This is a genomic window from Saprospiraceae bacterium (genome assembly GCA_026129545.1).
GTDB lineage: Bacteria > Bacteroidota > Bacteroidia > Chitinophagales > Saprospiraceae > M3007.
In genome coordinates, this window is sequence record JAHCHX010000003.1 from 230,686 (window position 1) to 288,356 (window position 57,671).

Annotated in this window: 49 protein-coding genes, 3 tRNA genes and 1 pseudogene (1 of these 53 running past the window's edge); 16 read left to right on the top strand and 37 right to left on the bottom strand. The window is 53.4% G+C overall.

The genetic code is table 11. The features are described from left to right. Window positions 1-848, bottom strand: the 5' portion of a protein-coding gene (locus KIS77_18775) for a hypothetical protein (protein MCW5924373.1). The gene continues 541 nt to the left of window position 1, outside the view; 848 of the gene's 1,389 nt are visible here — the first part of the coding sequence; its start codon is at window positions 846-848; its stop codon lies off the left edge, out of view. 193 nt (window positions 849-1,041) lie between these two features. Here KIS77_18775 and KIS77_18780 point away from each other — a divergent pair, with 193 nt between their 5' ends. Beyond that, window positions 1,042-3,144 (top strand): bifunctional aldolase/short-chain dehydrogenase, encoded by a 2,103-nt coding sequence (locus KIS77_18780; protein MCW5924374.1) that lies wholly within the window; start codon window positions 1,042-1,044, stop codon window positions 3,142-3,144. A 156-nt stretch (window positions 3,145-3,300) separates the two neighbouring features. Then, window positions 3,301-4,569 carry a sugar isomerase gene (locus KIS77_18785; GenBank protein ID MCW5924375.1) on the top strand — a complete coding sequence of 423 codons (1,269 nt, stop codon included), beginning with the start codon at window positions 3,301-3,303 and terminating at the stop codon, window positions 4,567-4,569. Window positions 4,570-4,711: 142 nt separating this feature from the next. Here the strand turns inward: KIS77_18785 and KIS77_18790 are convergent, their stop codons facing one another. Both KIS77_18790 and KIS77_18795 read right to left on the bottom strand, forming a co-directional pair. Next, entirely contained in the window at window positions 4,712-5,911 is a 1,200-nt protein-coding gene (locus KIS77_18790; GenBank protein ID MCW5924376.1) for an RtcB family protein, read from the bottom strand. Between the two features lie 132 nt (window positions 5,912-6,043). Next, complete coding sequence (locus tag KIS77_18795; GenBank protein ID MCW5924377.1) at window positions 6,044-6,280, bottom strand: hypothetical protein; 237 nt, start codon at window positions 6,278-6,280, stop codon at window positions 6,044-6,046. Between the two features lie 196 nt (window positions 6,281-6,476). Here KIS77_18795 and KIS77_18800 point away from each other — a divergent pair, with 196 nt between their 5' ends. Next, entirely contained in the window at window positions 6,477-7,295 is an 819-nt protein-coding gene (locus KIS77_18800; GenBank protein ID MCW5924378.1) for a hydroxymethylglutaryl-CoA lyase, read from the top strand. Window positions 7,296-7,312: 17 nt separating this feature from the next. Here the strand turns inward: KIS77_18800 and KIS77_18805 are convergent, their stop codons facing one another. From KIS77_18805 to KIS77_18815, 3 genes are read right to left on the bottom strand one after another with little or no spacing between them, the layout of a single operon-like run. Then, on the bottom strand, window positions 7,313-7,735 hold the full coding sequence (locus KIS77_18805; protein ID MCW5924379.1) for a hypothetical protein: 423 nt from the start codon (window positions 7,733-7,735) through the stop codon (window positions 7,313-7,315). Beyond that, window positions 7,732-8,337: a hypothetical protein gene (locus KIS77_18810; protein MCW5924380.1), complete on the bottom strand. Its 606-nt coding sequence runs from the start codon at window positions 8,335-8,337 to the stop codon at window positions 7,732-7,734. The genes KIS77_18805 and KIS77_18810 overlap by 4 nt, the downstream gene beginning before the upstream one ends. Window positions 8,338-8,356: 19 nt before the next feature. After that, window positions 8,357-9,532 carry a hypothetical protein gene (locus KIS77_18815; protein ID MCW5924381.1) on the bottom strand — a complete coding sequence of 392 codons (1,176 nt, stop codon included), beginning with the start codon at window positions 9,530-9,532 and terminating at the stop codon, window positions 8,357-8,359. Window positions 9,533-9,667: 135 nt separating this feature from the next. Between KIS77_18815 and KIS77_18820 the strand changes: the two genes are divergently transcribed. Next, window positions 9,668-11,296 carry an MBOAT family protein gene (locus KIS77_18820; GenBank protein ID MCW5924382.1) on the top strand — a complete coding sequence of 543 codons (1,629 nt, stop codon included), beginning with the start codon at window positions 9,668-9,670 and terminating at the stop codon, window positions 11,294-11,296. A gap of 349 nt (window positions 11,297-11,645) precedes the next feature. Here the strand turns inward: KIS77_18820 and tsaD are convergent, their stop codons facing one another. Beyond that, complete coding sequence (tsaD, locus tag KIS77_18825; GenBank protein ID MCW5924383.1) at window positions 11,646-12,638, bottom strand: tRNA (adenosine(37)-N6)-threonylcarbamoyltransferase complex transferase subunit TsaD; 993 nt, start codon at window positions 12,636-12,638, stop codon at window positions 11,646-11,648. Window positions 12,639-12,823: 185 nt separating this feature from the next. Here tsaD and KIS77_18830 point away from each other — a divergent pair, with 185 nt between their 5' ends. The 3 genes from KIS77_18830 to KIS77_18840 all read left to right on the top strand — a co-directional run bounded on the left by KIS77_18830 (window position 12,824) and on the right by KIS77_18840 (window position 14,731). Further along, entirely contained in the window at window positions 12,824-13,234 is a 411-nt protein-coding gene (locus KIS77_18830; GenBank protein ID MCW5924384.1) for a polymer-forming cytoskeletal protein, read from the top strand. A gap of 86 nt (window positions 13,235-13,320) precedes the next feature. Further along, a complete protein-coding gene (locus KIS77_18835) occupies window positions 13,321-14,184 on the top strand; it encodes a DUF3822 family protein (GenBank protein MCW5924385.1) in 864 nt (287 codons plus the stop codon). A gap of 10 nt (window positions 14,185-14,194) precedes the next feature. After that, window positions 14,195-14,731 carry an RsmD family RNA methyltransferase gene (locus KIS77_18840; protein ID MCW5924386.1) on the top strand — a complete coding sequence of 179 codons (537 nt, stop codon included), beginning with the start codon at window positions 14,195-14,197 and terminating at the stop codon, window positions 14,729-14,731. Between the two features lie 23 nt (window positions 14,732-14,754). Here the strand turns inward: KIS77_18840 and KIS77_18845 are convergent, their stop codons facing one another. Then, window positions 14,755-15,258, bottom strand: a complete 504-nt coding sequence (locus KIS77_18845) for a hypothetical protein (protein MCW5924387.1) — start codon at window positions 15,256-15,258, stop codon at window positions 14,755-14,757. A 181-nt stretch (window positions 15,259-15,439) separates the two neighbouring features. Here KIS77_18845 and KIS77_18850 point away from each other — a divergent pair, with 181 nt between their 5' ends. The 3 genes from KIS77_18850 to KIS77_18860 all read left to right on the top strand — a co-directional run bounded on the left by KIS77_18850 (window position 15,440) and on the right by KIS77_18860 (window position 17,216). Further along, window positions 15,440-16,408: an acyl transferase gene (locus KIS77_18850; GenBank protein MCW5924388.1), complete on the top strand. Its 969-nt coding sequence runs from the start codon at window positions 15,440-15,442 to the stop codon at window positions 16,406-16,408. A gap of 154 nt (window positions 16,409-16,562) precedes the next feature. Next, complete coding sequence (locus KIS77_18855; protein ID MCW5924389.1) at window positions 16,563-17,093, top strand: metallophosphoesterase family protein; 531 nt, start codon at window positions 16,563-16,565, stop codon at window positions 17,091-17,093. A 51-nt stretch (window positions 17,094-17,144) separates the two neighbouring features. Beyond that, window positions 17,145-17,216: transfer RNA gene (locus KIS77_18860), tRNA-Arg, on the top strand. 156 nt (window positions 17,217-17,372) lie between these two features. Here KIS77_18860 and KIS77_18865 read toward each other — a convergent pair. The 4 genes from KIS77_18865 to KIS77_18880 form a co-directional block, all read right to left on the bottom strand. After that, window positions 17,373-17,708, bottom strand: a complete 336-nt coding sequence (locus tag KIS77_18865; GenBank protein MCW5924390.1) for a hypothetical protein — start codon at window positions 17,706-17,708, stop codon at window positions 17,373-17,375. 97 nt (window positions 17,709-17,805) lie between these two features. Beyond that, window positions 17,806-18,585 (bottom strand): TatD family hydrolase, encoded by a 780-nt coding sequence (locus tag KIS77_18870; GenBank protein ID MCW5924391.1) that lies wholly within the window; start codon window positions 18,583-18,585, stop codon window positions 17,806-17,808. 43 nt (window positions 18,586-18,628) lie between these two features. Beyond that, window positions 18,629-18,702 (bottom strand) — tRNA-Pro (locus KIS77_18875). Window positions 18,703-18,727: 25 nt separating this feature from the next. Next, window positions 18,728-18,799: transfer RNA gene (locus KIS77_18880), tRNA-Thr, on the bottom strand. A 341-nt stretch (window positions 18,800-19,140) separates the two neighbouring features. On the opposite strand from KIS77_18880, the gene KIS77_18885 reads away from it, so the two are divergent. Further along, window positions 19,141-20,550: a PQQ-binding-like beta-propeller repeat protein gene (locus KIS77_18885; GenBank protein ID MCW5924392.1), complete on the top strand. Its 1,410-nt coding sequence runs from the start codon at window positions 19,141-19,143 to the stop codon at window positions 20,548-20,550. A 6-nt stretch (window positions 20,551-20,556) separates the two neighbouring features. Here the strand turns inward: KIS77_18885 and KIS77_18890 are convergent, their stop codons facing one another. Beyond that, window positions 20,557-21,144: a transferase hexapeptide repeat family protein gene (locus KIS77_18890; protein ID MCW5924393.1), complete on the bottom strand. Its 588-nt coding sequence runs from the start codon at window positions 21,142-21,144 to the stop codon at window positions 20,557-20,559. Between the two features lie 219 nt (window positions 21,145-21,363). On the opposite strand from KIS77_18890, the gene hemE reads away from it, so the two are divergent. Then, on the top strand, window positions 21,364-22,416 hold the full coding sequence (gene hemE, locus KIS77_18895; protein ID MCW5924394.1) for a uroporphyrinogen decarboxylase: 1,053 nt from the start codon (window positions 21,364-21,366) through the stop codon (window positions 22,414-22,416). Window positions 22,417-22,484: 68 nt separating this feature from the next. Here hemE and KIS77_18900 read toward each other — a convergent pair whose 3' ends face one another. Next, complete coding sequence (locus KIS77_18900; GenBank protein MCW5924395.1) at window positions 22,485-22,802, bottom strand: rhodanese-like domain-containing protein; 318 nt, start codon at window positions 22,800-22,802, stop codon at window positions 22,485-22,487. 256 nt (window positions 22,803-23,058) lie between these two features. Between KIS77_18900 and KIS77_18905 the strand changes: the two genes are divergently transcribed. Next, the gene (locus KIS77_18905) at window positions 23,059-24,243 is read left to right on the top strand and encodes an acetyl-CoA C-acyltransferase (protein ID MCW5924396.1); all 1,185 of its coding nucleotides are present in this window, start codon (window positions 23,059-23,061) and stop codon (window positions 24,241-24,243) included. A gap of 185 nt (window positions 24,244-24,428) precedes the next feature. Here the strand turns inward: KIS77_18905 and KIS77_18910 are convergent, their stop codons facing one another. From KIS77_18910 to KIS77_18940, 7 genes are all read right to left on the bottom strand, one after another. Continuing rightward, window positions 24,429-24,779, bottom strand: a complete 351-nt coding sequence (locus tag KIS77_18910; protein ID MCW5924397.1) for a PIN domain-containing protein — start codon at window positions 24,777-24,779, stop codon at window positions 24,429-24,431. 34 nt (window positions 24,780-24,813) lie between these two features. Next, window positions 24,814-25,056: a hypothetical protein gene (locus KIS77_18915; protein ID MCW5924398.1), complete on the bottom strand. Its 243-nt coding sequence runs from the start codon at window positions 25,054-25,056 to the stop codon at window positions 24,814-24,816. A 24-nt stretch (window positions 25,057-25,080) separates the two neighbouring features. Continuing rightward, window positions 25,081-26,379, bottom strand: coding sequence for a glucose-6-phosphate isomerase (locus KIS77_18920; protein ID MCW5924399.1), 1,299 nt, complete (start codon window positions 26,377-26,379; stop codon window positions 25,081-25,083). Between the two features lie 97 nt (window positions 26,380-26,476). Beyond that, window positions 26,477-27,463, bottom strand: a complete 987-nt coding sequence (locus KIS77_18925) for a bifunctional phosphoglucose/phosphomannose isomerase (GenBank protein MCW5924400.1) — start codon at window positions 27,461-27,463, stop codon at window positions 26,477-26,479. Window positions 27,464-27,586: 123 nt separating this feature from the next. Then, a complete protein-coding gene (locus KIS77_18930) occupies window positions 27,587-30,718 on the bottom strand; it encodes an OmpA family protein (GenBank protein ID MCW5924401.1) in 3,132 nt (1,043 codons plus the stop codon). 301 nt (window positions 30,719-31,019) lie between these two features. Continuing rightward, window positions 31,020-32,501 carry a RagB/SusD family nutrient uptake outer membrane protein gene (locus KIS77_18935; GenBank protein MCW5924402.1) on the bottom strand — a complete coding sequence of 494 codons (1,482 nt, stop codon included), beginning with the start codon at window positions 32,499-32,501 and terminating at the stop codon, window positions 31,020-31,022. Window positions 32,502-32,531: 30 nt separating this feature from the next. Continuing rightward, window positions 32,532-35,687: a TonB-dependent receptor gene (locus tag KIS77_18940; protein MCW5924403.1), complete on the bottom strand. Its 3,156-nt coding sequence runs from the start codon at window positions 35,685-35,687 to the stop codon at window positions 32,532-32,534. Between the two features lie 613 nt (window positions 35,688-36,300). On the opposite strand from KIS77_18940, the gene serC reads away from it, so the two are divergent. Then, window positions 36,301-37,377: a 3-phosphoserine/phosphohydroxythreonine transaminase gene (gene serC / locus KIS77_18945; protein ID MCW5924404.1), complete on the top strand. Its 1,077-nt coding sequence runs from the start codon at window positions 36,301-36,303 to the stop codon at window positions 37,375-37,377. 15 nt (window positions 37,378-37,392) lie between these two features. Further along, a complete protein-coding gene (locus KIS77_18950; GenBank protein ID MCW5924405.1) occupies window positions 37,393-38,127 on the top strand; it encodes a DUF45 domain-containing protein in 735 nt (244 codons plus the stop codon). A gap of 47 nt (window positions 38,128-38,174) precedes the next feature. Here KIS77_18950 and KIS77_18955 read toward each other — a convergent pair whose 3' ends face one another. From KIS77_18955 to KIS77_18985, 7 genes and pseudogenes are all read right to left on the bottom strand, one after another. Further along, entirely contained in the window at window positions 38,175-38,498 is a 324-nt protein-coding gene (locus KIS77_18955) for a hypothetical protein (protein MCW5924406.1), read from the bottom strand. 201 nt (window positions 38,499-38,699) lie between these two features. After that, window positions 38,700-39,284 (bottom strand): GTP cyclohydrolase II, encoded by a 585-nt coding sequence (gene ribA / locus KIS77_18960; protein MCW5924407.1) that lies wholly within the window; start codon window positions 39,282-39,284, stop codon window positions 38,700-38,702. Window positions 39,285-39,452: 168 nt separating this feature from the next. After that, window positions 39,453-40,553 carry a TonB family protein gene (locus tag KIS77_18965; GenBank protein ID MCW5924408.1) on the bottom strand — a complete coding sequence of 367 codons (1,101 nt, stop codon included), beginning with the start codon at window positions 40,551-40,553 and terminating at the stop codon, window positions 39,453-39,455. A 76-nt stretch (window positions 40,554-40,629) separates the two neighbouring features. Next, a complete protein-coding gene (locus KIS77_18970; protein MCW5924409.1) occupies window positions 40,630-41,031 on the bottom strand; it encodes a hypothetical protein in 402 nt (133 codons plus the stop codon). Continuing rightward, window positions 41,028-41,618 carry a sigma-70 family RNA polymerase sigma factor gene (locus tag KIS77_18975; protein ID MCW5924410.1) on the bottom strand — a complete coding sequence of 197 codons (591 nt, stop codon included), beginning with the start codon at window positions 41,616-41,618 and terminating at the stop codon, window positions 41,028-41,030. The genes KIS77_18970 and KIS77_18975 overlap by 4 nt, the downstream gene beginning before the upstream one ends. A gap of 70 nt (window positions 41,619-41,688) precedes the next feature. Further along, on the bottom strand, window positions 41,689-42,945 hold the full coding sequence (locus KIS77_18980) for a class I tRNA ligase family protein (GenBank protein ID MCW5924411.1): 1,257 nt from the start codon (window positions 42,943-42,945) through the stop codon (window positions 41,689-41,691). Beyond that, window positions 42,934-44,829: pseudogene (locus tag KIS77_18985) on the bottom strand (leucine--tRNA ligase). The gene KIS77_18980 and the pseudogene KIS77_18985 overlap by 12 nt, the downstream one beginning before the upstream one ends. A gap of 261 nt (window positions 44,830-45,090) precedes the next feature. Here KIS77_18985 and KIS77_18990 point away from each other — a divergent pair. Then, window positions 45,091-45,591 carry an ester cyclase gene (locus KIS77_18990; protein ID MCW5924412.1) on the top strand — a complete coding sequence of 167 codons (501 nt, stop codon included), beginning with the start codon at window positions 45,091-45,093 and terminating at the stop codon, window positions 45,589-45,591. Between the two features lie 449 nt (window positions 45,592-46,040). Here KIS77_18990 and KIS77_18995 read toward each other — a convergent pair whose 3' ends face one another. From KIS77_18995 to pruA, 9 genes are all read right to left on the bottom strand, one after another. Beyond that, the gene (locus KIS77_18995; GenBank protein MCW5924413.1) at window positions 46,041-47,774 is read right to left on the bottom strand and encodes a PKD domain-containing protein; all 1,734 of its coding nucleotides are present in this window, start codon (window positions 47,772-47,774) and stop codon (window positions 46,041-46,043) included. Between the two features lie 163 nt (window positions 47,775-47,937). Further along, window positions 47,938-48,831, bottom strand: coding sequence for an ATP synthase F1 subunit gamma (atpG, locus tag KIS77_19000; protein ID MCW5924414.1), 894 nt, complete (start codon window positions 48,829-48,831; stop codon window positions 47,938-47,940). Between the two features lie 127 nt (window positions 48,832-48,958). After that, window positions 48,959-50,548 carry a F0F1 ATP synthase subunit alpha gene (gene atpA / locus KIS77_19005; protein ID MCW5924415.1) on the bottom strand — a complete coding sequence of 530 codons (1,590 nt, stop codon included), beginning with the start codon at window positions 50,546-50,548 and terminating at the stop codon, window positions 48,959-48,961. A gap of 130 nt (window positions 50,549-50,678) precedes the next feature. Further along, entirely contained in the window at window positions 50,679-51,503 is an 825-nt protein-coding gene (gene atpH, locus KIS77_19010; GenBank protein MCW5924416.1) for an ATP synthase F1 subunit delta, read from the bottom strand. A 23-nt stretch (window positions 51,504-51,526) separates the two neighbouring features. Continuing rightward, complete coding sequence (gene atpF / locus KIS77_19015) at window positions 51,527-52,039, bottom strand: F0F1 ATP synthase subunit B (GenBank protein MCW5924417.1); 513 nt, start codon at window positions 52,037-52,039, stop codon at window positions 51,527-51,529. A 196-nt stretch (window positions 52,040-52,235) separates the two neighbouring features. After that, complete coding sequence (gene atpE, locus KIS77_19020) at window positions 52,236-52,448, bottom strand: ATP synthase F0 subunit C (protein MCW5924418.1); 213 nt, start codon at window positions 52,446-52,448, stop codon at window positions 52,236-52,238. A gap of 131 nt (window positions 52,449-52,579) precedes the next feature. Beyond that, a complete protein-coding gene (gene atpB, locus KIS77_19025; protein MCW5924419.1) occupies window positions 52,580-53,875 on the bottom strand; it encodes a F0F1 ATP synthase subunit A in 1,296 nt (431 codons plus the stop codon). A 789-nt stretch (window positions 53,876-54,664) separates the two neighbouring features. Beyond that, window positions 54,665-55,738 carry a patatin-like phospholipase family protein gene (locus tag KIS77_19030; protein MCW5924420.1) on the bottom strand — a complete coding sequence of 358 codons (1,074 nt, stop codon included), beginning with the start codon at window positions 55,736-55,738 and terminating at the stop codon, window positions 54,665-54,667. 173 nt (window positions 55,739-55,911) lie between these two features. Further along, entirely contained in the window at window positions 55,912-57,543 is a 1,632-nt protein-coding gene (gene pruA / locus KIS77_19035; GenBank protein MCW5924421.1) for an L-glutamate gamma-semialdehyde dehydrogenase, read from the bottom strand. Window positions 57,544-57,671: the final 128 nt, after the last annotated feature.

Sequence of the window (57,671 nt, forward strand, 5' to 3'; positions counted from 1 at the left end):
AGAATGCCCGATGCCAACCATGCCAAGTAATGCCCGACAAACATTCCGCCTGCGGAGGCAAAGCCCGCGTGCCACGACTTGGCATAGCGCAACACCGACAAATCCGCCATGCCGATGTGCATAGCCATGTTGCAAAACCACGCAAAAAACAAAACGTGCCAAAAGCCGAATTTCGATTGCCCTTCTATCGGCACACCTGTCCAAATTTTACTTTCGGCAACCGACCAAAAATCGCCCGCGTCGCTGACACCCAACTCCGGCAACACAGCAATGGCTGCCGCAAGAAAGACCAGAATCATCCACGGGGCAGCCAAGTTGGAAAAGCGCGACACTTGGTCGTAGCCAAGCATGGCCACCAGCGTCGTCGCCACCCCAACAACCAACACCGTGACAACCCAGCCCACGCCCGAGGGTAGCCAATCAGACAGCTTGGCCATCGGCAAATCGAAAGGGATACCCACCGCCGTGGCCGACACAGCTATCATGGAGCCTGCGAGAAAACAAAACATCAGCGCATTGACGAGATTGTAGAGCGTGACCAACCGTTTCCCGCAAATTTTTTCCAGCTTGAAATACAGGGTGATGCGCTCCCGCACCGCGATGGGCGCACAAAGGAACGCCCAGCTCAACACAGCCAACAAGTTGCCCACCAACAACCCTAGCACCAAGTCGCCCGCCGCAACCCCGTGCGCCACGAACAACGGGCCGATGACGAACTCCGTGCCAGCGGTATGTTCGCCCGCGTACATTCCAAGAAAGCTGCGCCAACTTTTCCATCGCGTGGCTGGCACAGGCGCTTTTTCAAATTCCTGCACGCTTTCGAGGCGGGCGCCGAGTTTTGAAAACATTTTGCCGATGTTGATGAATTTTTTCCGAGCGCCAAGGTGAGCATTTTACAGAAAAAAAAACACGCAAAACGAAAAAAAGCAACCAGCCAAACTCGCCCCGCACAACCTAACTTTACGCCCCACATTTCACCCCCACAAACCCTTGCGGGAGCCCCCCCTTTTTGCGTCAATATATTTTTTCAAACAAAATTCCATGACCGTGCCTGCTGCGTTCAATCACGTCAAGTATCTCTGGGACGAACAAAAAGCCGCCGAATTGGCGGGCGACGAAATCGCGCTCTTTCTCTACCGCTCCAACATTTTGGGGGCAGACCTGCGCATCACCAATTATGGCGGCGGCAACACATCCTGCAAAACCATCGAACGCGACCCGCTCACTGGCGCGGCAGTAGAGGTGCTGTGGGTGAAAGGCTCTGGCGGCGACATCGGAACCCTCACGCGCAGGGGCATCGCAGGCCTGTATGTGGAAAAACTGCACCAACTGAAAAACCGATACCGAGGCATCGAATGGGAGGACGAAATCGTGGAACTACAACGCCATTGCCTTTTCGACCTCGATAGTGCCGCGCCGAGCATTGACACACCCCTTCACGGCCTGCTCCCCTTCCGACACATTGACCACCTCCACCCCGATGCCGTCATCGCGGTGGCCGCAGCCAAAGAAAGCCGCGCCACCACCCGCGATATTTGGGGCGACGCTATGGGGTGGGTGCCTTGGCAACGCCCCGGCTTCGACTTGGCGCTGCAGATGGAAAAATGCCTGCAAGAAAACCCCGACATTCGAGGCATCGTGCTGGGCGGGCACGGCCTTTTCACTTGGGGCGACACCTCTCACGCTTGCTACATCAACAGCCTCGAAGTCATCGAAATGGCATCCGCGCACATCGAGCGGCATCTGGGCAAAAAACGCCCGGTGTTCGGAGGCTCAAAAGTCAAAAGCCTCCAAGCGGAAGCCCGCCAGTCACAAGCAGCCCGCATCGCCCCAGTATTGCGCGGGTTGTGCTCGAGCCACCGCCGAATGATTGGCCACTTCACCGACGACGAACGGGTGCTTGAGTTCATCAACTCGCACGATTTGGGACAACTGGCCCCGCTTGGCACCAGCTGTCCCGACCACTTTTTGCGCACCAAAATCCAGCCTTTGGTCTTGCCAATCGCTCCCGATGCGGACACGTCCGACCTCCGTGCCATCCAGTCAGCCTTATCACCCGCATTCGAGAGCTACCGGCGCGAATATGCCGCCTACTATGAGGCATGCAAGCACCCCGATAGCCCTCGAATGCGCGACCCCAACCCGGTCGTGTTGCTCTATCCGGGCGTGGGGATGTTCACTTTTGCAAAAGACAAACAGACGGCACGGGTGTCCAGCGAATTTTATCTCAACGCCATCAACGTGATGCGCGGCGCGGAGGCCATTTCCGAATACACTGCCCTACCCCGTCAGGAAGCCTTCAATATTGAGTATTGGCTGTTGGAGGAAGCCAAATTGCAGCGTATGCCAAAAGAAAAACCGCTATCCCGCCGCGTGGCATTGGTGACGGGGGCTGGCGGTGGCATCGGCAAGGCCATCGCAGACAAACTGGCTACCGAAGGTGCCAACGTGATGCTTGCCGACATTGTGGAAGAACGCCTCGTCGAGGCCGCGAAATCATATTCCCGCGATGCCGCAGCCTACACCGTTTGCGATGTGACGAACGCCGAATCCGTGCAACAAGCCTTCGCTCGCACCTGCCTGATGTTCGGGGGCGTTGACATCGTGGTGCACAGCGCGGGTTTGGCCATTTCAAAACCCCTGCTCGACACCACCCTCGACGATTGGAACCTCTTGCAAGACGTGCTCGTGAAAGGACAATTTCTCTTGGATAAAAATGCCGTAGCCATCATGCGAGCGCAGGGATTGGGAGGCGACATCGTGCATATCGCCAGTAAAAACGGCCTCGTGGCTGGCCCCAACAACATCGCCTATGGCGCAGCCAAGGCCGCCCAGCAACATATCACGCGACTGTTGGCCGCCGAGGTGGCGCAGGATAAAATTCGGGTGAACACGGTGAACCCGGACGGTGTCATCATAGGCAGCAAAATATGGGAGGGAGCGTGGGCCGAAGGCAGAGCCAAAGCCTACGGCATCTCCGTGGAGGAGTTGCCGCAATACTATGCCCAACGCAACCTGATGCACGAAATCATTCGCCCGGAAGACATTGCCAATGCCGTGTTCGCGTTCGTCGCCCTCCTCGACAAAAGCACGGGCAGCATGCTGAATGTGGACGGCGGCATGGCGGCGGCTTTTGTGCGGTGAGCGCGTGATGGGAAGCCTCGTTCGCAAGGGCCTTTCTTTTTCATCTTTCTAAAAAAGGCAAAACTTACCCATGATGTCTTTCGCTGGAATCCGATTTTTGCCGAAGTCGTCTGTCTTCTAAAGACGGTTTGTCAAAATCAATAAAACCAACCCAACGTGACGATTCATACCTCTCACATCGAAGCACACAACGACAAACGCATCGGCGAACATCGAGCGCAATATGCTTTTTTGGAGCAGCAACTCGATAAAAAAGGACTTCGCGCCGACGACATAGCGAAACGTGTCGCCGCCTTTCAGGTAGCCGTGCCGAGCTGGGCATTGGGAGCGGGCGGCACGCGATTTGGGCGTTTCCCTATCGGAGGAGAGCCGGGCAATTTGACACAAAAACTCGACGACGCGGGGCTTTTGCACGCGCTCACCCGCTCCGCAGGCGCTATTTCACTGCATATTCCCTGGGACGTGCCCACTGACCCGGCTGCCACCCGTGAGCAGGCCGATGCGCTCGGCATCCGCTTCGACGCTGTCAATTCCAACACCTTCCAAGACCAGCCGGGGCAGCACCTCTCCTACAAATTTGGCTCCCTGTGCAACGTGACCCCCGCGGTGCGCCAGCAAGCCATCGAGCACAATCTGGAAGTCATCGAAATAGGGCGGCAACTCGGCTCGAAAGCCATCACCGTGTGGCTGGCCGACGGCTCATCTTTCCCGGGACAATTGGACTTTCGCCGAGCCTTGCTACACACACAGGAAGCCTTGCAAGAAATCTATCGCCATTTGCCGGATGATTGGCGAATGTTCATAGAGTACAAGCCTTATGAGCCTAATTTTTACTCAATGGTCGTGCAAGATTGGGGCACCTCATATTTTCTGGCGCAATGCTGCGGGGAAAAAGCCTTTTGCTTGGTGGACCTCGGCCATCATCTGCCAAACACCAACATTGAACAAATCGTGGCGACGCTCCTCATGCTTCGCAAACTCGGCGGCTTTCATTTCAACGACAGCAAATACGGCGACGACGACCTCACTACTGGCAGCATCAGGCCATATCAACTTTTTCTCATTTTCAATGAATTGGTGGATGGAATGGAGGCGAACGAATTGGCATGGATGATTGATGCCAGCCACAACCTCAAGGACCCGCTCGAAGACCTCATGCAAAGCTTGGAGGCCATCCGATTGGCATTCGCACAGGCGCTGCTGGTGGATAGGGATGCGCTTCGGGAAGCACAAGCCGACAACGATGTGACACGCGCCCAGACACTGTTGCAGGATGCGTTTCGCACCGACGTGCGGCCTTTGCTGCGAGAGGCCCGGCGGCGCAGCGGGGCAGCCTTGGAGCCGCTTGAACTCTACCGCGACCTCAATGTGCGCGGTCGGCTTATCGCCGAGCGGGGCACCAAAACAGTGGCTACCGGGCTTTGACGAAACGCTTTCGGGTCTGGCACGAACGATAGGGGCCCGTCAATCAATACCTTGATTCACCAAGTTTTTGGGCAATCACCCCACTCCCAAATAAGCACAACCTGTCCCAAAACATCGAGATTGGCACACTGCCAAATTGCGCTCAATCCTTGTACGGGTCGTACATATCCGGCGCGGCCATCGCCACGCCGATGGGCTTGAGGCGGTGGCATATTTCGATGGTGCCCTCGTGGAAGGCCAGCACTTGATAAAGTTTTTTGTAGCACTCTGGTGCCTCGTCGGCACCGCCGCCGCGCAGTGTGATGCCTTTTTTCTTTATCTCTTTTTTCACTTTTGGCCAGTCCACCTCCCCTTTTGTCAGGTATTCCACCTTGCCGTTTTTCCAGCGCTTTTTCCCGGCGGCTTTGTTGCGGCTCATGGCGCGGCCCGCGCCGTGCACCGTTGAGTACAAGCCTTTTTTGCTCAAATCTGAATCCACTCCTCTCACAATTACCGAAATGTCGGACATGTTCGCCCCGATGAAACCATATTGGCCCGGAAAAGCAGGAGTGGCCCCTTTTCGCACGACGTAGTATTTCTCGCCGAAATGCGCCTCTTCCCACAGGAAGTTGTGGTGGTTGTGGACTTCGAAGACGGACTCCGCACCGAGGATTTCCAGCACTTTGGCTACCACCACATCGCGGCCAGCGTAAGCATACTCGCCAGCGAGGCGCATGGCAGCGAGATAGTCCTGACCAAGTTCTGAGTTTGCGTCGAAGAGGATGGGTGGTGCGTCCATGCCGCCTTCGTTCACATGGTCGTCGAAGGTTTTGCCTTTGGAAAGGGCGATAAAGCCCGTGGTGGTCTTGTGGCCGAAACCGCGCGACCCGAAGTGAACACCCACCCATACCCAGCCTTCTTCGTCCTCAAACAAATCCACGAAGTGATTGCCGGAGCCAACCGTGCCGAGTTGGTTCATGGCGGCTTGAATCATTTTGCGCTGAGGCTTGAACTCGGCCTTGGCGATGAGGTCGAATACCGGGTGGTCAATGGGCTTGGGGTTGGGGCGACCGATGCCGAAGCCAATTTGCTTGAAAATTTCGTCCATCGCCTTCTCGGTGTCGAGGTCGGCGGCGCGAATGTTTGTTTGGCAGGCTTTGTTCCCGCAGGCGATATCGAAGCCCACGCCGGAAAGGCTGATTTTGTCTTTGTACGCCATCACGCCACCGATGGGGTGGCCGTAGCCATAGTGCGCGTCGGCGGTCAAGGTGCCGAGGTCGTCGGGCGAAGAGGCGCATCGGCGGATTTGCTCGATGGCTTTCTCGTCAATGATGGGTTCGCCGAAAATTTGCAGGTGTGTCATTAGAGTCAGTTTGCAGTCGGGGGCGACGCGAGTTGGGGGTTGCAGGAAAAAAATCGGCGTGAAAACATGAGGGGCACGGCTGAAAGTTCCGACTTGGCTGACGTGGGGGGGGGGGATGTTGATATGCACACGTCATTGCTCTCCCCCGCTCTCCCGCCGCTCGCGCTCCCAGTCCGTTCGCGCCAACACGATGACGACGAAGCCCGCGATGACCATGATGATTTTCACCACGAAGGCGAACAGTCGCCCCATTTTTTCCAAAAAGGAAAGAAACACCCATTGCACGCCCACCAATTGAAGGATAAGCGCCGAAAATCCAATGATGATGAGCGCAAAGCCAAGCAGCGTCAGCAATCCTTTATTTTTCATGCTTTGTTGATTTGCCCACCCGAAAGAGCTGGTCGGGCGGGTTGATTGGTTGATTTGTTGAACGGAACACCACTAACTTTGGCCATCCAAATTTGTTTAGCCTGACCAACATAAATCGTAGGAACTTGCCCTACCACAAAACTTCACCACCTTGCCGCAATCCACTATCAAACTCATCGAATGCCCCCGCGATGCCATGCAGGGGCTGAACGACTTTATCGAAACCGACGTGAAAGCCGCCTACATCAACCAGCTGTTGCGCGTGGGTTTCGACACGATTGATTTTGGGTCGTTTGTCAGCCCCAAAGCGATTCCGCAGATGCGCGACACTGCCGAGGTGCTGGCAAAGTTAGACCTTTCCAACACGGCGACGAAATTGCTTGCCATTGTGGCCAATGAGCGCGGGGCGCAGGATGCCTGTCGTTTCCCCGAAATCCAGTATCTGGGCTACCCGTTCAGCATCAGCGAGACGTTTCAGTTGCGCAACACGAACGCCACCATCGCCGAAAGCGTGGAACGCACGAAGGCGATTCAGGAACTCTGCGAACAGCACAACAAACAGTTGGTGCTTTATATTTCGATGGGTTTTGGCAATCCTTACGGCGACCCGTGGAATGTGGAGATTGTGCACAAATGGGTGGATGCGCTGGTGCCTTTTGGCATCAAAATTTTCTCGTTGTCGGATACGATTGGTTGCTCCAACCCGCAAAATATCTCCTATTTGTTCGGAAATTTGATTCCTGCTTACCCGGATATCGAATTCGGCGCGCACCTGCACACGCTGCCGCACAACTGGCGCGAAAAAATAGATGCCGCTTGGCGCAACGGTTGCCGCCGCTACGACGGCGCCATGCGCGGCTTCGGCGGCTGCCCGATGGCGAAAGATGACCTGACGGGCAACATGGCGACGGAAAATTTGGTGGCTTTTTTCGACGATGTGCAGGCTGAGTTGGGTATGAATCGTGCAGCGTTTGGGGAGGGTTTGCGGATGGCGGGGGAGGTGTTTCCGCATTGAAAAAGGCGAAATTCTCCTCAATGCTTGTCTTTAGCTATGTCTTTGTCTTCCAACCGGTTCTCCTTTCGGCGAACGTAGTAAGTCTTCGAAGAGGCGATGAGAAGTTGCGACAACTTGATGTTGTCGTAGTCATAATGAGGGTCTGAGATATTCTGCCCGTTTTGGAAGTAAACGTGGTTCCGGTAGAGCAGGTAGGCCATTGTGTTGGAAAAATGAAGCGTAAAGGTTTCGTTCGCAAACTTGTCCATTTGAGACTTGGACACCTTTATCACGCCATTTTTGTCTGACTTTAAGACTGTTCCATCGCTGCCTTTCAGATAAAAATCAACGCCATAATTGTCGGGGTCGAGCAGTTGGCACGAGTATTCTTTTCCTTGAGCCGCCACATTCGAAAAGGAAATCGCCGCCAAGAGAGTGATGAGAAGTTGCAACTGTTTCATTGTTTTGTCTTTTTGATTGGAGGAAGAAAAATCATGTACACCAAGATGAAAAGAAGCCACAAGAGCAAGAGTGCGAGGTTGATACTGGCCTGATTTTTCAGAAGAAATACTTCTAAACCGGGGCCTACCAGACGAACATTATCAGATGATTTCAAGTACAATTTGGGGTGTTCCTTGATGTCGGGATGATGCTGGACGGTCAATGTCAAAATATATCTCGTGTTGGGCTGTATCACCGGGATGTGGTATTCGTTCATGAGGTCATACGAAGACCGTCTCAAAGAGTCGGGCAAAATCTCGGATGGCGCTACGGCCACAATGTCAGGGTTCATTACTTTTTTTGGAGACGGCAAAACGCTCCGATAAGTCACATTAAACGTCAAATCGCGCAGGGCGGTTTTCCGGCTTAGGTTTAATAACTCACATTCCAAGTTTTTTTCGATGCCTCCCTCCACTGCTTTCTGGCTCACGGCTACGAATCGGCAGGTCAGTGTTGGCGAGTCCGATTGGAGTTGTATAAGGTTGTTCAACTGGTACGCTGCCAAACCTATCAGCACGGTGAGCAAGTAAGGTATTTTGTCTGAAAACAGTATCGAGCTCATGTAAAGTTTGGGTTGTCAATTAATTGCAGGTTTCGCCGACATGGGTGCCATTTTGCCAGCAGCCGGACTGAATGACCGTAGAGCCTTGATACAAAACGCCTTGGCCGTGCCGTTTATCGTCTTTCCAAAGACCTTGAAAAATACGTCCATCGGTGTAGTAGAGAGTGCCGTAGCCGTTCATGTTGTCGTTTGCCCATTCACCTACATATTTGTTGCCACTAGGCCAATAGTAAGTGCCGTAGCCGTTTTTTTGACTGTCTTTGAATTCACCTTCGTATTTATCGCCACTAAGCCAATATTTTGCTCCTTTTCCATTTATTCTGTCATTGCTCCATTTCCCAAAGAATATACTCGAAAAATCGCTTGCACCGTCCTTGTATAGATAAAGTCCATAACCAGATTTTGAACCGTCTTTTTTGTTACCCATGTAAATATCGCCATCCGTGTAAGTGGTCATCCCGATTCCATTCATGTCAGTATTTGAATATTCTCCCCAGACTCTATCGCCATCTGATTCGAGTTTATTCTTGTAGGTCACTCCACCAATAACCTTAGTCCCGCCATCGCTCACATTCTCCATTTTCGCTTGCAGCCATCCTCCCTTGGCAGCCATAATCCTGTATCGGCGCGAAGGGTGCGTGCTGGTATGCGAAGTGTAGGAGAGTATTTTGGGCAAATAGGTGTCGAAAAAGTCAATGCTAATGTTGGTGGCTTTTCCTACTGCATATCCTGCCCGTTGGTCGGCCAATATTTCTTTAATCAGGTTTTTGCCCTCTATTTTGTCGTCAAAACCGATGTCGCCATGTGTGTGGTGGGAGGCTTCGTGCGCCAAAATCCATATCAGCAAAGCCTCCCGATCGGTGGCGTTGTCGGCCAGGTTTTCGTAGTACGATTTACTGATGGTGATAACTCGAAGGGTTTCAGCGCCAAAACGTTGGTAATGAGAGGCGGCCTTATCAGGCTCCGCAATGTTCCTGATAATGTACTTCGCGTAGGGCGTGTTAAGGGCGGTATTAATTTTGGCGAGGTAGGTGTACAGGACATCGCTCGAAGAAACAGAAGTATTCTTGGATTCCAATTCTTGAAGGTCGGCAGGCTCGTCGAGGCTGCACACCTTTTTGGGGTAACGCTGCTCAAAAATTGGCAGAAGAAGGAAGCAATAAATAACTACGGAGGAGGTTTTCAGCAGTGCCATAGGCTGAATTTTGGTACAAACATAATGGGGAATTTTTCAATTTGTCAAGAGCGTTTTGAAAATGCCGTGTTAACTCTCGTTCTCCAGCAGCCAATTTTTACTTTTGCCCCCGTTTTTTGAGTTTGCCACAGCATCGTGTTCCACTTCGACCTCGCCAAAATTCTCGCTCAGTTTGTCTATCACCCGGAGTCGCCGCTGATATTTAGCAGCGGCCTTTTTTTATTTTTCTTTCTGGGGTTCATGCTGATTTACAAATTGTTGCAGCCGCGCGATAGGCTGCGCATTTTGTGGGGCATCGTGTTCTCCATTTTTTTCTATTACAAAAGCAGCGGCATCTACTTCTTGCTGTTGGTGGCAAGCGTAGTGGTGGATTTTAATCTCGCCAAATGGATAGAGCAGGCCGACACGAAACAAAAGAAAAAGTGGCTGTTGGTGCTAAGCCTTGTGGCCAATTTGGGGATGTTGGGCTATTTCAAATACACCAACTTTTTGGCCGGATGGTGGAACGGGCTGACTGGCGCAAGCATCGGGCCATTCGACATTTTCCTGCCAGTGGGCATCTCGTTCTTCACTTTTCAGTCGCTTAGCTACACGATTGATGTGTATCGGGGCCAGTTGAAGGCGCTCGACGATATTTGGGACTATACTTTTTTCGTCACGTTTTTCCCCCAAATGGTGGCTGGGCCGATAGTGCGGGCTGCCGACTTTTTGCCCCAGATTCGCCAGCCGCTTTTTGTTTCAAGGGAAGATTTCGGGCGGGGCGTGTTTTTGTTTTGCATTGGATTGTTCAAAAAGGCTGTCATTTCGGACTATATCAGCATCAACTTCGTGGACCGAGTGTTCGACTCTCCTTTGCAATACACCGGGCTGGAAAATCTCTTCGGGGTGTATGGGTATGCCTTGCAGATTTATTGCGACTTCAGCGGCTACACCGACATGGCGATTGCCATCGGACTCATGTTGGGATACAAGTTTCCCATCAACTTCGACTCGCCTTATCAGTCGCGGAGCATCACAGAATTTTGGCGGCGCTGGCACATCTCGCTCTCTTCTTGGCTGCGCGACTATCTCTACATCGCCATCGGGGGCAATCGCGGCAGCGGTGTGGGCACATGGCTTTTTCCGGGGTTGTTTTTGTTCTTTGCGTTGGGCGCGGCAGTGTCGAAGGGTTGGCTGGCAGGCGAATGGGGTTGGCTGGGGCTGTGGTGGGTGGCGGTTGCCATCCTGACGTTGCCTCCCTTGCTTCGGAACGACCGCAGGGGGCTGACGACGAATCTGAATCTTTTCACCACGATGCTGCTTGGCGGTCTTTGGCATGGCGCGGCTACTCGGTTCATTCTTTGGGGCGCGCTGCATGGGCTGGCTTTGGCAGCGGAGCGTTGGGTGCGGCAGATTTTCCCCCGTTCGCCGGGTGGCTTTCGCCAAGCGGTGGGCGGACTGTGGACTTTTCACTTTGTGTGCTTCTGCTGGATTTTTTTTCGCGCGGAAAACATGGAGAGCGCCCAAGCCATGCTGCATCAGATTGCGTTTGATTTTCGCGCGGGCATTTTCCCTGAGTTCATGGAAGGCTACGCAGAGGTAGTCTTCTGGATGGCGCTCGGCTATGGGCTGCATTTGTTGCCCAAGGCGTGGGAAACGAAAGCACAAGACACGGTGACGGCTCTTCCTCTGCTTGGCAAGGCCATTTTGCTGACGCTTGTCGTTGTTTTGGTGATGCAGGTGAAGTCGTCAGAAGTGCAGCCGTTCATCTATTTTCAGTTTTGAGGCTTGAGTAGGGGGGCATTTTAAATTTTCACAAGCAGGTTTTTTTTCGGCTTAGCTGACTGCCACACCCATGTTTTCATGCGTTTGCTTGACAAGCAGCGATTCTCGTTTTATCGGGTTATGAGGTGTCGTCCCGGAAGGATGGAGGGGTGACATCTCAAAAACAGGCCGAGGTGTCACCTTTTTCGTTCCTCAAAAGATGGCACCTCTTATACTTAGCGCCGTTAGGTTTTGGGCATGGCTGCAATCGCAATCTGCTAAAAATCAAGAACATCAATCATGTTCATCTAACAAATCCTAGCGAATCAAGGTATACAAACCGAGAATAGCTGCCTGATGAGGGGGAGCTTCATCGTGCGTAAGGCGCCACATCTTGGCCGCAAAATTCGCCAGCGAGGTACTTGTAATAACCCGCCACGCCTATCATGCCCGCGTTGTCAGTGCAATACTGGAAGGCAGGTATGTAGGTCGCCCAACCCTCTTGTTGTCCCATTTCCTCGAAGGCTTGCCGCAGGGCCGAGTTGGCGCTCACGCCGCCAGCGATAGCGACTTCCCGGATGCCCGTTTGGCGTGCGGCCTTGCGGAGTTTTTTGAGCAGGATGGTGACGATGCTCGTTTGGATGGAGGCGCAGATGTCGTGCAGGTTTTCCTCAATGAAGAGGGGGTTTGCCGCGACTTCTTTTTTCAAAAAATACAAAATCGAGGTTTTCAGGCCGCTGAAACTAAAATTCAGACCCGGCACGGCTGGTTCGGGGAAAGGGAAACGCGGCTGCCCTTCGCGGGCGAGTTTGTCAATGAGCGGCCCGGCGGGGTAGCCGAGGCCAAGCAGTTTGCCAGCCTTGTCAAATGCTTCGCCTGCTGCGTCGTCGAGCGTTTCGCCGATGATTTCCATGTCGAGAAAATCGCGCACCCACACGATTTGGGTGTGGCCGCCGCTCACCGTGAGGCAGAGAAACGGGAAGCGAGGCTTGGGCGTTTCGGCAAAATGTGCCAGCACGTGTGCCTGCAGGTGGTTGACCTCCATCAATGGCAGATTGCGGCTCAGCGCGAAGGCTTTGGCAAAGGAGGTGCCGACCAAGAGCGAACCCATCAGCCCTGGCCCCCGGGTGAAAGCGACCGCGTTGATGTCTTCTTTGGCGACGCCCGCTTTTTTGAGCGCCCAGTCCACCACCGGGATGATGTTCGCCTGATGCGCCCGCGAAGCCACTTCCGGCACCACCCCGCCATATTGCCGATGGGCTTCCTGATTGGCGATACAATTGGACAGCACCGCCCCATCGCGCACGATGGCGGCGGAGGTGTCGTCGCAAGACGATTCGATGGCTAAAATTGTGACATTCATAGTGTGCTGGCTTACATCTAAAAAAGCCATTTTTTTCAAAAATTACGGAGCAAAGTTACGACATTTGCAAGCATCCTTTGTTCCGCGGCACGGCGCTGACTTTGGCATGATTCTTAGTCGGTAAATGCCGCCTGAAACAAGGGTGTGTCATCGAACCGATTTCATCATTAACCACGTTTCTCTTTATGTTTGGAAGCAGTACAAAAGAAAAAAACACGGCTGCCGCAACTGTCGGCACCACCAGCGACAGCGCCACCACCACCGTGATTGCCAAAGGAACCGTCATTGAGGGCAAGTTTGTTTGCTCCGAAAACGTGCGTCTCGATGGGGCCATTCACGGCGAGGTGAAGGTGGACAAGCGATTCGTGATGGGCGACACCAGCTATGTGCAGGGCAACATTGACGCACGCGACGCAGCCATCAAAGGAAAGATAAAAGGCGATGTGCTGGTGAAAGAAGCGCTCCACCTCATGGACACGGCAGTGATAGAAGGCAACATCACGGCCAAGACGATGGTGGTGGAAGAAGGTGCCCGCTACAACGGCTCTTGCCGGATTGGTCAGGGTGCGTCTGCCGCGCCTGTCGCGGCGAAGTGAGCGGCGAGCCACAACGAATGAGGCCGGGAAAAGGAAACTGTGCATATTTGCGCCAGTTTTTGTTTCCCGGCCTCCTTATTTTCAGCATGGAAAAACTCATTTTTGATTTCAAAGACCCAAGGCTCGACGCAGGCTCGGCGGCGCGTTGTGTCTTGAACGTGGTGATTGGAATGGAAAGTGTTTCCCTGCTGGCCACCGAAAAAAGCGGAGAGGTGCGTGCCCTGCAAACCAGACATTTCGCGCACACCGGGCGCGACTTCGACGATGCGGAGACCGCGATTCGCACGGTTTTTGGCGGCGAGCCTCTTTTTTCCTTGCCTTTTGCAACGGTCAATTGTGCCTTTTTCAACCTCAACGCCACCCTTGTGCCACGCCGGTTGTTGTTGACCGAAGATTTGGGAGCCTACTTCCAACTTTTGCTGCGTCCAGCCAATTACACCTACCATCATGACCCTTTGCCCGAATTTGACTGTCACTTGGTCTATGCGGTAGAACCTTGGGTGGCGCGACTGTGCGAGCAGTATTTTCCCGCTGCCAACACGGTACACCTCTCGACCGCCATGTTGAAATGCTGGCAACATCGGGCATCGCCCAGCGGCTACGAGGTGATGCTCAACGTGCGCAACCAAGCGGCGCAAATCGCCGTGTTCGACCGCCAGAACCTGCTGCTCTACAATGCGTTCCAATTCCAGAAAAGCAGCGACCTGCTTTATTTTACCTTGCTGGCCTACGACCAGTTTCGCCTCTCCCCAGAGGAAATTGCCCTGACGGTATCGGGCAATCTGGCAGAACACACGGAGGACTACAAAACGCTCTTTCGGTATGTGCACACGATACGTTCGGGGCATTTGCCGCTCAGCGCCGTGTTGCCAGTGGAAGCCGACGGCTGGCCCGAACACTTTTGGCTCGACCTGTTTTCCATTCCTCCATCAGTCATCCTCACCACTTAAGCCGCACGTTATGAGAATTATCGGAGGAAAATTCAAAGGCCGTCGCTTCAACCCGCCAGCCGACCATTGGCCAACACGACCCACGACGGATTACGCCAAAGAGGCGCTATTCAATATATTGAACAACCAACTGGACTTTGAGGCATCGAAGGTGCTCGACTTGTTTGGAGGCACAGGCAGCCACAGTTACGAGTTTATCTCGCGGGGTTGTGAGGACGTGACCTATGTGGACAAATTCGCCGATGCCGTGCGGTTCGTGCGCAAAACAGCAGCCCAGTTAAGCATCGAGCCTTACCTGAAAATATACCAAATGGATGTGTTTCGCTTTATCGAGCATGCGACGCAGCAGTGGGACTACATCTTCGCCGGGCCGCCCTACGCGCTGCCGACCATTGACACGATTCCCGACTTGATTTTTGAAAAAAACTTGTTGCTGCCCGACGGGCTTTTTGTGCTGGAACACAACCCGCACCACGATTTTTTGCAGCACCCGCATTTGACCGACGTGCGCAATTACGGGAAGACGATTTTTAGTTTTTTCAAATAAAAAATCGCTGAGCGGAAGGAATGTCATTTGCAAATCAGCACGATGGGCGGCGTGGTTATTTTGTTGCTGACATTGCCCGCGCGGTCTTTGATGGATATGAGATAGGTGAGCGTATCGAACGCGACGGGCACCGTTTCGCAAGAAAACTTGAACCCATTCTCATCGGTGTATATGCAGCAGGTGGTAGGGAGCGCGACGGTGATGGTGCCAGAAATGCCGTTGCCCGCGCCTTGAGGCTCTATGTAAGGAATCGCGTAAGGCTCTTGGGGAAAACTGTCGCGCCCATCCTCGATAAAAATGCTTGGCTCATTGTCCACAGAGCCGAGGTCGCCGTTGCCGTCGGTGAAAGAGAACGTGACGAGCACCGTGTCGAGTCCCAACTTCGATTGGCGCATGATGTTTTTGGAGAGGCTCACGAACTCAATGACCGGCTCTTTCGGATAATCCGGCGGTTTCACGCAGAACTGGAAAAAACAAATGGAAACAGCGGCAAGCAGCAACGCAACAAGTGAAACGGTTTTCTTCATAGCGCGAATTTGTACCTTTATTCGCCCAGATTCTTCGACACGCCGTGTTCGATGTCCTTGACTTTGAAAGGCTCGAAATTTCAATCATGCCGAAAACTTGACGACGCGAAGTGTAGGTTGTATTTTATGCTCAAAATTGCAGTATTTTCAGGCTATGCAAACACCCAAACGGGCGGAATTATTGCCACTCTTGGCGAATTTGGACAACAGGCGCTTCGACGAGCTCGCACTGGCCGTGTTTCATTATCAGGCCACGCACAACCCGCTTTACACCCAATACCTGACACTGCTCAAACGCCACCCCGCTCACCTTCCACCCTCCACCCTCTACCCTACCCTCCCCATCCAATTCTTCAAAACAAAAGAGGTCAAGACGGGTTCATGGGCGCCCCAGACGGTATTCACCAGCAGCGCCACCACTGGGCAAACGCCCTCCCGACATCTCGTGCGCGATGCACAATTTTATCTCGAAAACACCCGGCGCGGCTTTTCACAATGGTATGGCGACCCGTCGGAATGGCGCGTGTTGGCGCTGCTACCATCCTATCTGGAGCGCGAAGGCTCCTCCCTCGTGGCAATGGCCGATTATTTCATCCAATTATCCAAGCATCCCGAAAGCGGTTTTTTTCTTCACGATTTGGAACGCCTCCGCGACGTGCTGGCCATCTGCCGCGCAAACCGATACAAGACTTTGCTGTTGGGGGTTAGCTTTGCCCTGCTCGACTTTGCCGAACGGTACCCGATGAATCTATCGGGCATTACCATCATGGAAACGGGCGGCATGAAAGGTCGGCGACGCGAGATGACCCGCTCGGAGCTGCACGAAACACTCCGCGAGGCTTTTCATGTGGATGCCATTCATTCGGAATATGGAATGACGGAACTGTTTTCGCAAGCGTACACATTGGGCGGCCTCCTTTTTGCGCCCGCAGCCACCATGCGCGTGTTTGCCACCGAAATCAACGACCCGTTCTGCGTCATGCCTCCCGGACGAACAGGCGTGCTGAACATCATTGACTTAGCCAACTTGGACACTTGCAGCTTCATCCAGACCGAGGATGTGGGCAAGGTCTATGCCGACGGGCGATTCGAGGTACTGGGGCGGCTGGATGCCGCAGAGATGCGCGGCTGCAACCTGATGGTAGAATGAAAGCGCCAAGAAATGAGGGTATAGGTGTTTTTTTTGAACGTTCAAATTTTGGCAATGCCCTTCTAAGGCCTCAAATGACCCTTTGAATGACCTTAATGACCCTAATGCCCCTAATGACCTTAATGACCCTAACGACCTTTAATGGCCTTAATTCATGAAACGAATCGGCTTGATGTCCGACACACACTCGCACCTTGACCAAAAGGTGTTTGAACACTTCGCCGAATGTGACGAAATATGGCACGCTGGCGATTTTGGAAACATGGAACTTGTGCGCCAATTGGAAGCGTTCAAGCCGCTCCGTGGGGTGTATGGCAACATTGACGGAGCCGACATACGAGCCGCCATGCCGCTCGACCTGCGGTTCGAGTGCGAGGGCGTGGCGGTCTTCATGACGCACATTGGCGGCTATCCGGGCCGCTATGAGCCGCGTGTCAGGAAAATTTTGCAGACAGACCCACCTCGCAACGGCCTGTTCATCACCGGCCATTCACATATTCTGAAAATAATGCCCGACCCTCAACTCGGATTCCTTCACATCAACCCCGGTGCCTGCGGCCATGAGGGCTGGCACAAAGTGAAAACACTCGTGCGTTTCACGCTCGAAGAGGGGCTTATTCGTGACTTGCAAATAATCGAAATCGGGAGTCGCGGCATACAAGGTGGAAAAGAAAAAATGGGCTAATTTTGCCCAGCGAAAATCAAAGGGGCGTTGGGAGCAATGCCCACCCTGTTCGGTCTCATAGTTCAACGGATAGAATAGAAGTTTCCTAAACTTTTGATGTGGGTTCGATTCCCGCTGAGACCACAAAAAGAGAGACTGTCCAACAAGTCTTGTTGGGCAGTCTCTCCCCGTTTTTATACCTTGATTCGCTAGGATTTGTCGGACGAGCATGATTGACACCCCTGATTTTGAGCAGATTGAGATTGCAGCCATGCCCAAAACATGGTGACGCGAGGCATATCAATAGCGCCTTTTGAGCAGGTAGCGCCGATTGTTGCCGACGAGCGTGATGTGCGCCACTTCCCAGCCCTCAGCATAAAAAACATTCAGGCCGTCCACGAGGCTATTGAAATCAAGGCGTTTGCCATCTGCCTCGCTCACATAATCCTGTTTGGGATTGGGTTGGCCGTAGTCCGCTATGAACGAGCAGCGCCCGTCAGGGCGAAATTGTGGGTCGAGTTCGACATACTGACCCGTGTTGTCGGGTGTCAGCCTAACTCCTTTCACATAGATTTGCGCAAGGGCTGCGACATGGCTGAACGCCAACAAAAGAGTGATGATAATTGCCTTTTTCATGGTTAGAACTGTTTTTTGGACAAAGAAAAAGGCGAATAATGACTTGAAGAGAGCCTTAACCCGGAATTAACGGTGCGAATGATTTTAACATTTTGCCTTAGCGTTCGTTGCCAAACATCCGCAGCGCATTGGCGGTTGTCGCCTGCGCCACCTCTTCGAGCGAGAGCACCTTCACCTCAGCCAGTTTTTCGGCGACATGGAGGATATAGGCACTTTCGTTGCGCTTGCCCCGATGCGGCACGGGCGGCAGATATGGTGAGTCGGTCTCCAATACGATATGTTCCAAAGGTATTTCTTCCAAAATGGCGGGCAATTCCGATTTGGGGTATGTGAGCACGCCGCCAATTCCGAGCATGAAACCCAACCCTATCATTTCTTTGGCTTCTGCCAGCGTGCCGGAAAAACAATGAAAAATCCCACGCAATCGGCCATCCTGCGCCGTGCGCACCACTTCAATCGCCTCCCGGTTGGCCTCCCTGCTGTGAATGACAATCGGCAACCGCAGTTCTTTCGCCCATTCGCACTGGCGGGCAAAAGCAGCCTGCTGTATCGCCAGGGTTGATTTATCCCAATATAGGTCAATTCCCGTCTCGCCCACTCCCGCCCAGCGGCGTTCGCCAAGCCATTTTTCCACCAGCGCCAGTTCTTGTTGGTAAGTGTCGGGTTGCACATGGCTGGGATGCAGCCCCATCATGGCAAAACAACTGTTGGGGAACGCGGCCTCCAAATCCAACATCGGCTGGATGGATTCGGAGTCAATGTTGGGCAGATAAATGCGCTCCACCCCGGCGGCCACCGCACGGCGCACCATGTCCGACCGGTCGTGGTCGAACTTTTGGGAGTACAAGTGCGCGTGCGTGTCTATGAGTTTCAGCATAAATTAAAAAACGCCATAAGTTTGTTGACTTACAGCGTTTTAGTCGGGATGACTGGATTCGAACCAGCGACCTCTTCGTCCCGAACGAAGCGCGCTACCGGGCTGCGCTACATCCCGCTCATTGATTTTGAGGGCTTGCTTGAGCCGGACACGGGATTTGAACCCGCGACCTGCTGATTACGAATCAGCTGCTCTACCGCTGAGCTAATCCGGCTGATTTTCAAAAAGAGGCGGCAAAGATACACGCACGCGCCCAAAACAGACAAGAAGTATTCCGAATTTTCGGAAAATTATAGTCAACACAAATCAGACCCGTCCGCTTCGCTTGGCCGGGCAAGCCCTCAAGCAAGAGTTCTGACAAGATGGTTTTGGACGAACAACGCTTGCAATCCTTTGAAAATCATGCAAATCAATCAAGGGCATCCCCGCCTTGCCAACGGGCAGGTTCAAATCCTCTTTAATCTGAGCCTATTCGGCTTACATGATTTCACTAACTTTGCTGAATAAGCCGCGATGCCATCCTTCATTTCACTTGCATCCATAACATTTACCCACATGAAGAAAATGTACATTTTTGGGCTGTTGCTTTCCTTGTCAACAGCTGCGCAGGCCCAGTTGAAATTTGAAAAAATCATTGGCGAAACCGATGGAGAAGACGTGGGCAGAAGCGTCATCAAGACGAACGACGGTCACTATGTGATGGCTGGAAAAAAAGAAGCCAACAACAACATTGACATCTTTTTGCTCAAAACCAGCACAGACGGAACGACCGTGTGGGAAAAAACTTTTGGCAGCTCGGAAGAGGAAGACGCCTATGCCGTGCTTGAGCTGGCTGACGGCGGATTCATGGTGTTGGGCTATGACTATGGCGCGGGCACCATGTTTTATCGAACAGATGCGTCGGGCAATTTGCTATGGTCCAAAACAGTGACCTCGCCCGTTAAATGCTTCGATTTTGTGAGAACGCCCGACAATGGGTTTGCCTTGATTGGCGAGCACACCGGATTTTTTGCCGACTATCTTATCTACCTCATTCGCACCAACAGCGACGGCGACACCCTCTGGACTCGCCAATTCGGTCAGGGTAACAACGTGAACACCCCCTATTCGCTCGCCCTCACTACCGACGGTGGCTTCGTGCTTACGGGCGAAACAACTAGCCCTCCCACCGCAGGCGAAAACGATATATTTCTCATCAGAACCGATGCCAATGGCAACCAACTCTGGGACAAGCGTTTTGGAACGCCCGCTCTTATCGAACAGGGCTACTCGGTGCTGCCGACAAGCGATGGCGGGTTTCTGGTTGGCGGAACGACAATTGATGTGCTATTCAGCAGCAGCAGCGGTTTTTTGATAAAAACAGACGCAAATGGCGACACCCTTTGGACCAGAACCTATGACTTTTCGAAGGACTATCTTTTCAACCAAATCGAGGACGTGGTGCTCACGGCTGATGGCGGTTACGCGCTGTGCGGTTGGGCTGGCGACTTTTCCGGCGATATCTTCGGCTTCATCCATCGAACGGATACGTTGGGCGCAGTCGTTCAAACCCGCCAGTATTACGGCGCGGGCATTTGCACGTTGAGGTCGGTTGCACTGTCTGACGACGGAGAACTGGTGGCAACGGGTTTCACGCAAGGCTCCTTGCTCGGGTTGCCCGACATATATCTTTTGAAGACCAATGACGTCGTGTTGTCAACAACAAAGCCCATCGAGCCGTTTGCGTCCATTTCCCCCAATCCAGCCAAGAGGGGACATCATTGGCAAATAACGTTGGCCGAAACCCCAAGCCTTGCCGAGCGCCGCTGGACGCTGACAGACTTGAACGGAAAAACCGTCTGGCAACTGAACACCACGGCAACCCAAGTCAACATTCCCGTGCCACAAGCAGGCAATACATTCGTCCTCACCCTGATTTCACACACGGGAAAGACCGTGAGCAGAAAATTGCTGTCAGTAGATTGAAGTCGGTCACGTCTTTTTCCAGATTTTGTAATCCCCCTGCATTTCCTTGCGGTTCGTGGGCAACACCCGGAGTGGCTCGCAGGGGCGGAGCGACTCGTAACATTGTGCAGGCAGCTGCTGATAAAGCCGGGTCCCTTCCGTTTTCCAAGCCAGCATCTCGTCGCTGACCGCTTTGACGACTTTGCCGGGGTTGCCCACGACCATGCTGCGCGGGGGAATTTTTTCCCCGCTTTTCAAAAAACACAGCGCACCGATGATACATTCTTCGCCGATTTCAACCTCATCCATCAGCACGGCGTTCATGCCCACAAGACTGTTGCGCCCAACAGTGGCGCCGTGAATGATAGCCCCGTGCCCGATATGTGCTGCAGCCTTCAACAGGACGGTGATGCCGGGAAACATGTGCACCGTGCAATTCTCCTGCACGTTGCACCCGTCTTCGATGATGATTTTCCCCCAATCGCCGCGAATCGCCGCGCCGGGTCCAACATACACATCCCGCCCAATGATGACATTGCCCGTGACGGCTGCCTGCGGGTGAATGAACGCGCTTTCATGAATGACGGGGCGATAGCCGTTGAATTCATACACCATAACCATGTCTCTTTTAAAAAAACGAAGGAACACAAAAGTCTGAAAAGCCAACCAATAACAGTATCGAAGCCCCGACGCGACTCGTCTCTTTTTTTTACCACAAATCACTTTGCGCTGCCACCCAAGCGGCAAAAAACACGTCACTTTCCTGTCACGAATATCTGCTTCAACCTCAGCCCTCTTTTCGCTTTTTACTTTTGCCGCCTTAAATTTCGTTCCATGAACCCAGTCCATCCGAAATCCTCCCCCCACCTTTTTCTCCGTGCCGCCGCCGGAGAAGCCACCGAGCGCGCCCCTGTGTGGCTGATGCGGCAAGCAGGACGCATTTTGCCCCAATACCGAACCTTGCGCTCCCGATTTCCCGATTTCAAGGCTTTCGTCAAGACTCCCGAAGCAGCCGCCGAAGCCACCATCCAGCCAGTGGACGAACTCGACGTGGACGCGGCCATCATTTTCAGCGACATTCTCGTGGTGCCAGAAGCGATGGGGCTGGACTATGAAATGGTAGAGGCAAAAGGCCCGCGTTTCCCAAAAATAATTGAAACCCGGCACGACATCACGGCACTATCATCGGGCACCGCGGCGGCTGAGCGACTTGATTATGTGTACGAAGCCCTGAAAATCACCAAACGCGAGCTCAACGGCCGCGTCCCGCTCATCGGTTTCGCAGGCGCCCCATGGACGATTTTGGCCTACATGACGGAAGGTGGCGGCAGCAAGACTTTTTCCAAAGCCCGCCGAATGCTCTATGCCGAGCCGGAACTGGCCCACTCGCTTTTGCATAAAATCACCGACACGACGATTTGTTATTTGAAAAATCAAGTCGCGGCAGGTGCGGATTTGCTCCAACTTTTCGACTCATGGGCAGGCGAGCTGCCGCCCGCGCACTACCGCGCCTTTGCGGTGCCTTATCTGCGCCAAATCTGCGAAGCCCTGCCCGAAGTACCCAAAACAGTCTTTGCAAAAGGCGCTTGGTTTGCGCTGGAAGACTTGGCCGATTTGCCCTGCCAGGTCATTGGGCTGGATTGGAGCACCACGCCGGAGTTTGCCCAAACAGCCACTCGCGGCAGCAAAGTCCTGCAAGGCAACCTCGACCCTTGCGCCTTGTACGCCGATACCAAAACCATTGAAAAGGAAACATTTGCCATGCTCCGCGCCTTTGGCGGACGACATATCGCCAACCTCGGCCATGGGGTCTATCCAGACACGCCATTGGATGGGGTGCGGGCTTTTGTCGAAACGGTCAAAAGTGCTGCATGGCGTACAGCATAAAAAAAAACCGCCTCGCCCCTAAACGGGGGCTGAGCGGTTTTAAAAATGTGTCCGATGGAAAAAACGCATCAGCGCACAGGGAAACCTTCCTGCTCCCAAGCAACCATGCCGCCTTCAAGAATGGCCACATCATGGTAGCCATGGCTAAGCAAAAACTTGGCGGCCTCCATGCCCCTACTGCCTTTGCCAGAAACGATTACCACAGGCCGGTCGGGAGGCAATTCGCCAAACCGTTGGTTGAGCTCGCTGAAAGGCAGCCTGACAATCTGTTTCACGTCAACGTCTTTTTTCTTCGTGCTCATGCCGTCGCGCACATCCACCAATACACTACCGAGCATATAGGCGGCATACGCTTCACGCGGAGAATAACTCTTTAAATTAGTCATGTTTGAAAAAGTTTTAGATTAACAAATAAATGCACCAATTTTCACTTGCAAAGATATATTAAATTTCACGAAAACTACAAACAGCCAAACGAGTGTTTTTCTCGTTTTTTAAATTCAGAAGCAGAAAAAAGGAAAAAAGAGGTTTGGCGAATAAATGAAAGGCGCAACCTTGTTTCGCCAAATTTGGTTTTGAAATACGAATGGCAAAAAATGCGCGTAGTTTTGCGGCGCTATTTGCTCTAACTAAATCTCCACCATGAAAGAAGTATTCATCGTCTCCGCCGTGCGCACCCCGATTGGGAGTTTTGGCGGCGTTTTGGCGGGCATTTCCGCCACCCAACTCGGCGCTGCGGCCATCAAAGGCGCCTTGGAAAAAGCGGGTGTCGCAACCAACGAAGTGAACGAAGTCTTGATGGGCAACGTCGTGAGCGCCAACCTCGGCCAAGCCCCGGCTCGTCAAGCAGCGCGTTTCGCAGGTTTGCCCGACAATGTTCCTTGCACCACGATTAACAAAGTCTGCGCCTCTGGCATGAAGGCCATTACCATTGGCGCACAGAGCATTATGCTCGGCATCAACGACATCGTCGTGGCTGGCGGCATGGAAAACATGTCGCAAATCCCCTACTACCTGCCCAACGCTCGCTGGGGCCTCAAGTACGGCAACGGCGAACTCGTGGACGGCCTCGCTAAAGACGGCCTCACCGATGTCTATAACCAAAAGGCGATGGGCGTGTGCGGCGACGCAACGGCTGCGAAATACAACATCAGCCGCGAAGAACAGGACGCTTTTGCCATTGACTCCTACAAACGCGCAGCCGCCGCGACCGAAGCAGGTTTTTTCAAATCGGAAATCGTGCCTGTCACCATTCCGCAGAAAAAAGGCGACCCGCTGCAAATCGTCGAGGACGAGGAATATAAAAAGGTAATGTTCGACAAAATACCCGGCCTGCGCCCCGCTTTCACGCCCGACGGAACGGTGACGGCTGCCAACGCTTCCACCATCAACGACGGCGCGACGGCGCTCATCCTCGCCAGCGAAGAAGCCGTGAAACGCCTCGGTCTCAAGCCTATTGCCAAGATTCGCGGCTTCGCCGATGCCGAGCAGGAGCCAGAGTGGTTCACCACTGCGCCGACTGTCGCCGCGCCGAAAGCCTTGAAAATGGCGGGCGTTTCAAAAAACGACATTGACTTTTTTGAAGTGAACGAGGCCTTTTCCGTCGTCGCGCTGGCATTTGAAAAAGTGATGGAAGTGCCGCACAACCAGACGAATGTGTTTGGCGGCGCGGTATCGCTCGGCCACCCGCTCGGCGCTTCGGGCGCACGCATCGTGACGACGTTGAACAACGTGTTACAGCAGAAAAACGGGAAACTCGGCCTCGCGGCGATTTGCAACGGCGGCGGTGGGGCTACGGCGATTGTGATTGAGAGAGTGTATTTTTAAACACAGAGAGCACAGAGCCGCAGAGGGAAAAATCTCTGTGGCTCTGTGCTCTCTGTGTTTTCGCCCTGCTTGGTGTTCTCACCAAGCAGAAGCGGCGGGGTGAGGGGTTTGCGCTTGGAATCTCGCGCAGGTGCGCTTGGTGAGAACACCAAGCGCGGCGGGAAAAAAATCTACTCCCTTGATTTTTATGCCCAAATGGTTTGAACAGCCGCCGAATTTTGAATTGCCGGGTCATTGGTGAGCAATGGAATCTTCAACCAATGCGCCGTCGCTGCTATCAAGCGATCATGCAATTCTGGAATGTCGGGAATTTGAAAGGCGAGCGACACGATGTCGGCGCTAAGTTCTTGAAAATGAAAATTTTGGTTTGTGGAAACCAACTTGGAAACATCGGCGACAGTGGCAGAAATTCGTTTCCGTTCAGCCAAATAACCCACTTCCGCCAAGACCATTGCCGGAATCCAAATCTCATTCGACCCAGCCATCGTTGCTTGAAAAATGCCCTTGATTTGCTGCGGCATTTTGCGTTTTTCCAAGAAGAGAACGAGCGCCATCGTGTCGGTGACGAACTTACTCAACGGGGTATTTTTTTTGGTAACCTACGAATTCCTCCTCAACGTGCGACAACTCTGCTTCGCGCAAAGCGCTCAATTCTCGTTGAATGTAATCAGCCAAACCTATTTCGGAAAAAGCCACTTTGCTGACTTTTTTCGCACGAAGAAAGAGAATGAAATCGGCGATTTCTTGCAGGCTTTCTTCCGGCAAATCGCTGATTCCGCGAGCGATGACTTGTTTGAGTGTTGCGGCGTTCATGCTGAAAATTTTATGCAATAATACTCACTTTTTCCCCAACAACGCAAACATATTCTTCTTGTACGCCTCCACGCCCGGCTGGTCGAATGGGTTGACGCCCAAGAGATAACCGCTCATGGCACAGGCTTTTTCAAAGAAAAAGAAAAGTTGGCCGAGGTAGTAAGGCGTCGCTTCGGGGACGCGAATCACAAGGTTCGGCACGCCGCCGTCCGTGTGCGCCATGCGGGTTCCTTCGGCGGCTTTTTTGTTGATAAAATCGAGCGTTTTTCCGGCCAGATAATTCAGCCCGTCGAGGTCATCGGCAGTTTTGAACATCGGGAGGTCGGCTTCGGGTTTTTCAATTTCCAAAACTGTCTCGAACAAGGAGCGCCGACCGTCCTGAATGTACTGTCCCATCGAGTGCAAATCGCTCGTGAAATCCACCGAAGCCGGGAAAATCCCCTTGCCGTCCTTACCCTCGCTTTCTCCGTAAAGTTGTTTCCACCACTCGGCGATGTAGTGGCAGCGCGGCTCGTAGTTCACCAGCAGTTCGATGTCTTTACCCTTGCGGTGCAGGATGTTGCGCGCGGCGGCGTAGCGGTAGCAGTCGTTTTCGGCGAACGGTTTTTTATACAGTTTCACGCCTTCGGCAGCGCCGCGCAGGAGCGCGTCAATGTCAATTCCGGCGACGGCGATTGGCAAAAGACCGACAGCCGTCAGCACCGAAAATCGCCCGCCCACATCGTCAGGCACCACAAAAGTTTCGTAGCCTTCCTGCGATGCCAGCGTTTTCAGGGCACCGCGCGATTTGTCCGTCGTAGCGTAAATGCGCTCTTTCGCGCCCACTTTGCCGTATTTTTCTTCCAGTTTTTGCCTGAAAATGCGGAACGCAATGGCGGGTTCGGTCGTGGTGCCGGATTTGGAAATGACGTTCACGGAAAAGTCGCGCTCGCCGATAACTTCCAGCAAATGAGTGAGGTAAGTCCCTGAAATGTTCGTTCCGGCAAAATACACCTCAGGAGTGCGCCGCTTCTTTTTGGGCAAATTGTTGTAAAAACTGTGCTGGCAAAATTCAATCGCCGCCTTCGCGCCCAAGTACGAGCCGCCGATGCCGACGACGACCAACACCTCGCTTTGCTTCTGAATTTTCTTCGCGGCAGATTTGATACGCTTGAACTCCGCACGGTCGTATTTCAACGGCAAATCGAGCCAGCCGAGAAAGTCGTTGCCGGGACCGGTACGGCTTTCCAGCAATTTGGCGGCAGCGGCGACTTGCGGCTCGATGGCCGAGAGTTCGTGTGCGGAAATGAATTTTTCGGAGGCGGAGATATCGAGTTGTATCATTTCACAAGGTTTTAAATTCATAAATGTGAACGGTCAGACAACCCAAAGTCGTCAAACCGCGTATCGTGCGCCGTGCAGCATCAACCGTGCGCCGTCTTCACACCTTCGCCAATTCTCCTTTCAAATAGTCAATCACTTTGATTTCCACGGGGTCCACGTCGCGGAGTTCGGCGAGGTAGTAGGAAACCCAGTCGCCGAGGTGCGTGAGGTAAAACGCTTTCTCGACGAGCGATTTGCCTTTCGACCAGACCTCAATAGAGGTGGCGGTGAAGTGCTCTACGATTTCCTTGTTGATGTCAATGCGGGTGGCCGTGCGTGCGAAATCGTCGCGGTTGCGAAGCCACACGACAGCGATGTCGGGGCGGTTGTGGCGCCAGCCGACGAGCTCGTTGTGGTTCATTTCCGGCACGACGTGGTGCCAGCAAAGCATCTTGGCATTCTCGTTTATTTGCTGCCGCCAGCGCACGGCGATTGATTCGATGTGGTCGGGGGCATAGATGACGGGCGTTTTGTCAACAAGGAACCCGGCGATTTTTTTTGCCTTTTTCTGAATATCCACGTCGTCTTTCACGAGCAGTTTTCGGGCGGCTTTCACGGAAGTCAACAATTTGCCGGGAATCAACTTCGCCGCCCGCAACACGCCCAACTGCGCCACCACCGAGTAGCCGAGGCAGGCACGCGGGCTGCTCCAGCCGCCCGGAAGTTGCACATAATCAAGGCTGTGCTGCTTCGCCAGTTCGAGCAATTTGCCACCCGAAGCGATGCAGACGATTTTTGCACCTGTGCCGAGCAGTTGGTCGAAGGTGCTTAAAGTCTCCTCCGTGTTGCCACTATAAGAAGAGCAAATCGCCAATGTGTGCTTGTTCACCCAAGCAGGGGCATGGTAGCCTTTGCTGACGACGATGGGAAGTTTGCAAGTGGTGCGGGCAAAATCCTGCACGAAACCGCCGCCGATACCACTGCCGCCCAGGCCTGAGATAAAGACCGTGCGGAACGGCGCGTTGTGTTTGTTTAAAGCAATTTTTTCGGTCAATGCAAGCGCCTCGCCCAGTTGGTCGGGGAAGCGGGCAATCATTTTATTCATTGCGGAAGGAATGTTTGAGAAAGATAAGGTGGTCAGAGGGGCTTTGTTGGGCGGCAAAAGTAAGCTGAAAGCCCAACAGGGGAGGCTAAGTTTTTGCAAACTGTGCGTCCCCTGTTGGAGCGTTTATTCGGCGAGTTTCAATATCTTGATTTCCACGCGCTGGTTCGTCCGGCGGCCTTCTGCGGAAGTGTTGGGCACCAGCGGATAACGTTTGCCGTAGCCTTTGTAAACCACGCGCTTGGGGTCAATCCCTTTTTCGGTAAGATAATCAAACACGGCTTTGGCGCGGTTGGTGGAAAGCTCGTCCGCGAAAGCATCGGAAGGTTGGTTATTGGTGTGACCCGCGATTTCTATTGCCACGGTGCCATGTTCCATCATAAAATCGTACAACTCATCGAGCATCGGCAACGACGATTCTTTGATGATGTAACTGTCCGTATCAAAGTTGAGCAGGCGCATCCGAATCGTCTGGCCACTTTCCAGCTTGCCAGTGAGCTCTGGCAATATGCGTTTTTCAGTCTGAAAATCAACCTGCTGTGAGCAGCCGTTTGCATCTGTCACCGTCACGCTATGCGGGCCAAGCGGCAGCTTCGATGCGGCAAGACCAGTTTGTTTGGTGTCCCAGGCGATGCTGTACTTGGGCGTGCCACCTTTCACCGCGACTTGAGCCTTGCCGTCGTTGCTGCGCTCGGTGGTCGCGCCGATGTTGCGCGTCAATTCGACCACTAATGGCTCCACCTCTTTTACTTGCAGTGCAGCCGTCTGAGAAGTGCCCAAAGCGTCGGTCACTGTCACCGTGTATTCACCCGCGCCGACACCGTCTTGCTGGTCGCCTCTCAACGAGGGGTTGTTCCATACATAATTGTAAGGTGGTTTTCCACCACTCACCTGCACAGCAAAAGTCGCCTTGTCGCCCGCGCAGTTGATTTTGTTTTTCTCCGAAATGCTCACCGCGAGCGGCAGGATGTTCTCCGATATGGGCACCGTCGCCGTCGCGGTGCAGCCGTTCGCGTCGGTGACGGTGACGCTCCGCTGACCGGGGGCGAGTTTGAGGGCGGCGGCGGCGGCCTCGCCGTTGTCCCATTTGAACGTGTAGTTGCCCGCGCCGCCGGTGGCTTGGGCGGTGGCCTTGCCGTCAGAGTTGCCTGTGGAGGCGGGGGCGGTGACAACGATAGAGGCGGCGATGGGGGTGGGTTCCAAGATGGCGAAGGTGACGGTGCTTGAGCCTCCGGTGATGTCGGTCACGGTGAGGGCGTAGTCTCCTGCGGGGAGGTTGTCGGGCTGACCACCTACTGCTGCGGGGTTGTTCCAGTTATATTGGAAGGGGGCTTTTCCGCCTGTGGTTTCGACCACTAAGGAGGCTTTTTCGCCTGCGCATTTGATGATTTTTTTCACTGAAATGGAAACTTCCAATGGGGTTATTTTTTCGGAAATGCTCACAGTTGCGGTGGCAGAACAGCCGTTTGCGTCGGTGACGGTGACGCTCCGCTGGCCGGGGGCAAGCTTGGTGGCGGTGTAGGCGGTCTCGCCGTTGTCCCATTTGAAGGCATAGATGCCTGTGCCTCCTTTTGCCTGCGCCAATGCCTTGCCGTCGGCGTTGCTGAGGGTGGCGGGTGATTGCACTTGCACATTGACGGTGAGGGCTTCGGGTTGTTTCACGCTGACGGTGGCGGTGGCGGTGATGCCTGTGGCATCTGTCACAGTAAGTTGATATTCACCGGGCTGAAGGCCTGTCGGCTGTTCGCCGCTGAGTGCTGGATTGCTCCAAGCGTATTTGTAGGGGCCTTTGCCGCCAGTAATTTGAACGGCGAGCGAGGCATTTTTATCGCCTGCGCACCTGACGGGTTCTTTTTCCGAAATGGCAGCCACCATTGGCGGGGCTTTTTCGGTGATGACGACGGTAGCGACGGCGCTGCATCCTTTGGGGTCGGTGACGGTGACGCTGTGCGGACCTGAGGGGAGTTTGGTCGCGACGGCCATCGTCTCGCCGTTGCTCCAGCGTATTTGCAGGCCGGAGGCGTTGGTTTCCATATCCACCTCTGCTGAGCCGTCGCTTTGTCCGGTTGCGGAAACTGGCTTTTTCTGTCGCGCTTTGATGCGTAGGCGCGCGTCTGGCACGGGTACTTCGGCACTGCGCGTTTTGCCTTTGCTATCTGTCACGGTGACGAGATAGTTGCCGGCTCCGACCCCTTTGGGATTGTCGCCGCTCAATCCGCCACTCCATGCGTAGGTATAGGGCGGCACACCGCCCGTGACTTTGGCGACGAGGACGGCATCTTTTCCATCGCCTGCACAGCTGATGGGTTTGTCCACATAGGCGTTGAGGGTCATGGAGGATGCCTTGTCCACTTGGTAGAGACCTTTGTCGGAGGTGCCCACCCAAGCGGCACCGTCGAAATCAACGGCCACGCAGGTGCCGTATTCGCTGGTGTAATACTCTGGGCCGCTAAATACGTCGTAGGTATCGCCGAGCAAATCGTAGCGTGTGAGCACGCCAGAAACGAGCCACATTTTTCCGCCCATGTCTATGTCGAAATCGGCGATTTGGCCTTCCAATTTCTTTTTGTTCAATTTCAAATCCGACCATTTGTCGCCGTTGGGTGCGAGGGAGATTTCGCCGTCGGCCAAGACGTAGATGACGTTGCCATATTCTCGAATGCGCTGCACTTCGTAGCCGGAGAAGTCGCCTTTCCAGCGACCGGGTGGGCCGTACATAAGCCCGTCGTCGGTGCCGACCCAAAGGCGGTTGGACTTGTCCTGAAAGATGATGGTGATGTTTTTTGACCTCAATTTTGAATTGGAATTGGTGTATTGCTGCACCAATTGAAGTTGAGGGGTGGTTTTGAACTGAAACAATCCTGCCTCGTCGGTGCCAAGCCAAAGGGTGGTTGTTTTCTCGTCGTACCACGCGGAGGTGACCGTGCACTCGGCTTTGACTTGGCTTTTGAAGGCTTCTTCCGACCAGGTAAAATCGGCGTTGCCTCCTTTGAAGGAGAGTACGTTTTTGTGGCCGGCGGGGACGGACAGCGGCGTGCCAAAATCGCTGGCTTTGATTTGATAAACCCCCTTTGCGTTGGAGGCCCATTTGCGCCCGCCGGCATCCACCGTAACGTTGAGCACTGGCAAGGTGCGGTCAATGGCGCTGGTGCGATTGACTTCGAGATTTGCTTTTGGTTGGGCAACGAGTGAGGGGAGCGACAAGAATACGAGGCTGAAAATCAGCGCCGACGTTGGGCTGGTATATGCTTTCGACATTGTGTGAAACAGAGGGATTGAATTTGATAATTTGAAAATGGCTTTGTTCGATAATCGGCATCCGTGATTTTGTCAAGAATATAATTACCTCATTATCAAGTTATGGCATTGTCAAATTATGTTTGGTTGAACCTGCAAAGGTAGGAGGAGGTTCGTGCTTGAAACCCGTGATTAACGAAAAACGGCGGGTTTAAGTGTTTGTCACGTGGTTTTGATAAAAAAACTGCCCGGCACCGCAAAAGCGGCACCGGACAGTTTTTTTATTGAGAATCACGACGGCCACAATAGCCAGTGCTCCCTCTTACGGGTTTTGCACACAAGCTTTGTTGGCGGCCAGTTCAGCCGTTGGAATGGGCCAGATGTAGGCCGAGACGCTGGGCAGGGTAGCGGCGACGTTGACCTTGCCGGGAATTGGCTGGAGCAGGCGCTGAACGTCGAAAGCACGGAAGCCTTCTCCGAGCAATTCGATGCGACGCTCAATCATGATAGCATCAATCAGTTCGTCGGCAGTAGCAAAATCGGCCAAGTCAAACACCACGGTGGCATCCGAACGACCGCGCACGGCATTGAGCAGAGCCACGGAGCGTGGGTTCAGGCCATTGACGCGTGCTTCTGCCTCTGCCAGATTGAGCAACACCTCTGCATAGCGCAGCACTGGTGCATAGTCGGTGTGCTGCGGGCCAGTTGGAAATTTGTTCATGTAGGGCTTGTTGTTGCCCGGATTGACAAATATGAACTGCCGACGCGCATCGGTAGCAGGGAAGTGGTCCATATCGCCGATGATGCCTGCAGGGTTGAGCGAATAGTCGCCAATGCCGCGCGGTCCGGGGTTGTAGTAGCTGCCCAAGCCGTTTTGAACACCCGGCAGGTCGTTGGGCGTGAACGGCATGGAGAAGATGCTTTCCAAAGTCGTGTAAGGTGAGGCGTACACGGTTTTCACATCAGCCTGAAGTGCGTGTGCCACGCCAGAGGGTGCCACGAACGGAGCTGTTGCGGGCACGAGTTTGTTAGCCTCTGTGATGGCATCCGCGTAGCGTTGCATTCCTAGCAAAACGCGCACTTTCAGAGCAATAGCCGTGTTTTTGTGCGCACGGATGACGTTGTTGGCGGCCGAGCCGTTGTTGGCGGCCAAGTCAGCTTCAGCCTTGTTCAGGTCGTCGAGAATCTGGTTGTACACCTCGGCTACTGTGCTACGCGCCAAGTCGTTGTTGGCGGGGCCAGTTTCTGCCCGGAGCCGCAAAGGCACGCCCAACTGGGAGCCATTGCCATCGGCATAGGGGCGGGCATAGTAGCGCAACAGACTGTGATAGCTTAAGGCGCGGATGAAGCGAGCTTCGGCGATGTAGCGATTGACAAGCGCATCGTCGCCCAAGATAGCGCGATTGGCATCAGCACCTTCAATGAAAATGTTGGCGCTATTGATGGTGCGATAGGCTTCAATCCAGAGGTTGGTGACGTCGTTGATGGAGGATTCGGTGACGTTGTTGTTCCACACGCCAAAGCCCGTCACACCATTTGTCGTTTCGTTGAGGAATTCCTCTGCGCGGATGTCGCCATAAACAATGATTCGGCTACCGTAGAACGCGCCATTTTTCAGCCTGCTATACACCCCGTTCAGCACCTTTTCAAAGCGGTCGGGAGTGGCAAAAATGGCGGCATCGCCAAGTAAGTTTTGGGGAAGGGGGTCCAATAAGTCTTTCTGGCAGGCATTGGGCAAGAGCATTGTTGCCAAAGCCAGAAGCAGGACCATTTTAGACTTGAATGTCTGCTTGATATTTTTCATGATGAAATTCGCTTTTTAAGTGGTGGTGAATTAGAAACCGAGGTTCAGGCCAACCGTGAAGGTTTGGGCCATCGGGACACTGTTGCGGTCAACCCCCGGTGTAGCGTTTGTATTGCCGTTCGAGGAAACTTCCGGGTCAGTACCTGTGTAACCCGTAAACAGGAATGCGTTATTCACGCTGCCATAAATGCGCAGGTTGGAAATGTTGGCACGACGGAGCAAATCCGAAGGCAAACGGTATCCCAACGTAATGTTGCGGATGCGGAGGAAGTCGCCTTTTTCCACGTTTTCCGAAATAGCCAATGCGGAGCCGTTGGAAACGTTGTCGCCCAACACGACGCGCGGGATTTTGCCGTTAGGGTTGCTTTCCGTCCAGCGGTCGAGCACATCGGTGTGGTTGTTCCAGAAACGCATATCGCGCAGACCAGCCTGGCTACCATTGTAGATATAGTAGCCACCTGCATAGTTCATCTGCACATTCAGGTCAAATGCGCCATAGGTAAAGGTGTTGTCCCATCCGCCAAACCATGTCGGGATAGCAGGGCCATATACTTTACCATCAGCGATGAGACCCGGGGCACGAGAGGCCGAGCCGTCCAGCTTGGTCCACGGGCTTTGTCCGGCGGGCACAACGTGGCTATATTGTACCACTGTGCCATCGTTCAATACAAACAGGCGACGACCATTGGCCGGATTGACACCTTGTGTCTCTACAGCATAGATGCTGCCCACCGACTCTCCCACGCGGATGATGTTGGTGTTTTCAAGACCCGACGTTTGAGAGACGATGTCGCTGTTTTCGTACAGAGATGTCACTTCGTTTTTCATCAATGTAAGGTTGGCAGCAGAAGTCCAAGAGAATTTGCCACGACGCAACACGGTAGCCGAAAGGCTAAACTCATGCCCTGTGTTCTCCATCGAGCCAACGTTGATAGCGATTATATTGCCGGGAATCCCCTTCGAGGGAGACTGGGGCGCATTCTGAATCAAACCATCAATTTTGTTTTTGAAGTAGGTGTACTCACCTTGCAGCCTGTCGTTGAAAAGACCGAATACGACACCGATATCCGTTTTCTCGCTGGTTTCCCATGTCAGCTCTGGGTTGCCTGCTTGTGAGAAAAAGAAGTTCGGCGAGGTACCATAAAGGCCGGAGTTGAACAAGCTCTGCGAAGCGAAGTCGCCAATGCCTACGCTGTTGCCCACTGTACCGTAGCTCCCCCGAATTTTGAAGAAGTTGACTTTTTCGCCAAAGGCACCGAGTGAGCGCCAGAAATTTTCTTCGGAGAGGGTCCAACCTGCAGAAGCACCCCAGAAGGTGCCCTTCTTGTTGCCGCGGGCATAGGCAGAGTACTCGTCCTGACGTACGTTTATGGTGGCGTAGTAGCGGCGATTGAACTCGTAGTTGAGACGGCCAAAATAGGACAACAAGTAGTTCTCCCCTTGGAAGTTGAAGGCTGGGTTGATGGTGGTAAAGTTGCCTTGGAAGGTAGTGAAGAATGGGTCGGCAATTTGCGAACGCTGTGCGCCCCAGCCTTCGGAAGTGGTGCGCTGCTGTTCGTTACCAGCCAAGAAGCCCAAAGTGTGGTTGCCGCCCAAGGTGACATCGTAGCTCAGGATGTTCTGCCAGTTCCAACGTTTGTTGCGGATGCTCAAGTTTTCGGCAAAACCGTTCTGGCCGAAACCATCGCCGTGGATAGGTGTCCAGAAGGTGATGTTTTCCACCGCTATGTTGTCAATACCGTATTGTGTCTTGATGGAAAGGCCATTGATGATTTCCCATTGAGCATAGGCAGAGGACTGAATCTGGGCAGCCTCGGAAGTGTGGCGGTTCAGGTCCGTGATGACCACTGGGTTGTAAAAGCCCGTTTGTTGGAGGTTTTTGCCGCGGCCAAGTTGGTTGTTCGACGCGATGTTGTAGCCTGCGACGCCCGGAAGACGATTGCCGCGCTCATCGTACCTAAATGGGTCAACAATCGGAGCGGTCACAAAAGCCAGACGACCGATACCAGCCGTGCTAAATGCCTGACCTGTCAGCGAGCCAGTGTTGGGGGCGTTGTTCTCGTTCGTGGAGTAGCCGATGATACCACCGATTTTCACGCGTTTCGAGAGATTGTGGTCAAGATTCAGACGACCCGAAAGACGCTGAAAGTCGTTTGCTATAATCATCCCCTCTTGGTTGGTGTAGCCAAGTGAAAGATAATAGGTGGTTTGGTCAGTACCGCCAGAGAAGCTCAAGGCATGGTTGTGCGAGAACCCATTGCGATACACATAGTCAGACCAACGGGTATCAATCAGTTGACCATTGATGGAATCAAGGAAAAACTGCGGCCCGGCAAAATTGGCATTGGCCGCTGCTTCGTTTTTGATTTCGACATACTGCTGCGCGTTGAGCACTTCGGGTACCCGGACAGCTCTTGTCCAACCAGCCCATGCGTCGTAGCTCACGCGAGTTTTGCCTTTTTTGCCGCGCTTAGTGGTCACGAGTACCACACCAGCGCTAGCACGCGAACCATAGATCGCCGCGGCCGAGGCATCTTTCAAAATGTCAATGCTCTCGATGTCGTTCGGATTCAGGTTCGACAGCGCGTTGTTCGAGGCGCTGTTGTTGCCGTTGCGCAGGTTGTCGGTGAAGGTCGGAATCCCGTCAATCACCACGAGCGGGAACGAGCTCAGGTTGATTGAGTTGATGCCGCGCACGCGAAACACCGGAGGGTTGTTCAACACACCGTTCGGAATACTGACGTTCACCCCAGCAGCACGACCCTGCAACAATTGGTCAAAACTTTGTGCTGGCAACGAGGCAATTTCCTCCCCTTTAATGGAAGAAATGGTACCCGTGATGGCACGCTTTTGCTGGGTGCCATAGCCGACCACGATGACTTCTTGCAGACTGGAGGGATTGACCGCCATTTCAATGCGATAATCACTCTCGGCAGTCAAAAGCACCTCTTTGTCGAGAAAACCCGTGTATGTAACGCGCAACGCGGAAGCATTGTCGGGTACATTGAGTCGGAAAGAACCATTGACATCAGTAACTGCGCCGGCTGAAGTGCCGGGGGCTGTGATAGTGGCGCCTATCAGCGGCTCGCCTTGATCATCGGTGACCGTGCCGGTCACTGTGCGCTGAGCCAACGCCAGCGTGGCGCTCATCAAGAGGAGCGCCAGCCCAAGTAGGACTTGCTTCATACAAATAAAGTTGATTTGGTTAAAGAAAAATTGTTTGTGCCTGAAAATGGATTATCTCACTCGGCACTCGGGGACAATGCGGAAGAAAATCATCACTTGGAATCAGTGAGTTATGCAGCGGATTATGCTTTACGAAGTGGCAAATTAACGTAACTTTTGTTGATTCTCCATACATTTCAGAAATTATTGCACAGCAATGTAAAATTTTAACGCTCAGAAATGACGTGCATCTTTACCGCGATTGCTGACCGAACGATTCGGCACCCAACGCCTGATTCCACCTTTCAGCCAGCCTAATTTCTCCGACCAAGCATGAAGCTATCGGATAAACATTCACGATTCCTGATTTCAATAGCCAACGCAAATCCCCCCCCCAATACGGGAGCAGACAAGGTGGCTTTGAATGCGTGGCACCGGCGGCTCCAAATTTCAAGCGCAATGCTCTCAGCACGTCCATCAAAGCCAAAAGGCAAATGACCACCCACAAATCCTCACGAAATCGGCAAATGGCACCTTCGAGGTTAGGTCAAGCGAGCGTGTTGGATTTGTGGGTAATCATTAGCCTCATAATCAGAACATCCCCTACTTTTGCCCCCCGAAAAAAGTCCGCTCAATGAAAAAACACAACTTCTCCGCCGGGCCAGCCGTGCTGCCCGCGTCCGTCCTCAAAGAAGCCTCCAAAGCAGCCCTCAACTATCACGGCATCGGCCTCAGCCTGCTCGAGCTCTCGCACCGGGGGCCGGAATTTACCGCCATCATCGAAGAAGCCAACACGCTGATGCGCGAAATCATCGGTTTGCCCGAAAATTATCACGTCTTGTGGCTCACCGGTGGTGCCAGCACGCAGTTTTTCATGGCTCCCTTCAACCTACTCAACGAAGACGAAACCGCCGCATACGTCAACACGGGCGTGTGGGCCGATAAGGCCATCAAAGAAGCCAAAGCCTTTGGCCATGTGAACGTTATCGCGTCATCGAAAGAACAGAATTACACTTTTATCCCCAAAGGTTACAAAATCCCGAAGGACGCGAAATACCTGCACCTGACGAGCAACAACACGATATACGGCACGCAACAGCACCGTTTTCCCAAATCGCCCGTGCCCATCGTGTGCGACATGTCGTCCGATTTTCTCAGCCGCCCCTTCGACCCCACACCCTTTGGCCTCATCTACGCCGGGGCGCAAAAAAACCTCGGCCCGGCTGGCACCACGGTCGTCATCGTTCGAGAGGATATGCTCGGCACGGTGAAGCGCCACCTGCCTTCCATGCTCGACTATCGCACGTTTATCAAGGAAAATTCGCTTTACAACACCCCGCCTGTGTTCCCGATTTACGTCTCCATGCTCACGCTGCGCTGGATAAAGAAAAATGGCGGCCTGAAAGGAATGCAGCGCAAAAACAAGACTAAGGCTGCCATTCTGTACAGTGAAATTGACCGCAATCCGCTGTTCAAGGGCACAGTGGCTAAGGAAGACCGCTCGCTGATGAACATCTGCTTTGTGATGGAGGAAAAATACGCGGCGCTGGAAAAAGAATTTTTGAAAGAAACCGAATCCAACGGCATGGTCGGCCTCAAAGGCCACCGCTCGGTTGGCGGGTTCCGCGCCAGCACCTACAACGCCCTGCCCAAGAAAAGCGTGGAGGCGCTGGTGGCTCTGATGCAGGATTTTGCGAAACGCAAAGGGTAAAATCGTCGTCCGTCAATGAAAAAATTCCACACGCTCATCACCGTTTCAGGGTTGGAACTCCCCGTTGAAATCACGCTGGAACGGCGGCGCGACACCCGTTTTGGCATTACCGGCAAGCGGGTGACGCTGCGCCTGCCAGTAGGCGTGCCACCGGATTTTATTCAAAAACAAATGCTTCAGTTGCAGGCATGGGTACAGGAATCATTTCTGAAAAAACCCGCTTTGCGCGAGCCATTTTTGGGCAAAACCTATCAAACAGGCGATATCCTTGAGGTAGGCCAGCGCCGCTACATTCTGGATGTCAGCATCGAGGAGCGCGGCTCCCACGCTGGCAAACTCATTGGCGACACCATCCAACTGCGCATCAGCAGCCAGTCCTCGCCGATGCATCGCACCAAGGCCATCAAGACCTTGCTCAGCCGCGTGGTGGCCGGCGATTTTTATCCCGAAATCCACCGCCGCGTGTTGGACTGGAACGACCGCACCTTCCGCCAACACATCAAAAGCATCAATCTGAAATACAACCACACGAACTGGGGCAGCTGCTCGGCCCACAGCAACGTGAATCTTTCCACTCGTCTCCTTTTCGCCCCGTCAGACGTGCAAGACTATGTGATACTGCACGAACTCGCCCATCTGGTCGAACTGAACCATTCCGACCGTTTTTGGGCGCTCGTGGCGCACTATATGCCCAACTACGAGGAGAAAGAGCAGTGGCTCAAGAGCAACCGCGCGAGATGCGATTTTTGAAATGTCTTGTGAAAAATTGGCAGAAGGTAGAGGGCGCAGCCAAAAAATCAATCAGAAAGTGCTTTGGACTGAACGTCTGTCTGCTCTGTGGGGACTAAATGCGCTTCTTCTTGCGCCACAGCGGAGGGGCAGGTCTTCCACCACACCAACGCGAGCAGACCTGCCACAAAACCCACCACCAACAGCAAAGGCAACGGTGACCTCCGAGGAGGCGCTTCCGTGTGTTGCGGAACTTTAAACTGGGAAAGTGCCGCCTCTGCATTGAGGCGACGAGCGGCGGCTTCCACCAGCGCGGGGTCGCGTGTCATCTGCCTTTCAAAGGCGACTTCATCCTCCGGGCTGAGGCTGCCATAGAGATAGGGCTCTATCATGTTGTGATAATTCATGGAAAAGGCGGATTAGCGATTACGGGGTTTTTCACACTGGCTTTCAGTGCTTTGAACCCTTAAAAAAAGAGGAATGTTGCAAACATCCGCACATTTTTTAGAATATCAACGCAATCGGCGTGATTTAATTTTCCAAAGGAAAAAACGACGTGAAAATCGTGTTGAGAAGCGCGGTCGCAGAGAGGGTCAAAGTCCCAGAAGGTGGCCCATCAACTCCTGTTTGGTTTTGAGATAATGGCGGCTGTCGTCGTGCGGCGGGATGACGAGCGGAATGCGCCCTACCACTCGGATAGGAGAGCGACGCAGAGCCTCCACTTTGGCTGGATTGTTCGTGATGAGTTCCACGGCCTCTATACCGAGGTCTTGCAGGATGAATATCGCGGCGTCGTACTGTCGAGCATCCACGTCGAAGCCAAGATGCGTGTTGGCTTCAGCCGTGTTGAGGCCAAGGTCTTGCAGGTTGTAAGCTTTGAGCTTGTTGATGAGGCCAATGCCGCGGCCTTCTTGGCGGAGGTAGATGACCACGCCTCCGCGTTCCGCTGCAATGTGGAGCGAGGTTTCCAGTTGTTCTCCGCAATCGCAGCGCCGGGAACCAAACACATCGCCGGTCATGCACTCGGAGTGGATGCGCACGGGCACGGGGCGCGTGGGGTCGAAGCCCTCGGCGATGAACGCTATGTGTGGCATCCGCTCCGTGTTTTTTTCAGCGTATGCCACCATGCTGAAATGACCGTGACGAGTGGGAATCGGCGCTTCTGCTTGTCGTTGCATAGTCGGTGATGCCGGGAGGCGGGATTGGGGCAAAAGTAAATTGAATTTTGAGTAAACACGACATTAAACATCGCGGCACCCGTTCAGTTGTCCCATGCAGGACAAAGTTTTTCAAAACTCCGCGTCGTCGCGCACAAGTGTTGAGGATGAACACGCTCCGATGTGCGCTCATCGAACGAATGGAATCTCCACCTGAACTGTCGGTCGCTCGCCGCGCACCCACTCCCAGTTTTTTATCAGCCGGACGGCTTCTTGGTCGCAACCGTAGCCGAGGGAGCGCCGCACCACAAACCCCTGTGGTTCGCCGTTGGCATTGACGCTGAATTCCACGAGCACCGCGCCACTCACGTTGTTGTTGCGAGCCTCAGCGGTAAGTCGGGCATTTTGACGCAGATATTCCCGGAAGGCTTCCCAACCGCCCGCAGGCTCGCTCTCACGCGGCAGCTGTGTGGCGGCAGCCTTTTTTTCGGCATCCATGTCGGGTTTTTTATCCGTTTCGTGCCAAGTCTTGTCGTCGGCACGGGCAGCAGGAGCAGGCGCTTCCGATTTTTTTAATTTGGGGGTATCCATGACGCGACCGGGGGCCGCACCACCTGATGGAGAGTCGTTCCCAAGAGATGGATTAGCTTTGTTGACCGATTCAGAGCGCGTCGCTGGTATATTGGTCACTGGTGGGGGCGCAGCCATAGGGCTGGGCTGTAGGGCTTCTTCACTCAATTCTTGTGTTTCTTTTGCAACAGCCGCATCGGCTACTACTGCACCGGCACCGGAGGGGGCTGCTGCCCGGTCGCGGTAGGCACGTTCGCTTGGCCCACTAATGGATGGAGCGGGCTTCGCAGAGGGGAGCGTAGCCGCGATGTCTTCGCCACTGGGGGCTTCGAGAACGAGCGCATCGGATTCGGACGCGGGGCGCTCGTTTTCCGCTTTTGTTTGGGCAATGGTTTCACCCTTGCCGTTGGTGTTCCATTTGGGGAAAAATATGATGGCTACGAGCAAAATAATCAATGCGGCAGCAGCGGCCAATACTTGCGGCAAAGCGATGACCTGGCCGCCCGTGCTGCGCCCGGCACGTTCGTGCAAACGGAGTTGCAGATGCGCCAAACGCTCTTCGTGAGCGGTCTCGGATGCTGACATGAACCCTTCCATGGCCTCCCGGCGGAAGTCGTCGGTGGCGACCAGCGCGTTCAGTTCTCGTTCGTCGGCCCGGTTAAAATCACCGCTTTGCCAGCGCCGGAGCAACTCGAGAAAACGCGCGTCGTTTTGTTGCACAGAAGGGTTCACGTTGTTTGTTGTTTGTTGTTTGTTGTTTGTTGTTTGTTGTTTGTTGTTCGTTGTTTGTTGTTCGTTATTTGTTGGTGGTTGTTCGTTGTTTGTTGTTCGTTATTTGTTGGTGGTTGTTCGTTGTTTGTTGTTCGTTGTTTGTTGTTCGTTGTTTGTTGGTGGTTGTTCGTTGTTTGTTGTTTGTTGTTTGTTGTTTGTTGTTTGTTGTTCGTTGTTTGTTGTTCGTTGTTCGTTGTTTGTTGTTTGTTGTTCGTTGTTTGTTGTTCGTTGTTTGTTGTTCGTTGTTCGTTGGTGGTTGTTTGTTGTTTGTTGGTGGTTGTTCGTTGTTCGTTGTTCGTTGGTGGTTGTTTGTTGTTTGTTGGTGGTTGTTTGTTGTTCGTTGTTTGTTGTTCGTTGTTTGTTGGTGGTTGTTCGTTGTTTGTTGTTTGTTGGTGGTTGTTCGTTGTTCGTTGTTTGTTTGAGTCATTCATCACCAATTACGCCTCTGACTCCTGCTTTTTCAAGGCAAATTTTCAGGTTGCGTCGTCCATTTTGAATGTAGGAGCGCACTTTACCCACATCTTCGGCAATGATGTTGGCGATTTCCTTGTAAGATTTTTCCTCAAAATAAAACCACTCCACACTTTTGCGCTGATGGGCCGGCAGTTCATCGAGACACTTTTCCAAGGGTGTGCCGTTTTTGGGCAGCTCGTAGGTGAAGGCTTGCTCTACCGCGTCGTGGCGGCTCATGTCGTCGTGCAAATCGGTGGGTCGGCGCTGGTGTTTGCGCCATTCCATTAGGCAGTGGTTGCGTGCCAGCACATAGAGCCAGCCTCTGAACGACTCGATTTCGTGCTCCTTCGCCTTCCGCGTGAGTTCCTCGTAAATGTTCATCACAGCGTCTTCGGCCTTGCTGGGGTCTTTGAGTATTTTCAGACACACGCCATAGACCATCGGCATGTAGCGCTCATAGAGTTGGCCCAAATGCCGCGACGAGCCGTTGCGGACATACTCGGCCAGCAACTGCTCGTCGGTGTAATGTTCGGGTGTACTTGGGCGGAGAAATTTCAGCATGGGTCAGCCGGGTAACAAGCGCCGCCAAATGTATGGATAAGGATGCAAATGGGTGGGGGAATTGCATAATTCACACCACCACATTTATCATGCGCCCTGGTACGAAGACGACTTTTTTGGGCGCTTGGCCATCCAGCCATTTTTGCACCTGCTCCAGTGCGAGCGCTGCCTTTTCGGCATCTTCTTTCGACACGTCGGTGGGCAGCGTGACGGTAGCGCGCAGCTTGCCGTTGATTTGGATAGGGTACTCCTTGGTGTCCGACTTCAGGTATTCCTCGTTGTGGGTGGGCCAAGTCGCATCGCAGACGGTGGTGGCGTGGCCAAGGCGATGCCAGAGTTCCTCGGCAATGTGGGGGCCGAAGGGGGCCAGCATGACGACGAGCGGCTCTAAAATGGCGCGTTTGGTGCAGTTGAGGCGGTGCAGGTCGTTGGTAGCTATCATGAAATGACTGACACAGGTGTTCATACTCATGCGCTCCACATCGTCGGTCACTTTTTTGATGCAATGGTGCAGCGCCCGCAGTTCCTCGGCGGTAGGGGCATCTTCCGTGACACTGAATGCACCGTCTTTTCCGCTGAAGAACAGCCTCCAGAATTTTTTCAAAAAACCAGACACCCCTGTGATGCCCTGCGTGTTCCACGGCTTTGCGTCGGTGATGGGGCCGAGGAACATCTCGAACATTCGGAAGCAGTCGGCACCGTATTCAGCCACCACGTCGTCGGGGTTGACGACATTGAACTTCGACTTCGACATTTTTTCCACTTCCCATGCGCAGATGTATTTTTTGTCGGGGTCGAGTTTGAAGTTGGCCTTTTCAAACATCGGCAACCGTCGGGCCTTTTCCAAATTGAGCACGTCGGCCTCCACCACTCCCACATCCACATGGAGTTTGGTGAAGGAGTCGGGGTGGTACTTGTAGAGCAGGCTCTGCGAGACAAACAGTTGCTCGCACACCGGGCGCTCCAAGTCAGCAATGAAGTTCTCGCGGCTTTCGAGTGCCTGACGCACTTTTTCCGCTATTACTTCTGGCTCGTTGATATGGTCAATCAACGTTTCGGAGTACAGCACCATGAGTCGTTTGCCATCGCCGTGAGCCGTTTTGCGCACACGCTCTATTTTTTCCTCTTGCTTCCAAGAAGTGACTTCTATGACCAAATCGTTGGTGCCAAAGGCGTAGTCGTACTTGAAGCTGTCTTCCACTTCTGTTTTGGCGATGCGCATCGGGCCATATTCGGCAAAAAAGGGCTTGAGCACTTTCAAATTCAGGTATTGCTCAAAAAATGACTCTTTGGCGCGGAAGACAAAGTTGGAGCGCCCCTGAATCATTCCCTGATTCACCAATTTTTTGGCAAATTCGCGGTACGGCACGAGGCCGAGGTCGTGGAGAAAGTGATTCCAAAAACGGCTGTAGAGCAGGTGCCCCACCGCGTGTTCGGAGCCGCCGAGGTAAAAATCCACCTGCTGCCAATAGTCGGATGCTTCTTTGGAGCAAAAAGCATCCTCGTTGTGCGGGTCCATGTAGCGGTAGAAATACCAAGAGGAGCCTGCCCATCCGGGCATGGTGGAATGTTCGTACTCGTAACGCTCGTCTCCCTCTCCGTTGTGGGGAGTGTAGCGCCAATCTTCCGCGCGGGCCAATGGCGGCTCGCCGGTCTCGGTCGGCAGATATTTGTCAATGTTGGGCAACACTAGCGGCAAATCGCGCTCATCAATGAGATATGGCACCCCATCTTTCCAGTAGGCAGGCACCGGCTCGCCCCAATATCGCTGCCGACTGAACACGGCATCGCGCAATTTGTACTGTATTTTTCCTTTGCCCAACGCTCGTTCCTCCAACCATTGAATCAGGGTGGGCATCGCCTCGGCGTAGGTCATGCCATTGATGATGCCAGAATTGATGTAGCGCCCTTCTTTGGTCGGGTCGGCAGCGTTTTCCAAGCCCTCTTGCGCATCGAGAATGGGGATGATGGGCAGGTTGAAATGCGTGGCAAACAGCCAATCGCGCTGGTCGCCGCTGGGCACGGCCATCACGGCCCCTGTGCCATAGCCTGCGAGCACATAGTCGGCTATCCAAATCTGGATGCGTTCGCCGTTGAAGGGGTTGATGGCAAATGCGCCTGTGAACGCACCCGTCACTTTTTTGACTTCCGACATTCGCTCTACTTCGGAGCGGGATGCCGTCCATTTGATGTACGAATCTATTTCCTGACGCTGCTCGTCGGTGGTCAATCGTGACACAAGCTCGTGTTCGGGAGCCAACACCATGAAGGTAGCCCCATAGATGGTGTCCAGACGCGTGGTGAAAACCTCAATCTCGATGCCTTCGTGCCCGTCCACCGCAAACCGAACCGATGCGCCCGCCGAGCGTCCTATCCAATTGCGCTGTTGCTCTTTGATGGACTCCGGCCAATCAATAACCTCCAACCCGTCCAGCAGACGGTCTGCGTAGGCCGTGATGCGCATATTCCACTGTTTCATCAGCTTGCGTTCCACCGGATGGCCGCCGCGTTCGCTCACGCCGTCTTTTACCTCGTCGTTGGAGAGTACCGAGCCAAGGGCCGGGCACCAGTTGACGTACGCCTCACCGGGGTAGGTGAGGCGATATTTCAGCAGGAACAATTGCTGTTCGCGCTCGCTCATGGCATTCCAATCTTCGGCGCTGACGATGGGGGTGTCGTCGTCGCAGCTGGCGTTCACCGCCTTGTTTCCTTTTTTGGAAAAAATCTCCGTCAGGTGGCTGATGGGCAGCGCCTTATCCGCGTCGCGGTCGTAATAGCAGTTGAACAACTGCATGAAAATCCACTGCGTCCATTTGTAAAATCGGGGGTCGCTGGTGCGCACCTCCCGGTCCCAGTCGTAGGAGAAGCCGATGTTGTCCAATTGCTCGCGGTAGCGGGCGATGTTTTGTTCGGTGGAAGTGGCCGGGTGGATGCCCGTTTGGATAGCATATTGCTCCGCCGGCAGCCCAAAAGAGTCGAAGCCCATGGGGTGCAACACGCTGAACCCGCGCAGGCGCTTGTAGCGAGAGAGGATGTCAGTGGCTATGTAGCCCAAGGGGTGGCCGACGTGCAGCCCCGCACCCGAAGGATAGGGGAACATATCAAGCACATAGAACTTGGGTTTCCCGTTTCGGTTGTCAATTCTGTAAGTCTGATTTTCCCGCCACCATTTTCGCCATTTTGGCTCGATGTCGCTCGGCCTATACTCCATGCTGTGTTGATTGGTTGACTTATTGACTGGATTATGAAAAAAAGCAGCCGCCCTGACGTCTCTGCGGTGGCACCGGTGCGTCGCGCTGCCACACATCGTTTGCCGTCATTTGTTCTGCGAGGGGGCGAAATTAGGGGTTTTGATGGAATTAAATTTTTTCAACAACGCGAAGTCTTTGTTTCGTCAAAAAATTGGTTCTCAAAAATCGAAAGGATAGTTGGCGGCGCTATATTTGTGACCAAACAAAACATCTATGTCCTGATGAAAAACTTCCAATTATTGCTCGCCCTCCCCATTTCGCTTTTTCTTTTTTGTCAATGCGCCGCATCCAAAAAACTTGATTTGGCGCAAAAAAACGCAGAAACCGTCCGAATCTGGTTTGAGGAAGGTTGGAACAAAAAGCAAAACGAGGCGCTTATCGAGCGCGTGTTCGCTCCCGACTGGACCGACGGCAACCCCATCCGCTCCAACCAAGTGGACGGTCACGAGGGCATCCGCCAAATGGTGCACTTCTATGAGCTGGCCTTCGACGACACGCACTTCACCATCACCCACCTTTTTGCCAACGAGCGCTATGTGGCTATCCGCTACGACGTGGAGGCCAACCACGTTGGCCCTGCTTTCGGCATCTTGCCGACAGGAAAGCACTTCACCTCCTCGGGCATCGTCATCTACGAAATGGAAAAAGGAAAAATCAAACGCACTTGGCAGGAACTCGATTTGATGGGAATTATTAAGCAATTGAAGACGGAAGGAGAGTAGCGATTTTTGCGATTTGCGATTTGCGGTTTACGATTTACGGTTTACGGTTTAAGACAATGGCTCGTGAAGAATTTGAGTAGTGACAAAATGACTTAATCTTTTGAATTTCAACACCTTGAAAACACTCGCGTAAGGTAGTTGGAATGAGCGTTGGTATTTTTGCGCAGTTGAGAAATATAGGGACCTGCAAAAAAACAAGCGATCTGCGCGAATGAGGGGTCGAAATTTCTTGGCGCTTGATATTCGACCTCTTATTCAGGCACTGATTTCAAATCACCGCCCGAATGGCACCCGTTTTCAGCACTTTACCTCAACCCCACATTCGCGTGATTTAAGGATATCAATTGACTATGCGATTCAAATTCTTCGCAAACCATTCACGAATGACCATTTACGAATGACCATTTACGAATGACCGTTCAAGAATGACCGTTCAAGAGAGCCTATCCTCACCGCTGCACGGCCACCTTGCGCACCACCCTGCCCCATTCCGTGTCCATATTGAGGAAATAAACGCCCGCGGGCAAATCGGCGACCGAAACCTCAAACTCCGACACGGCGACACTTTGCTCCCACATCAATTTCCCAAACACATCAAACAAGGCAGCATGGTGCGGCAGCGCCCCTTTGAGCCGCACCAGCGCCACGTCGCGCGCGGGATTCGGCCTCACGGCGACCTCCACAAGTCGGCCCGGCTCCGCTGACGCACTGGCGCTAAAATCGGCAACCGCGCAATACTTGTCGGTGCAAGTGCCAGCGAAGTTGCTGATTTCCAGACAAATTTGATAAATGCCAGGCGCATCATACACATAATAAAGCGTGTCGAAACCGCCGCCTTGCGCGTTGCCATCGCCAAAGGTGAGGTGCCACGATTCGGCATTGTACGACGAGTCCACAAGCAACAGGGTGCGGTCGGGCAGCAGCGTTGCCGTGAAATAAGCCTTACATTCCGGGTTGACGCTGCACAAGCCCTTCTTCCAAGCAGTGACACCGTGCGCAAGCGCGTAACACTCGTTGTCGTAAGTCACATTGTCGCAGCCACATACTGGGTCGTAAATCTCGATGCAGGGGGCGAGGGTGTCAATCCATCCGGGGTGGAGGCAATCGCCGGGGCAAATGCCGGGTTTCCATGTCGTGATGCCATGATAAAACTGCGCCACACAATCGTTCGGGTAAGTGTTCCCATCGCATCCACACACGGGAGCGTACACCGCCGGACAAAGCACGGTGGGGTCTATCAGCGTGGAGTCGTAGCATAATTGCTCATTGACGTTGATTTTTTTGCAAAAACTGGCACCGCATTGGGTCCCGTCATTCGCGGTGCCCGAAACCGTCAAGCACACCGTGTATTCGCCGGTTTCCATAAAATTGAGTGTGGGGTTTTGTTCGAATGAGGTCTGACCATTGCCGAAATCCCAATACCAGCTGGTGATTTGGCCGCCATTGGCAAATGCTGATAAATCATTAAAAGTCCAAACCGTAAGCGAACCACCGGAATTAAATCCTTCAAAATCAACGAGTAAATTGTTGCAAACACTGCCGCATACCCCCGGCACCCATGACGTGATGCCCGCCCAATATTCTGCCTCGCAAGCATTGTTGTAAGTGATGCCATCGCAGCCACACACAGGCACATAGCCATCGTCGGGGCAAAGGGTGGAGTCTATTTTGGTAACATCCACGCACAAGGCACTTACCTCGAAAGCTTTGCAAACCGTGCAATGGATAGGTGCGAAATCCCCCGTCGGGTATGTTGCGCACAAGACGTGACGTCCCGGTTCGTCGAATAAATGGACAAACTCCATCCCGTTGCCCGTCACCTCGCCGCCGTCGAGCGACCAAATCACGAAAAAGAAAAAAGGCGGGTCAGGGATGGGTGGGGTAAGTTGGGCGCTAAGGGCCGTTCCGTTCAACACATAACTGACTTCATACGAGCACCCCTCTGGCGACGGCGGGCAAATACCCGGCGACCAAAGCGTGACGCCGGCGTATTTCTCTGCCACGCAGGAGTTGGGATAAGTCACGCCGTCGCAACCACACACAGGGTCGAAAACAGCTGGGCAACCAACGGAGGAGTCAATCTGCGTGGGGTTTATGCAAATGCTTTGGGCACTCAGTCGGATGCTGCCGAGCAGCAAGAGCGGGATAAAATAGCGAATCGGCAATTGGAAAATCAAATCCATGGTCGGGCGTTTTTGTCAATGATAAGTTTGTCACAGCTCAACGCCCAAGACAGGGGCTTGGTGCAAAGAGGTTGGCAAAATGGCGGCTATAAATGAAAAAAACTCCCCGCCGACCCAAAGCCGACGGGGAGTTTACATACTACCGAAATGACATTCCGGCGTACTATCCTTCGAGTGCCGCCGCGCCGCCCACAATCTCGCCCAGTTCGGTCGTGATGGCTTCCTGACGCGCTTTGTTGTAGTTGATACGCAGTGTTTTGAGCAATTCTTCCGCGTTGTCGGTCGCTTTGTCCATCGCAGTCATACGCGAGCCGTGTTCGGAGGCCTGCGTGTCCAACAAACATTTGTGGAAAGTCAGTTGGAGGATGCTCGGCACGAGGGTTTCCAGCAAAGACTGCTGGTCTGGCTCGAAGATGTAGTCGGCTTTCTTCTGTTTGCCGCCAGCCGGAACCTCCATCTTGGGTACCGGAAGCCACTGCTCGGAAGTCGGGAAAGTCGTGGCGGCGTTTTTGAAACGGCCATACACCACATCCACCGCATCGTATTTGCCGGAGGAAAACTCGTTCATAAGTTTGCGGGCGACGGCGCTCACGTTTTCATAAGCCGGGTTGTCGTACACCGGAATATAGTCGGCCACGAGGTTCAAATCGCGGAAACGGCGGCGGAACCAGTCGTAGCCTTTTTTCCCGATGAACAAAACCGTCACGTTGCCGTCGCGGCGCTGTTTGCCGTATTTTTCCGAAATGAGCGCCGAGGCTTCTTTGCAAATATTCGTGTTAAACGCTCCGCAGAGACCGCGATTGGAGGTCATCACGACGACGAGGGTGTTTTTCACCTCGCGGGCTTTCCCGAAACTCGTGGAAGCGTCGCCGTCGAGGTTGGAGAGTATGTTGGAGAGCATCCGGTTCAAGCGGTCAGCATAGGGACGCACCTGCACGATGGCGTTTTGCGCTTTTCGCAACTTCGCAGCCGACACCATTTTCATGGCTTTCGTGATTTGCTGCGTGTTGATAACCGACTTGATTCGTTCGCGTACTTCTTTTAAACCGCCAGCCATAATTCAAATGAGTGAATGTGCGATTGTGTGAATGAGTGCTAACAATTTTTGGAACGGTAAATGGGCGAAGTGGCGCTAATTTTTGAAATCGAAATCAAATCACGCATTCGCTCATTTACCCATTCACTCAATTTTTCCTGTACCCTGCCGCCAAATCGGCTGCCAGTTCGCGCACTTTGGCGAGGCTGGCATCTTCGAGTTTGCCTTTGCGGAATTCTTCCAGCACGTCGGGGAGTTTGCTCTCCATGCGTTCGAGGAAGAGATGTTCAAATTCCTGCACTTTGTCGAGCGGTACGTCGCGGAGGAGGTTGTTGGTGCCGAGGTAGATGATGGCAACCTGTTTTTCCACGGGGACCGGGCTGTATTGCGGCTGTTTCAAAATCTCCACGTTGCGCGCGCCTTTCGACAAAACGGCTTGTGTGGCAGCGTCGAGGTCGGAGCCAAATTTTGCAAAAGCCTCCAATTCGCGATACTGCGCTTGGTCGAGTTTGAGCGTGCCAGCGATTTTCTTCATGGACTTGATTTGCGCGTTACCACCCACGCGGCTCACGGAGATACCGACGTTGATGGCCGGGCGCACCCCAGAGTTGAAGAGGTTGGATTCTAGGAAGATTTGGCCGTCGGTGATGGAAATCACGTTGGTCGGGATGTAGGCCGACACGTCGCCCGCCTGCGTCTCGATGATGGGCAAGGCTGTGAGCGAACCGCCGCCTTTCACCAAACCTGCTTTCACGAGGCTGGGGGGAAGGTCGTTCATGGCCTCAGCCACTTCCTGCGTCTGGTTGATTTTAGCGGCGCGTTCGAGCAGGCGGCTGTGGAGGTAGAACACGTCGCCGGGGTAAGCCTCGCGGCCCGGGGGGCGGCGGAGCAAGAGCGATGCCTCGCGGTAAGCGACGGCTTGTTTCGACAAATCGTCGTAGATAATCAGCGCGGGACGGCCTGTGTCGCGGAAAAACTCGCCAATGGCAGCGCCGGCAAAAGGCGCGTAAAACTGCAACGGAGCCGGGTCGGAAGCCGAAGCCGACACGATAACCGTGTAAGGCATCGCGCCGTATTCTTCCAGCGTGCGGGCGACTTGCGCCACCGTCGAAGCCTTTTGGCCGCAAGCGACGTAAATGCAGTAAACCGGCTCGCCGCGGTCATAAAATTCTTTCTGGTTAATAATGGTGTCAACGGCGATGGCGGTTTTGCCCACCTGACGGTCGCCGATGATGAGTTCGCGCTGGCCACGACCGATGGGAATCATCGCGTCAATGGCTTTTACGCCGGTTTGCAGCGGCTCGTTCACTGGCTGACGATAAATCACGCCGGGTGCTTTACGCTCCAACGGCATTTCGTACTTCTTGCCACCGATGGGGCCTTTGCCGTCAATCGGCTGGCCGAGCGGGTTGACGACGCGGCCGACGAATTCTTCGCCGACTTCGATGGAGGCGATTTGGCCGGTGCGTTTCACGACCGAGCCTTCGCGCACGCCGTCGGACGAGCCCATGAGTACCACGCCCACGTTGTCTTCTTCGAGGTTGAGCACGATAGCGCGGGTGCCGTTTTCAAATTCGACCAGTTCACCGGACTGAGCGCGGTTGAGGCCATAGACGCGGGCGATACCGTCGCCCACTTGCAGCACAGTGCCGACTTCTTCGAGGTTAGTGTCGGCCCCGAAGCCGGACAGTTGCTGTTTCAATATCGCGGAGATTTCTTCCGGTCTGACGTCTGCCATTATTTATTTTGAGTGAATGAGTGAATGAGTAATTGAGTAGGGGTTGATGAAGGTTGATAAAAGTTGATGAAGGTTGATAATTTTGATAAACCCTTATCGACTTTTATCAACCTTTATCAACCCAAAGAATTTAAAACTCTTTGACGTAAAGGTTTTTCGAGAACGAAGCCCGCAGTTCGTCCAACTTGTGGGCGACGGAGGCATCGTACCGTTTATGGTCGAACTCCAGCACGAATCCGCCGATGAGTTCTGGGGCCACGGTGGTTTCTATGTCGAGATTTTCGGCGGTAGCGCCGCTTTCGAGCAGTTTCTTTTTCAAATCCGCCAGCACCGCGTCGCTCAGGGGCGAAGCAGTCGTCACTTTGACGGTGGTGATTTTTTTCAGGCTCTTGTATTGAGCGATGAAAGCCGCCGCGATTTCGGGGACGTAAGCTTCTCGACCTTTGTTGACGAGCAGGTGCAGATAGGCCAGTGTGAGGCTGTCCAATTTGTCTTTGAAAATGGCATCCAGCGCCGCGTTCTTTTTGTCGGCGTGAATGATGGGGCTTTTCAGGAACAGGTAGAGGTCGCGGCTCTTCACGGCGGCACCCAAGGTGTTCATGTCGGCGGACACTTTCTCCAGTTTGCCTTGCTCAACAGCAAGGTCGAGCAGCGACTTGGCGTAGCGGGATGCGATGCGAGTGACGGACATTTTCGTTGTTCGTTGTTGGTTGCTGGTTGTTCGTTGTTTGTTGTTCGTTGTTTGTTGTTCGTTGCTGGTTGTTTGTTGTTGGTTGCTGGTTGTTCGTTGTTTGTTGTTCGTTGCTGGTTGTTGGTTGTTTGTTGTTCGTTGCTGGTTGTTGGTTGTTTGTTGTTCGTTGCTGGTTGTTTGTTGCTGGTTGTTCGTTGTTTGTTGTTCGTTGTTCGTTGTTCGTTGTTCGTTGTTTGTTGTTGGTTGTTCGTGACGAACAACCAACAACGGTGAGCGAACAACGAAACTCAGTTCAATTTTATAGTTTCGACCAAGTTCTTCGCATAGGCTTCCTGGGCGGCTTTGTCGGCCAGCTCTTTGCGGAGCACTTTTTCGGCAATCTCGACGGCAAGTTGGCCTGCCTGGTTTTGGAGCGCGACGATGGCGGCCTGCTTTTGGTTTTCAATGTCCATCAAGGCGCTTTCCACTTTGCGCCTGTACTCTTGGTCGGCCTGCGCCTTCTTTTCCGTTCTGTATTCCTCGGCGGCCTCTTTGGCTTCCTTGAGCATCTGGGTGCGCTCTTCGCGTGCTTGCTGCAACAGCTTTTCGTTCTCTGCTTGCAAGTTGGCCATTTCTTCGCGGGCCTTTTTGGCCTCGTCGAGTGCGTTTTGGATATCGGTCTCGCGTTGTTTGAGCGCCGCACCGATAGGTTTGAACGCGAAACGGCTCATCAAGAACCAGAATATGCCGAAAATGATGAGCGTCCAAACCAAGAGACCCGGTTCGGGCTTGAGTACGTTGAAATCTGCCAGAAACAACATCGGCGTGGTGAGTTATGAGTTTATGAATGTGGTTGAGAGAGGGTTTGAAAAGTTGAGAAATTGAGAAGGTTTAGACAGATAAACCCTCCTCAACCGTACGACTTTTCTCCACTTTTACTCAGCATAATTTTTTCAAAAAATGGGTTGCAGAACGAACCAACCGTTGCTCACGCAACCCACAAGTGGTTGGCATTTCTTACTGAACACCGGGAGCGGCAACGAAGAACGACAACACCATCGCGACCAACGCAGCGCCCTCCACGAGAGCGGCTGTGAGAATCATGTTAGCGCGGATGTCGCCAGCTGCTTCGGGCTGACGGGCGATGCCCTCAACTGCTTTGCCACCGATTTGGCCGATACCGAGACCTGCGCCGATTACTGCGAGGCCTGCACCAATTGCTGCGTACATAGTGTATGAATTTGAGAATGAAACTAATTTGAGATTTGTGAAAGGGGTTTATGAAGGTTTATGAGGGTTGATAAAAGTTGATTCTGATAAACCCTTATCAACCTTCATCAACTTTTATCAACTAAAAAAACTCAATGATGGTCGTGGTGCGGTTCTTCAATCGCAGTCCCGATGTAAGTGGCGCTCAACATCGTGAAAATGAACGCTTGCAGAAACGCCACGAGCAGTTCCAGAGCCATCATGAACAGGGTCAGCGGGATGGAGGCCGCTATGCCTGCCGCCGCGCCGCCCGTGCTTTCGCCCGATTTGCCAAGAATAAAAATGAGGCTCACGAACGAGAGAATCACGATGTGGCCCGCCGTGATGTTGGCAAAAAGACGGAGCAACAACGTGAAAGGCTTGAGGAACAGGCCGAGTATCTCGATTGGGGTCAGGATTAGTATTTTGAGCGGGGCAGGCACACCGGGCATCCACAGCGTGTGTTCCCAGAAATGCTTGTTGGCGCTAAAAGTCGAAATCAGGAAAGTGATGATGGCGAGCACGATGGTGACGGAAATGTTGCCAGTCACGTTGGCGCTGCCGGGGAAGATGGGGAGTTGGCCGATCAGGTTGAGGCCGAGGATGAAGAAAAACGCCGACATCAGGTAGGGCATATATTTCTCGTATTTCGGCCCGATGCTCGGCTTCGCCACTTCATCTCTAATGAAGGTGTAGAACGGCTCGATGAAGTTCTGCAAACCTCTTGGGGCTTGGCCTCTGCGTTTCACGGCGGCTTGGGCAACCGCACGGAAAATCAGGAACAAAATCAGCGCGGTGAGCAGCATCGTGAACACGTTGCGCGTGATGCTGAAATCCATGAAACTCGTCACGCCACCGCCAAGTATGCCGCCGTCGTAAGTCGTCTTGGCTTCGAGCGGCACGCATTGGCCGCCGATGACGGCGTTGTAGCGGGTTTTCTTTTTGCCGTCTTCGCCTGCTATTTCTTCGTGGGTGTAATCGTCAATTTTGTGTTGGCCTTCCGCGAATCGCTCGTTTTTGAGCCGCATCACGCTGCCGTGTACGAGCGCATAGCCATTGTGCGAGTTTTCGCCGTTGCCGTGGTGGTGCGGGTGGAAGGCGGCTGAGGTCATGACCGTCCAACCTCTCTCATCTTTGAGGATGACCGGCAGGTGGAAGTAGAGCTCGCCGATGATGTTGATGACATTCGCGTCGGAGATGTGATGCACCGCGTTGTCGCCTGCGTTGAACGTTTTGGGAGCGTTGATGGAGTGCCCGCAGGGGCCGCCGTGGTCGGCGGGGTGGGCAGTCGTGGGCGGATGTTGCCCGGCATGCGTATGTTCGTGATGCTCGTGGCCGTCCTGCGCAAAGGCAAAAACGCTCAAACCGCTGAAAGTCAATGCAATCCAAAATCTGCGAATGGCTGCCATAAGGACAAGAGGAAAGGCTTTTTTCAAATCGGCGGCAAAGGTACAATGCGGTTTTCGTTAAAAAAAACCAGAAAAATTTTTTCTCCGAAAAAAATAGGGCGAGACGGGTATTTAGAAGCGTTATACGGAATTTAATTTGGAAGGGAGTGTTTGCCATTGCGAAATCTGCCCTTTTAGGTGTGTTTTTTCTGTAAAAAACGTGCTCGATACCCGGTGGTGCGAAGTTTGGGTCGGATTTTCTTGTCCAAATGATGGGGTGTGAACCAATGAAAAAGCCCCGACACTTTTGCCGGGGCCGATAACCAAATCAAACTTTCTGTGAAGTTTTTTCTCTATTGGGTTTTAGATGTAGGGCTTGATGCGGTGATGTTGGTGCCCTCGAGAAGTTTTTATGTTTCGGTGTGCTGTTTTTGGAGATGCCACAAAGTCACGACGACGCTAAGGGCTTGGTTTTTTGCCCTTTGCGCCTTCGTTGCATTGTGTCGGAATGCACCTCATGGTATGCGGATGTGTCTTTGTGGAGAGCAATCGGGTTGGCACGTGAATGCCGCGAGCTGCGCTGCGGAACAGCAAAATGGTAGGAATCAAGCGCATGAGCAGAGGTATCGTTTTTGTTATCACAGCCGTCAGTTGTTGCCCCGACTGGCTTGACTGCACCAAAAGACGGCTGAATAACTTGAAACGTTGCACAAGAATCGCTCTACGACCAATTTTAACACTTGAAATGCGCGCAACCATCGTCGAAAAACGAAGTCCGAAAAAAACCTGTCGCTTGGGGCGCTTGCTTTTTCAAACCAAATCGTCGAGCGCAGGCCCTTTTCCAAATCTTAGCGCTGGCTTTTCGTGTTCTTTTGTCTGCATCTCAACCAGTTGTTTGGCCCAATCATCGAGCTCATCGTTGTGGTGGTCTATAAACTGTTCGGTCATGGCTCTGAGGCGCTGGATGTTTTCCGGGGTCGCGTTGTCCATAGCACCCGTTTGAGCATCGGGAAGGATAGGCTCGAGCCGCAGATAATTGTCTTTCACGCCGAGATTGCGGAATGTGTTTTTTACGATGTAGTGGGTCGTTTCCGCCACCCCTCCCATCATGATATTGATGAGGTCAGGTATATTGAGCAAGGCGATTCTTTTCTGGAATGAACGGAGCCTAAATGTGTGGCGTACCTTGCCAGTGCCAAGCGAGAGCAGTTTCATGTTGACGGGGGTGTAGTGTTCAGCGGTTTTGCCGACCTCCGCGATGGCGCACAAGGTCGGGTTGTTGGCAAACACACCACCGTCCACACAAGCGTGCTGCACGTTAGATGCCGATAGGAAGGTGGCAGGCTTGAAATAGCTGGGGGCAGCAGAAGTGGCCCGACACACGTCGCGCACCAAAAAGTCTCGAGCAGGCTCCACGGCGTTTTCGTGGTCGTGGCGACAGAAAAAATAGGTGGCGGCCAATTCGAGATTGTAGGCCGGAATCAGGCATGGCTTGAGCAGCTGGCTCATCCGCACATCTCCTAAATGTAGTTCGAGCAGTCGTTCTAATTCATCCACCTCGTAGCGGTCAGAAGCAAGGCCTGCGCTGCCCAGAAAACGCCGCAACCACGATGACTTGAATATGTAGGGGCCTTTTTCGGTGTAAAAGTCAACGATGTCGGAGGTTGAGTAACGCGGCCGCTGCGGGTTGTGCTCATCGGGGGCAAGCAGGAGTGCCGTGATGATGCCTCCTGTGCTCGTGCCGGCAAAAAAGTCGAAACAGTCAACGATGCGCAATTCGGGATTGCTTGCATAACGTTGGGCCTTCGTTTCTAAGGAGGCCAATACCAAAGCGGGGATGATGCCGAGTATGCCTCCGCCATCAATAGTCAATACCCTTACCATATTTTGATGCAGCCAGTTGATGCAGCTCGCCGCGGTGAAAAGTAAAAGAAAAACGAGCAGCTATCGGCTTGATGTTGGCTGCAAATGTTCGCGCAGTGCATGAACACAGGATTAACCGCAGGTTAATTTTATTGGCTCTCCGTGACTTTATGCGCTCCCATGCTTGAGCCGCCTCACTCCTCTCCCAAGAACGGATACCGATAGTCCGTCGGCGGCACGAAATTCTCCTTGATGGTGCGCGGCGAGAGCCATCGGTACATATTGAGCATGGAGCCGGCTTTGTCGTTGGTGCCGGAAGCACGGGTGCCACCGAACGGCTGTTGGCCGACTACCGCGCCGGTGGGTTTGTCGTTGACGTAGTAATTGCCGGCAGCGTGGCGGAGTTTTTCGTTGGCCAAAGCGAGGGCGGCGCGGTCGTTGGCAAAAATGGCTCCTGTGAGCGCGTAAGGCGAGGTCGAGTCGAGCAGTTCGAGCGTCTTTTCGTAGTCCTTGTCCGCATAGACATAGATGGTCAACACGGGGCCAAAGATTTCCTCGCACATGGTTACATATTTCGGGTCGGACACTTCCAGCACGGTGGGCTCGATGAAGAAGCCTTTCGACTTGTCGCAGTTGCCCCCGGCGATGATGGTCACTTTGTCGGATTTTCGAGCCGCGTTGATGTAGCCGGAGATTTTGTCGAACGCCTTTTCGTCAATCACGGCGTTGATAAAGTTGGAGAAATCTTCCGTCGTACCCATTTTCATACTTTTTAAATCGGTCACGAGGTAGTCCTTCACTTTTTTCCACAAACTTTTTGGAATGTATGCCCGCGACGCGGCGGAGCATTTTTGCCCCTGATACTCAAACGCGCCGCGACCAAGCGCCACGGCCACCGCTTTCGGGTCGGCGGAATTGTGCACCATCACGAAGTCTTTGCCGCCCGTCTCGCCCACGATGCGCGGGTACGATTTGTAATTGGCAATGTTTTCTCCGATGGTTTTCCAAATCCGCTGAAAAACGCCCGTGCTGCCCGTGAAGTGAATTCCGGCAAAATCGGGGTGTCGGAACACCACATCGCCCATCGTCGGGCCGTCCACATACACGAGATTGATGACGCCTGCGGGCAAACCGGCTTCTTCGAGGATTTCCATGATGAGCGATGCCGAATAAATCTGCGACTCCGCAGGCTTCCAAACAGCGACGTTGCCGAGCATGGCAGGGGCAGAGGGCAGGTTGCCCGCGATGGCCGTGAAATTGAACGGCGTGAGGGCAAACACAAACCCTTCGAGTGGTCGCCAGTCGGTGCGGTTCCACACATTGCGGGTGCTGAGCGGCTGCTGTTTGTAGATTTCCTGCATGAAATACACGTTGTAGCGCCAGAAATCCGCCAACTCGCAGATGCAGTCAATCTCGGCCTGATACACGTTTTTGCTCTGACAGAGCATGGTGGCCGCGCTCATTTTGGCGCGATAGGGGCCGGTGAGCAGGTCGGCGGCGCGGAGGAAAATGGCCGCGCGTTCTTGCCAGGGCATGGCTTCCCAAGCTGGTTTGGCTTTCAAGGCTGCCTTGATGGCGGCTTGCACATGAGCGGCATTTCCTTTGGAATAATGGCCGAGGATGTGGGCGCGCTCGTGTGGCGGGCGCATGGCGATTTTTTCATCGGAAAAGACGTGTTCGCCACCGATGAACATGGGCACGTCCTTTTGCTGCTTTTTTGCTTCGGTGAGGGCTTTTTTCAGGGCGATTTTTTCGGGAGAGCCGGGGGCGTAGTTCCAAACGGGTTCGTTGACGGGATGGGGGACGGTGAAAATAGCGTCTGTCATGTTGTGGTGAAATCACCCGTCCCGTGACTCTTGGCCGTAGGACGAGTTTGTTTAGTTAGTGCTTTTGAGCGGCCAAAGGTATAAAAGGGGATTGCACCGAGATTTGACAACTTTTTAAAAATTTGACA

Excerpts from the sequence above, each read along its gene's own strand:
- KIS77_18780 (MCW5924374.1), top strand. The coding sequence starts at position 1,042 with ATGACCGTGCCTGCTGCGTTCAATCACGTCAAGTATCTCTGGGACGAA.
- KIS77_18790 (MCW5924376.1), bottom strand. The coding sequence starts at position 5,911 with ATGACACACCTGCAAATTTTCGGCGAACCCATCATTGACGAGAAAGCC.
- KIS77_18795 (MCW5924377.1), bottom strand. The coding sequence starts at position 6,280 with ATGAAAAATAAAGGATTGCTGACGCTGCTTGGCTTTGCGCTCATCATC.
- KIS77_18800 (MCW5924378.1), top strand. The coding sequence starts at position 6,477 with ATGCAGGGGCTGAACGACTTTATCGAAACCGACGTGAAAGCCGCCTAC.
- KIS77_18805 (MCW5924379.1), bottom strand. The coding sequence starts at position 7,735 with ATGAAACAGTTGCAACTTCTCATCACTCTCTTGGCGGCGATTTCCTTT.
- KIS77_18810 (MCW5924380.1), bottom strand. The coding sequence starts at position 8,337 with ATGAGCTCGATACTGTTTTCAGACAAAATACCTTACTTGCTCACCGTG.
- KIS77_18815 (MCW5924381.1), bottom strand. The coding sequence starts at position 9,532 with ATGGCACTGCTGAAAACCTCCTCCGTAGTTATTTATTGCTTCCTTCTT.
- tsaD (MCW5924383.1), bottom strand. The coding sequence starts at position 12,638 with ATGAATGTCACAATTTTAGCCATCGAATCGTCTTGCGACGACACCTCC.
- KIS77_18830 (MCW5924384.1), top strand. The coding sequence starts at position 12,824 with ATGTTTGGAAGCAGTACAAAAGAAAAAAACACGGCTGCCGCAACTGTC.
- KIS77_18835 (MCW5924385.1), top strand. The coding sequence starts at position 13,321 with ATGGAAAAACTCATTTTTGATTTCAAAGACCCAAGGCTCGACGCAGGC.
- KIS77_18840 (MCW5924386.1), top strand. The coding sequence starts at position 14,195 with ATGAGAATTATCGGAGGAAAATTCAAAGGCCGTCGCTTCAACCCGCCA.
- KIS77_18845 (MCW5924387.1), bottom strand. The coding sequence starts at position 15,258 with ATGAAGAAAACCGTTTCACTTGTTGCGTTGCTGCTTGCCGCTGTTTCC.
- KIS77_18855 (MCW5924389.1), top strand. The coding sequence starts at position 16,563 with ATGAAACGAATCGGCTTGATGTCCGACACACACTCGCACCTTGACCAA.
- KIS77_18865 (MCW5924390.1), bottom strand. The coding sequence starts at position 17,708 with ATGAAAAAGGCAATTATCATCACTCTTTTGTTGGCGTTCAGCCATGTC.
- KIS77_18870 (MCW5924391.1), bottom strand. The coding sequence starts at position 18,585 with ATGCTGAAACTCATAGACACGCACGCGCACTTGTACTCCCAAAAGTTC.
- KIS77_18885 (MCW5924392.1), top strand. The coding sequence starts at position 19,141 with ATGAAGAAAATGTACATTTTTGGGCTGTTGCTTTCCTTGTCAACAGCT.
- KIS77_18890 (MCW5924393.1), bottom strand. The coding sequence starts at position 21,144 with ATGGTGTATGAATTCAACGGCTATCGCCCCGTCATTCATGAAAGCGCG.
- hemE (MCW5924394.1), top strand. The coding sequence starts at position 21,364 with ATGAACCCAGTCCATCCGAAATCCTCCCCCCACCTTTTTCTCCGTGCC.
- KIS77_18900 (MCW5924395.1), bottom strand. The coding sequence starts at position 22,802 with ATGACTAATTTAAAGAGTTATTCTCCGCGTGAAGCGTATGCCGCCTAT.
- KIS77_18905 (MCW5924396.1), top strand. The coding sequence starts at position 23,059 with ATGAAAGAAGTATTCATCGTCTCCGCCGTGCGCACCCCGATTGGGAGT.
- KIS77_18915 (MCW5924398.1), bottom strand. The coding sequence starts at position 25,056 with ATGAACGCCGCAACACTCAAACAAGTCATCGCTCGCGGAATCAGCGAT.
- KIS77_18920 (MCW5924399.1), bottom strand. The coding sequence starts at position 26,379 with ATGATACAACTCGATATCTCCGCCTCCGAAAAATTCATTTCCGCACAC.
- KIS77_18925 (MCW5924400.1), bottom strand. The coding sequence starts at position 27,463 with ATGAATAAAATGATTGCCCGCTTCCCCGACCAACTGGGCGAGGCGCTT.
- KIS77_18930 (MCW5924401.1), bottom strand. The coding sequence starts at position 30,718 with ATGTCGAAAGCATATACCAGCCCAACGTCGGCGCTGATTTTCAGCCTC.
- KIS77_18935 (MCW5924402.1), bottom strand. The coding sequence starts at position 32,501 with ATGAAAAATATCAAGCAGACATTCAAGTCTAAAATGGTCCTGCTTCTG.
- KIS77_18940 (MCW5924403.1), bottom strand. The coding sequence starts at position 35,687 with ATGAAGCAAGTCCTACTTGGGCTGGCGCTCCTCTTGATGAGCGCCACG.
- serC (MCW5924404.1), top strand. The coding sequence starts at position 36,301 with ATGAAAAAACACAACTTCTCCGCCGGGCCAGCCGTGCTGCCCGCGTCC.
- KIS77_18950 (MCW5924405.1), top strand. The coding sequence starts at position 37,393 with ATGAAAAAATTCCACACGCTCATCACCGTTTCAGGGTTGGAACTCCCC.
- KIS77_18955 (MCW5924406.1), bottom strand. The coding sequence starts at position 38,498 with ATGATAGAGCCCTATCTCTATGGCAGCCTCAGCCCGGAGGATGAAGTC.
- ribA (MCW5924407.1), bottom strand. The coding sequence starts at position 39,284 with ATGCAACGACAAGCAGAAGCGCCGATTCCCACTCGTCACGGTCATTTC.
- KIS77_18970 (MCW5924409.1), bottom strand. The coding sequence starts at position 41,031 with ATGACTCAAACAAACAACGAACAACGAACAACCACCAACAAACAACAA.
- KIS77_18975 (MCW5924410.1), bottom strand. The coding sequence starts at position 41,618 with ATGCTGAAATTTCTCCGCCCAAGTACACCCGAACATTACACCGACGAG.
- KIS77_18980 (MCW5924411.1), bottom strand. The coding sequence starts at position 42,945 with ATGATTCAGGGGCGCTCCAACTTTGTCTTCCGCGCCAAAGAGTCATTT.
- KIS77_18990 (MCW5924412.1), top strand. The coding sequence starts at position 45,091 with ATGAAAAACTTCCAATTATTGCTCGCCCTCCCCATTTCGCTTTTTCTT.
- KIS77_18995 (MCW5924413.1), bottom strand. The coding sequence starts at position 47,774 with ATGGATTTGATTTTCCAATTGCCGATTCGCTATTTTATCCCGCTCTTG.
- atpG (MCW5924414.1), bottom strand. The coding sequence starts at position 48,831 with ATGGCTGGCGGTTTAAAAGAAGTACGCGAACGAATCAAGTCGGTTATC.
- atpA (MCW5924415.1), bottom strand. The coding sequence starts at position 50,548 with ATGGCAGACGTCAGACCGGAAGAAATCTCCGCGATATTGAAACAGCAA.
- atpF (MCW5924417.1), bottom strand. The coding sequence starts at position 52,039 with ATGTTGTTTCTGGCAGATTTCAACGTACTCAAGCCCGAACCGGGTCTC.
- atpE (MCW5924418.1), bottom strand. The coding sequence starts at position 52,448 with ATGTACGCAGCAATTGGTGCAGGCCTCGCAGTAATCGGCGCAGGTCTC.
- atpB (MCW5924419.1), bottom strand. The coding sequence starts at position 53,875 with ATGGCAGCCATTCGCAGATTTTGGATTGCATTGACTTTCAGCGGTTTG.
- KIS77_19030 (MCW5924420.1), bottom strand. The coding sequence starts at position 55,738 with ATGGTAAGGGTATTGACTATTGATGGCGGAGGCATACTCGGCATCATC.
- pruA (MCW5924421.1), bottom strand. The coding sequence starts at position 57,543 with ATGACAGACGCTATTTTCACCGTCCCCCATCCCGTCAACGAACCCGTT.